The following is a 56805-nucleotide window of genomic DNA, read 5'->3' as shown; positions in this document are numbered from 1 at the left end:
AGGGAGCGACGCTCCCTGTGGCCAGGGTAAAACCCGCGGTTGCCGAAGCACGACAAGAAACGGAAGCCCCGGCCGAGGACAAAGTGACCCTGGGCGGACGACCAGCCGAGCCGCTGACCTATGGCAGCAAAGGCGGCAAGGTGACCCAGTCCGAGCTTGCCGGCATGATCGAGGAATCCGATCGCAAGGCCCAGCAAGTCATGGACCTGATCCGCCCCCTGGTCGAGCAGCAGGGTCTCAACTTCGCCAAGGTGGTGAGCGGAGAGCAGCAACTGCAGGCGGATCCCGAAGCCATTGAAGCCGCCAGGGCGGCCATCGCGGAGGGCGGCGAATTCAGCGTGGAAAAGACTTCCGAACGCATCCTGAGCTTCGCCAAGGCCATGATCGGCGCCGATCCATCCAAAATGGACACCATTCGCGCCGCGGTCGAAAAAGGCTTCCAGCAAGCGCAGGACATGTTGGGGGGCAGCTTGCCCGAGATCAGCCAGAAAACCCTGGCTGCGGTGCAGGCCGGCTTCGATCAATGGCAGAAGGACGGCATCCCGACTGACTAAGTGGCTTCACGCGGTGGCTTGAGGCTCTTGCTGTAAAAACCCGACGGGTCGAAACAACAGACCCGCTTCTTGCCGGCCGCCAGCATATCGCCGGCGTCGGCGACCCGGCTGGCACGGGTCCTGGCCTGCTTGGCCGACTCGATCCAATGGACCCAGTCGATGCGGGCGATGGTGGTGGTGGCGTCCCAGGTCGCCCTGGCTGGCGGTGACGCGTCGAGCACCTTTTCGAGTTCGGGCGGCACAGGCGGCTCCATCTCGTCCGGCGCCGGCGCAATCTCGAATTCGACCGTGGTTCCGATAGAGACGCCCGCGCTTTCCATCAGCGTCTCCGGAACCTTGAACCAATGGCTCAATTGGCCGTCAGGCTCGAGCGTCGCATGGAAGGGGTGGCCACCGATCTTGCCATGCATGCTGGTTCTTCCGCGTCGTGGAAAGAGGTCACTGACCGATTTCGGCAAGACGACGGACGCCCAGCCTTCCTCTCCATGCAGGTCGGCGGGACGAGACAACACGGCGTCAAAACGTGTAGTGGCGGCGGCCTGGCTCATGTTTGCTCCTCCTCTCCCTGGTATGCGAAAGACGACATCGCGCTGGCGATCGCGTCGAACGTCACGCGGCAACCGGTATTCTGGCGCAGGTCCTCGTGCATCGTCACCCAGGTCTCGAGGGCTATCGACAATTCGCCGGGTAGGATGCGCACCAGGCGCGGCTCGCTTCGCGCCAGCGCGACCTGGCAGATGCCGATGCCGGCATCGGCGCGGATCAGGGCCAGTTGCGCCAGGTCGTTGTCGGTGCGTAGTGCGAGATTGGCATGCTGGAACTGTGGCCAATGCCGCAGCGCTTCGCGGATGAACGGCGTGCCGCAGTCATAGCCGATCAGCGTATGGCTGGCCAGGTCGGCAAGGCTGGCGGGTTCACCGCAGCGCGCCAGGTAGCCACGGCCTGCATGCAGGCCCCACTCTATGATGCCGGTACGACGCGCGATGAGCTGCTCTTGCGTGGGGCGCGAGACGCGCACGGCGATATCGGCCTCGCGATGCAGCAGATTCTGTACCTGGTTGACTACGACGAGTTCGATCTTCAATTCGGGATAACGTTCGCGTAATGTCGCGATAGCGGCCGGCATCACCTCGACGCCGATCACCTCGCTCACGCTGACCCTGACGGTGCCCCTCACGCCGTGACCGAAACCGCTGGCCGTCCGCTCCAGCGTGGCGGCCATGCTCTCCATTGCGTAGGCGTGCGCTTGTAGTGCGAGCGCGGCTTCGGTCGGCAGAAAACCGGTCGGCGACCGCGTGAACAGCACCAGTCCCAGGGCGTCTTCGAGCGCCGCGATATGGCGCCCGACCGTCGGCTGGGCCATGCCCAGCACGCGGGCAGCGCCGGACAGCGACCCTTCGCGCAGGACGTGAGAGAAGCTCCGATACAGTTCCCATTCGATCAAGCCGGCACCCCCGTGGTATTCAAATCTGCATAGCCGCTAGCGCATTTCATGCAATTTTCAATTGATCCAGCTTGCATCAGTATGTCTTCATCGTCAAGGAGGCAACCATGGATACGAAAAACGCTCCCGCCGTGCTGCGAGGCCTGCTCTGCTCGATCATCGTGATGTCGCTGCCAACCGGGGTGGGCGTCGCGGTCATCGCGCTGGCATCGGCGCTGCCCTGGCCCCTGGCGGCGCTGCGCGGCCCCGCACCACAACCACGTCAGCGCGCCTGCGTGACGTGCGCCTCGCGTAGCGGCGTCCAGCCCAGCCGTGCCTGGATGGCGCGCCGATTGCAGGTGTCGATATGGGCCGGCGTGCGGCGGATATAGTCTTCGGCGGCCGCGCGCTGTTCGCGGTTGCGGCTATCCAGCCATCGAACGGCTTCGTCGGCCGTCGGCACGCGGCCATTCTCGCCGTCGAACTTGGGCGGCACGGCGGTCCACACCGCCGCGTCGATGCGCCTGGCGCGCAGCCAGGCCGCAATGCGGGGATCCTCCTGCGCGCCGTCGCGGGCAGGGATGCTGCCGATCCATTCGGGCCGCTCAAGCGTGATCTTTTCGCGCTCGCGCACCATGGCGCGCGCTTCATCGAGGTCGCCGGTGGCGACATAGGCCCAGTAGGTCGGCGCCAGGCGTGCGCCTTCGCACATCACCAGCGCCAGTTCGGGACTGTCGTCGCTCTGGCGCGCGAATTCAAGGGGAAGCGGCGGACCGCCGGGATGCCAGCCAGAGGCCAGCTTGAGACCCTGGGGCTTCCACAACAGCGAGCCCCAGGCGATACAGACGATGTTCATGGATGGATAGCCTGGCAATCAAAAGCCCAGTCTAGCCCGTCATGCGAAAGCGGCGAGCACGGCTATGAAGCCGCGCTCACGGCATCAGTCTTCCCTGATGTCCTTGCTGGCCGCGGCGCCGAACAGGCGGTCCTTGGCCGACAGCAGCTTCTGCACCTTGGAACCCATCTTCATCAGCTGCGACATCGATTCGGGCGACAGGCGCTGCAGGTCGTCGAACCAGTTGTTGGCCAGGTCGACCAGCTCGTGCATCTCGCGCATGCGCTCTTGCGCGAACTGGTCTTCGGGACTCTTGGCGGTGGCCATCAGCGACTCGCGCAGCACCGACAGGGTCGGCGCCACTTCGCGGCGGCGGCGTTCGGCGGCCACCACGCGGAAGATTTCCCAGACGTCGCCGAGCGAGGTGAAATACTCGCGCCGGTCGCCGGGAATGCGCGACAGGCGCACCAGGCCCCAGGACTGCAATTCCTTGAGGCCGATGCTGACGTTGGAGCGTGAAATGCCGAGCTTTTCGCCGATGTCGTCGGCGTGCAGCTGTTCCTCGGTGACGAAGAGCAGGGCGTAGATCTGCCCCACCGTGCGGTTGATGCCCCAGCGGCTGCCCATTTCACCGAAGTGACTGACAAAGGTTTGGACGAGTGGCGTCATGTTGAGAACTTTTCGATGCTTTTGAAAGGTGGATTATCCCACGGTCCCACGACACGCACACGGACCGGCTCACCATCGTGGTGCAGCAAGCTGTTAATACATGAGTAATTCCCGACCAAGTCACTCTCCTTTTCAGACAAACTTGAAGTTTCAGTGCATAATTTCACTGTTTTCTGAAAATTCAAAATCTTTAGAAAGTTTGGCATAAGCTAAAGATAACGTAGATCAAGGCATCGGCTTCACCGCTGGACTGAACACCATGAACGCGCAACGCAACCGCTCCATCATCCTCTGGCTCGCCGCCCTGGCGATCCTGTGGGGCATGCTTGCTCCCTCATTGGCGTCGAACCCGGCGAGCCAGGGTAAGACCTGGATCGAAGTCTGCATGTCGGCCGGCACCAGGCTGGTGGCGCTCGACCTCGATACCGGCGGTGCTGGCAGCGACAAGGCCGTCCACTCCGGCATGCATTGCCCGGCCTGCGTATCCAAGTACAACCTGCAATACGACCTGGCCATCGTCGCTCACCCTCCGGGCAGCCTGGTGCTGCTGGACACCCCGCTCGAAGCTATCCAGCGCCCCCACGGACCGGCGCTGCGGCCCGCCTCGACCTTCCGCACCGACCACCGCAGCAGGGCGCCGCCACCCATCGCCTGACCGGTGTCAACCCGCGGCCAGCCGCCGCATCCTCAATCGTCTGGAGAACCACCATGCTTCGCCGCCAAGGCCGTGGCCCGGCCACGCACGTCCCATCCACCCGCAGCGCCACCTTCGTGATGAGCGCGGCAGCGCTGCTGTGGATTCCCCAGGCAGCCCTGCTGGCCCATGCCGTGCAGCGGCTGGCCAATGGCGCCGGCCTGGCGGACATGCTGGCGCCGGCCTGCGCCTTCCTGGCGCTGGGCGTGCTGCGCGCCAGCAGCGAAGCCTGGGGTGCGCGCCGCCTGTTCGCGGCCTCGCGCCTGCACCTGGCCCAGTTGCGCGGCGACGCGGCGCAGGCCCTGGCATCGCGCTCGCCGCTCGACCGCGAGCGCCTGGCCAGCGGCCGCGCCGCCAGCGCATTGGCCGAGCAGGCCGAAGCCGTGCTGCCCTGGCTGTTGCGCTACCAGCCGGCACGCATGCGCTCGATGCTGGTGCCGCCTGCGATCGCGCTCGTCGTTCTCTATTTCTCATGGACCGCCGCCCTGATCCTGGTCGTGGCCGCGCCCCTGATCCCGGTCTTCATGGCCGTCATCGGCTGGCGCGCCAAGGCGGCCAGCGAAGCGCAATTGCAGGTCATCGGCGGCATGAGCGGCTTCCTGCTCGACCGCCTGCGCGGCCTGTCGACCCTGCGCGCCCTTGGCGCCGTGGACACTACCGCGCAGCGGGTGCGCGCCAGCGCCGAAAGCGTGCGCGCCAGCACTATGCGCGTGCTGCGAATTGCCTTCCTGTCATCCACCGCGCTGGAACTGTTCTCGGCGCTGGGCGTGGCGCTGGTCGCCGTCTATGTGGGCTTTCACTTGTTGGGCGAGATCGGCCCCGGCAGCTGGGGCGCGCGCCTGACGCTGGCCGAAGGCCTGTTCATCCTGCTGCTCGCGCCGGCCTTCTTCGAGCCGCTGCGCGAGCTTGCGGCCGTGTGGCACGACAAGGCATCGGGCGAGGCGGCGCTGAAGGAACTCGAGCAGCTGCAGCATGCCGGCCTGGCGCTGCCGGGTGCGCTGGCGTCGCAGCAGAATCTGCGCACCGGTCGCGCGCCGGTGGCGCCATCGGTCGATATCGAGAGCCTGGTGTTCCAGCATCCCGGCGAAGCGCCGCTATTCGATGGCGAGGACTTGACCGTCCGCGCCGGCGAGCACGTGGCGCTGGTCGGCCCCAGCGGCAGTGGCAAGACCACGCTGCTTTCGGTCATCGCGGGCCTCGCGCCGGCCAGCGGCGGCGTGGTGCGCATCGGCGGCGTGCCGCTCGATGCACAGTCGGCTGCCGACCTGCGCGCGCATATGGCCTGGATTGGCCAGAAGCCGCACGTGTTTTCCGGCTCGGTGCGCGGCAATGTGTCGATCGAGCGCGACGGCATCGACAGCGCGGCGGTCGGCGCTGCCGTGCGCCGCGCGGGACTGGGTCACGTGGGCCACGCGACGCCGGGCGACAGCCTGGGCGAGGGCGGTCTCGGCCTGTCGGGCGGCGAGCTGGTGCGCCTGGCGCTGGCGCGCGCGGTGTGCGCGCCGCATGCCGGCCTGCTGCTGGCCGACGAACCCACCGCCCACCTCGACCGCGACACCGCCGCCGGCGTGATCGACGCACTGGTGGAGCTGGCCCAGGGCCGCACGTTGATCGTCGCCACCCACGACCTGACCCTGGCCGCGCGCATGAAACGCGTGGTGCGCATCGGCGAACCTCTCACCAAACGGAGCGCGGCATGAAATCCCGTCACGACCTGCAACCGGTGCTGGCCCTGTTCCTGAAAACAGGCGGGCGCCGCATGGCGCTGGGCGCCTTCCTCTCCACCCTGGTGGTGCTGGCCGGGATGGCGCTGCTGGGCACCTCGGGCTGGTTCATCACCGCCACCGCGCTGGCCGGCCTGGCGGGCGGCATGGTGATGTTCAACGTCTTCGTGCCGAGCGCCGCGATCCGCCTGCTGGCCCTGGGCCGCACCTTCGGCCGCTACGCCGAGCGCATGGTGACCCACGACGCGACGCTCGGCGTGCTGGCCGCGCTGCGCGAGCGGCTGTTTCGCGGCTGGGCCGGTCCGCAGGCGGCGCGCGCCTTGTTGCGCCGTCCCGCGCGCCTGCTTTTCCGCCTGACCGGCGACATCGACGCACTCGAATCGATCTACCTGCGCCTGATCGTGCCGGCCATCGCCGCCCTCGGCGCGGCGCTGCTGGCCGGCGTGGTGCTGGCCAACCTCGACTGGCGCCTCGGTCTGGCGATGTTCGCCTGGCTGCTGGCCTTCGGCTGGGGCGCGGCGCTCGTCGTCTCCCGCCTTGCCCGCCCGCTGGCGCTGCGCCGCACCCGTGCGCTGGAACGGCTGCGGGCCCAGGCCATCGACCTGGTCGCCGGCCAGACCGACCTCGCCATGGCCGGTCGCCTGCCGGCCCAGTGCGCGCGCCTGGCGCAGACCGACGACAAGCTGGCGCGCGCCGACAATGCGCTGCACCGGCTCGAGACCGGTGCCGGCTGGACGTATGCGGTCGGCGGCCACTTGACGGTGGCGGCGACCTTGCTGGCAGTGGCTGCGCTGGGATTGAATGCACCGGCGGCGGCATTGGCCCTGCTGATCGCCCTGGCCGCGCTGGAGCCGTTCGCCGCGATGCGCCGCGGCGCCATCGAGGCCGGCCGCAGCTGGCTGGCGGCGCGCCGCGTCGGCCCCCGCTTGCAACAGGAAGCGGATGACGCCATCGCCGTCGGCGCGCCGGGCGAGGACGAGACGCTGCTGCTGTGCGACGCCAGCGTCGTGCATCCGGGCCGGGAGGGCGCCGCGCTGCACGAGGTCAGCCTGCGCATCGCGCGCGGCGAGCGGGTCGCCGTGGTCGGCGGCAGCGGCGCCGGCAAGTCGACCTTGCTCGGCCTGGTCGCCGGCGAACTGGCGCCGCATGCGGGGCAGGTGAGGGCGCTCCCCGCCACCTGGCTGACCCAGCGCACCGAACTGTTCCAGGACAGCCTGCGCGACAACCTGCGCCTGGCCGATCCGCAGGCCAGTGACGAGCAGCTGTGGGACGCGCTGCGCGCCGCCGGCCTCGAGGTCGATGTGCAGATGCTGACGCGCGGCCTGGATACGCCGCTGGGCGAGGGCGGCCTGGGCCTGTCGGGCGGGCAGTCGCGGCGCCTGGCGCTGGCGCGGCTGCTGCTGCGCCGGGCCGACTTCTGGCTGCTGGACGAGCCGACCGAGGCGCTCGACGCCGCCACCGCCGCCGACGTGCTGGCGCGCCTGGCCCGTCATGCCCACGGCCGCACCGTGCTGCTGGCCACGCACCTGGCACGCGAGGCCCGGCTGGCCGATCGCCTGCTGGTGATGCGGGCAGGCCGTCTGGTCGCCGACCACCGGCGCGGGACACGAGGATTCGATGCGGCGCTGCTGGCGCTGCGTCACGACTAGAACACCACCATCGATTCACCAATAAGAAAGGATTCACCATGGATCTCGACGTCGTCGGGCTCTCCCGACTACAGTTCGCCCTCACGGCGCTGTACCACTTTTTGTTCGTTCCCCTGACACTGGGGCTGTCGATGGTCATCGCCATCATGGAAACCGTGTATGTGATGACCGGCCGCCCGATCTGGCGCCAGATGACCAAGTTCTGGGGCGTGCTGTTCGGGATTAACTTCGCCATCGGCGTCTCGACCGGCCTGGTGATGGAGTTCCAATTCGGGATGAACTGGAGCTACTACAGCCACTACGTCGGCGACGTGTTCGGCGCGCCGCTGGCCATCGAAGGCCTGATGGCGTTCTTCCTCGAAGCGACCTTCGTGGGTCTGTTCTTCTTCGGCTGGGACAGGCTGTCGAAGCGCCAGCACCTGATGGTGACCTGGCTGACCGCCATCGGCACCAACTTCTCGGCGCTGTGGATCCTGATCGCCAACGGCTGGATGCAGAACCCGGTCGGCGCGTCGCTCAATCCGCAGACCATGCGCATGGAGGTGTCGGACTTCGGCGCGGTGCTGGCCAATCCGGTGGCGCAGGCCAAGTTCGTGCACACCGTGTCGGCCGGCTACGTGATCGCGGCGCTGTTCGTGCTCGGCATCTCGGCCTGGTATTTGCTTAAGGGCCGTCACATCGAACTGGCCAAGCGCTCCATGACGGTGGCCGCCTCGTTCGGCCTGGCCGCCTCGCTGTCGGTGGTGGTGCTGGGCGACGAAAGCGGCTACCTGGCCACCGAGCACCAGCACATGAAGCTGGCCGCGGTCGAAGCCATGTGGGACACCCAGCCGGCGCCGGCAGCCTTCACCGCGGTGGGCTTTCCTGACCAGGCGGCGCGCGAAACCCATTACGCGATCCACATCCCCTGGGTGATGGGCCTGATCGGCACCCGTTCGATCTCCAGCGAGATCCCGGGCATCAACGACCTGGTCAAGCTGGCCGAAGTGCGTGTGCGCCAGGGCATCCTGGCCTATGACGCGCTGGAGCAGATCCGCGCCCTCGGCGGCAAGGGCCCCGTGCCGGCCGAGCTGCAGGCCAGGTTCGAAGAGAACAGCAAGGTGCTGGGCTATGCACTGCTGCTCAAGCGCTACGTCGACGATCCGCGCCAGGCCACCGAGGCGCAGATCAAGCAGGCCGCCAACGACACCGTGCCGCAGGTGGCGCCGCTGTTCTGGTCGTTCCGCATCATGGTCGGCCTGGGGCTGTACTTCATCGTGCTCACCGCGGTGTTCTTCTGGCTGTCGGCGCGCCGTCGCCTGGACGCCCATCCATGGCTGTTGAAAGTGGCCGTGTGGTCGATCCCGCTGCCGTGGGTCGCCGCCGAAGCCGGCTGGATCGTGGCCGAACTGGGTCGCCAGCCATGGGCCGTCGAAGGCGTCCTGCCCACCGCGGTCGCGGTGTCGAACATCGGCATCCAGACCGTGCTGGCCACCCTGATCGGCTTCGTGGTGCTGTACTCGATCCTGATCGTGGTCGAGATGAAGCTGATGCTCAAGGCGATCCGCAAGGGGCCCGAGGAGGAAGTCGAGCACTCGCCTGGCACCCACAGCCCCCTGGTCGGCACCACGCCGGCAATGCGCACTGCGCCAATGATCACTGCGGAGTAACGACATGGTTCTTCATATGCTTCTCGACTACGACACCCTGCGTGTCATCTGGTGGGCGCTGCTGGGCGTCCTGCTGGTAGCGTTTGCCGTGACCGACGGCTTCGACCTCGGCACCGGCACCCTGCTGCCTTTCGTGGCCAAGACCGACCTCGAACGGCGCGTCGTCATCAACACCGTTGGCCCAGTCTGGGAGGGCAATCAGGTCTGGCTGGTGCTGGGCGGCGGCGCCATCTTCGCCGCCTGGCCGCAGCTGTACGCGGTCTCGTTCTCGGGCTTTTATCTCGCCATGGCGGCCGTGCTGCTGGCGCTGATCCTGCGCCCGGTCGGTTTCAAATACCGCAGCAAGCGTGACAGCACGCAGTGGCGCACGGCCTGGGACTGGGCCCTGTTCGTCGGCGGCTTCGTGCCGGCGCTGATCTTCGGCGTCGCGATGGGCAATGTGCTGCAGGGCGTGCCGTTCCGCATCCAGCCCGACATGCAGATTTTTTATGAAGGCGGCTTCTTCGGGCTGTTGAATCCGTTCGCGCTGCTGTGCGGCCTGGTGTCGGTGGCGATGCTGGTGATGCATGGCGCGGCCTGGCTGGTGCTCAAGACCGACGGCCTGGTGGCCAGCCGCGCCCGTACCTGGGGCATCCGCGCGGCGCTCGCCACCGTGGCGCTGTACGCCGTGGCCGGCGTGCTGCTGTGGAACGTGGTCGATGGCTACCGCATCAGCAGCGAGCTCGTGACGACCGGTCCCTCGAACCCGCTGTTCAAGACCGTGCAGGCCGGCGTTGCCGGCACCTGGTTCGCCAACTATGCGGCCCATCCCTGGACCCAACTGGCCCCAAGCGCCGGCATCGTCGGCGCGCTGCTGACCTGGATGGCGCTGATCAAGCGCAAGGAGGGCGTGGCGATGCTGACCTCGAGCCTGTCGGTCGCCGGCATCGTGCTCTCCGTGGGCGCCTCGATGTTCCCCTTCATCCTGCCGTCGTCGATCCAGCCGCAGGCCAGCCTGACGGTGTGGGATTCGTCATCGAGCCACCTGACCCTGTTCATCATGCTGGTCTGCACCTGCATCTTCCTGCCGCTGATCATCATGTACACCAGCTGGGTTTACAAGGTCTTGTGGGGCAAGGTGAATCCGACGGAAATCCGCGATGGCAAGGGCCACGCCTACTAATCGAAGAAAGAAAGGACACCATCATGTGGTATTTCGCCTGGTTGTTGGGACTGCCGCTGGCAGCGGCGTTCGGCGTGCTGAACGCGATGTGGTATGAGCTGATGGACGATGCAGCAAAACAGAAGGAACTGCCGGCGCAGGAATCGCTGCGCAAACGCGCCTGACGGCTGGCGCGCGCCGGGTCATTGGCTCCGGCGCGCGTTTTGTCATCACCATGTCAAAGTCTTTCGACAGTATTCGAACCGTGGCTTCAGCATCGATGCGCTGGCCCTTGAATCGAAAGAATACTGTTCGCATGCAAACCAATCTCGCCATCGCGGCACTTTCCGCGCTCGCCCAGGAATCGCGCTTCGCCGCCTTCCGCCTGCTGGTGCAGGCCGGTCCCCAGGGCCAGTCCGCCAGCAATATCGCCGCCGCCCTCGAAATGCCCGCGTCGTCGCTGTCCTTCCACCTCAAGGAGTTGACTCACGCCGGCCTGGTGTCGCCACGCCAGCAGGGCCGCTACATCATCTATGCGGCGCGCCTGGAGACACTGCAGCGCTTGATGGAGTTCCTCGCGTCCACTTGCGGCAGCGCTGGCGCGCAGTCGATGCAGGAGCGCCTGGCCCCGGTATGATGGCTTCGTGCCGGATGCGCCGGCGCACCGCCAATCATGAGGAAAACCGATGACGCCACACCGCGTGCAATTGAGTCGCAAGAAGGGCTGGCGCATGCCGCCGAACACGATTTCGGTGGCGCGTCCGGGCCGCTGGGGTAATCCATTCTCGGTGCTGCCAGACGTGGCGCCGGGCACGCCGGTCGGGCGCTACGTGGCGATGCCGACGGTGGAAGAAGCGGTTGCCGCCTATCGCCGCTGGCTGCACGACGATCCCGACGGCCGCCAGCGGGCGCAAGAAGCGCAGAGCATCCTGCGCGGGCATCATCTGGCTTGCTGGTGCCGGCTCGACGGGCCTTGTCATGCGCAGGTCTTGCTCGACCTGGTCAATCGGTAGGGTTGGCGTTATTTGGCGGCGGTGACGTTGCCGATGCCCGACACCGAGCGGCTGACTGACCGCGGCTGGCCGTAATAGGTCAGGTTACCCAGGCCCTGCACGCTGGCGTTGAGCCGGTTTTTGGCGTGCACCGACACTTCGCCGATGCCGCGGAAGGTGACGTCGGCATCCTGCGCCACCAGATCCTTGGCCAAGACCTCGCCCACGCCCTCGGCGTTCAGGCGCAGGTGGCCCACGCGGCCATTCATCTGCAGGCTGCCTGCGCCGCGGTAGTTGACGTCGAAGTTATCGCCGCGAACGTTATTCAGCACCATCAGGCCGGCGCCTTCACCGCGGAAGCTGGCCAGTTCCGGCATCGTGACGACGACCCGCTCGCCGTCCTTGATATTGACGTTGTTCCTGTTTTTGTCTTCGAAGCCCAGGCGCAGCTCGCCGTTCACGACTTCGGTCGTGACGCGGTCGATGAATTTCTGGTTGCCCTCGACCCGCACCGAATGGGCCTTGCCCACCTCGACCACCAGGCTGACCGGGCCGCGCGCATCGATGGTCTTGAACGGCGCGACGTTGCGCACCTGGTCGGCAGCCTGGGCCGACAGGGAAGCAAAGGCGAGAAGGGCAGCGATGGCGGCGCGTTTCATGGTGGTCTCCGGTAAGTTGATGAAACCATTCTAGGGAGCGCGTCCTTGCCTTGCGCGCCCCGTGCGATGGACTGCACAAAACCGTGCCTGAGCTGCACAGGGGCCGGAACTAAGCGATATCAATGCTTGGTCGCCAGGAACTCGCCCTTGCCGACCGGGACCAGGCTGGTGCTCCAGCCGGATGCGCAGCGCAGCGCCTGCATGAACGGCGCCAGTTCCTGGGCGTGCGAAGTGGCGTTGTCGACTACCACCAGCCCGCCCGGACGCAGGAGGCGTTCGATGTGCGGCAGCCAGCCGAGATAGGCGCTGCGTTCGGAGTCCAGGAAAATCAGGTCGAACGATTCGTCGGCGCTGCTGGCCAGGAAGTCGGCCGCCTGGCCTTCAACCTGCACGATCCGATCCTGTAAAGACGCGCGCACAAAATTCTCGCGCGCCAGCGCGACCTTTTCGGCCGACACCTCGACCGTGGTGACGCTGCCGTTGATGCCTTGCGCGGCCTCGGCCAGCCACAAGGTGGAATAGCCGTTCGAGGTGCCGATCTCGAGGACGCGGCGGGCGCCCATGGCGCGCACCAGCACTGCCAGGAATTCGCCGGTATCGTGGGTGATGTTGAGCAGGCGGCGCGTGCGGTTATCGGGCGCCGCGTCATGGTTGATGCCGAAGGTTTCGAGCTCTTTCAGCAGTGCTTTGAGTGAGGTAGGCAACATTGTTCTCCTTTTGACACGAGAAATCGATCCGCACGATTGCGTCGATGCTAATCTTGTCGAAGAGATAAGGCTATAATCTTTTCGTCCATCAGCAAGCCACTATCATGCACATCTCAACCGTTACACTACCTGAAATGAAGCTCGCCGGGCTGCCTGTCGCAGGGCCCGCCTCGGTGCTGGAAACGGAGTTGCCAGAGATCTGGAGATCCTTCCTTGCCCGCGAGGCCGAATTGGGCGAGACCGATGGCCTGCACTATGGCGTGCGCATGCCGCAATACGGCGGCATGAAACTCGAATGCATCGCCGTTGAAGTCTCGGACCTCAACAACCTCCCACCCGGCATGATCGCCATCCGGATCCCGGAACGCCGCTACGCCCTGATGACCCATCGCGGCCCCATGGTGCACGCCCAGGCCAGCACCGTGACCGGCATTGCGACCATGGAGCAACTGGGCATGGAAGAAGACGAGGACGGCATCCGCCTGCAGCGCTACGACCGCCGCTATACGCCGACGGTCGATGACGACACGCGGCCAGACAATGCCTACGACATCCTGATTCCGTTGTACGGCTGAAGCGGAAAGAAAAAATGCAGGCCCACGTATGGGCCTGCATTAGAGGAATTGGTGCCGGTATGTTTCCCGACCGCCGGCGCCGGTAGGGCGGTTTGCACCGCCGAGTGCCCTTCCCTAGGAGCACTTGCATTGTGCCGTAGAAATGTGACGCCTCTTTGACGCACCACACTTTATTTGTTTCTGATTGTTTCCAATTGTAAATTGCGCGGATAATACTTCCTTTGCGGCCGTCTGGGCCGACAGCAAGAGGAGTGATACGTGCAAGATCAAGAGCGAGAGCAACACTGCGGACCCGAGGCGTCCATCCAGCCAGACAATCCCGCGCGCAGGCGCATCTTCCACGCCGCCGCCGCGGTCGGCGCCGCCGCCACCTTGCCCGGTGTGAGCCAGGCAGCCGTGGCCAAGCCCGCCGCCAAGGGCTCGCTCGACGCCAAGCTGCGCGCCCGCGTCAAGAACGTGGTCGTGATCTACCTGGAAAACCGCAGCTTCAACAACCTGTTCGCCGACTTCCCCGGCCTGGCCGTGCCACTGGCGAGCGTGCCGGCAGCCGCCGTCCAGCAGCGCGACCGCGATGGTTCGATCCTGCCAACCTTGCCCAAGGCCTGGGGCGGCGTGGTGCCGGGCCGCCAGAATATCGGCGGCAAGGACTACATCACCACCGAAGCCCAGTCGGCCAACATGCCAAACGCGCCGTACAAGCTGACCGATGCGGAGGGCAAGCCACTGCCGGAAGGCGTCATCACGCGCGACCTGGTGCACCAGTTCTATCACAACCAGATGCAGATCAATGGCGGCCGTAACGACGGCTTTGCCGCCTGGTCCGATGCCGGCGGCATGGTGATGGGTTATTACGGCGAGACGGCGAAGAACCTGGGCCTGTACCAGATCGCGCGCGAGTTCACCCTGTGCGACAACTTCTTCATGGCGGCTTTCGGCGGCTCCTACCTGAACCACCAGTTCCTGATCAGCGGCCGCGTGCCCGAATACTTCAATGCGTCCGAAACCGCCGCGAAGAACAAGATCGCGGTGCTGGACGACGGCCCGCAGGGCGTGCGCCTGACGCTGGCCCCCGATTCGCCGGCCTCGGCGCTGGAAGGCAAGCCGAAGTTCGTGCGCAACGGCGCGATGACGCCCGACGGCTACGCCGTCAACACGATGGCGCCGCCCTATCAACCGAGCTGGGTGCGTCCGGCCTTCGACGGCGACCCGCTGCACGCCGATCCTGCCGATGGGTCGACCCTGCCGCCGCAGACGTATGACACGATCGGCGACCTGCTGTCGAAGAAGGGCGTGAGCTGGGCCTGGTATGGCGGCGGCATGCAGGCGGCGCTCGACGGCCGCGGCGCCGGCGAGCGGCCGAACTTCCAGTATCACCACCAACCGTTCAATTACTTCAAGCAGTTTGCGCCGGGCACGAAAGAACGCGCGGAACACCTGCGCGACGGCGGCCTGGGCGACAGTCCGATCTCCAACAAGTTCATCGCCGACATCGTCGCCGGCAAGCTGCCGGCGGTGGCCTTCTACAAGCCGCAGGGCAACCTGAACCTGCACGCCGGCTACTCGGACATCGAGTCGGGCGACGCCCACGTCGCCAATATCATCGAGCACCTGAAGAAATCACCGCAATGGAAGGACATGGTGGTGGTGATCACTTTCGACGAAAACGGCGGCTGGTGGGATCACGTGGCGCCGCCGCAGGGCGACCGCTGGGGCCCGGGTTCGCGCATCCCGGCGATCGTGGTGTCGCCGCACGCCAAGCGCGGCGCGGTCGACCACAATTTCTACGACACGACCTCGATCCTGCGCTTCATCACGCGCCTACACGGCCTGCCGCTGCTCGAGGGCCTGACTACCCGCAACGCCGCTTTCGAAGCGCGCGGCGCGCGCCCGCCGGGCGACCTGACGGCGGCGCTCAGCTTCCGCTGATCCCGCTGCTCTGCTCGAAAGCCAGCCTGTCCAGGCTGGCTTTTTTCTTATGAAATTGCTTGTCGGCTAACGGGCGCTAGTTTTGAGCAGGCAGGACTACACTCGGCTCATCCAAAATCTCAACGGAGAGCGAAATGTCTAAAAATCCCATGATCAAGCGCATGCTGGCGGTATCGGTTGCCGCCGCCATGTTCGGTGCGGTCGGCGCGCAGGCGCAGACCGGCGAATCCACCCAGGCCGGCCAGCAGTCGGGCAGCAGCGCGACGTCGGCCACCGCCAGCGGCAGCGCCAAGCTGACCAGCGCTGACCGCAAGGCCATCACCGACATGGCAATGTCCAATATGGCCGAAGTCGAAATGGGCAAGCTGGCGCAAAGCAAGAGCCAGAACGCCGAAGTGAAAGCCTTCGCGCAAAAAATGGTCGACGATCACGGCAAGGCGCTGACCGAGGTGCAGACCCTGGCCCAGTCCAAGAGCGTGACCCTGCCGACCGAGCTCGACGCCAAGCACAAGGCCATGTCGGCCAAGCTCGAGAAACTGTCGGGCGACGCCTTCGACAAGGCCTATGTCAAGCAGGGCGGCGTCGGTGCGCACAAGGAAACCCTGGCCAAGCTGCAAAAGGCGTCGAAAGGCGCCAAGGATGCTGACGTCAAGGGCCAGGTCGACAAGACGATCCCGGTCGTCCAGGAGCACCTCAAGCATGCCGAGCAACTGGCGCAGGGCAAGTCAAGCAGCACCGGCAGCACCGGCGCTGCTGGCCATACCGGTTCCAGCCACTAAACAGTTCTCACTAAGCAGTTCTCACTGAGCAGTTCTCAAGCGAGCTGTGCCGTTGCCACCCGCGGCGGCGGCTCGCTTTTCCACTTCCCCTCGATGCGGTCGATCGCGATCTCGATGCCGACGATGGCGGCCAGCAGCTTGGCCGTGTAGTCGGCCGGGGCATCGTCGACCGACCACGGATCCGGCAGCGCCGCTTCCTGGCGGTCGGTCTGGCGCTCGACCAGCGCGCGTAGCCAGTCCCGGTCGTCGATCGCGCGCAGCGTGCCGTGCACGTGCACCACGTTGTAGGTCCAGGTCGGCACCACCCGGCCGCCATTTTCGGCTTTTTCGATCCGGTCCGGCGTCGCATAGCCGGACGGCCCGCGAAACACCACCAGCACCCGCTGCCCGGCGCGCTGCCACACCGGATTACCGCGCGCCACGTGGCCGCGCAGCACGCCTTCATCTGGCAGCAGTTCGAACGGCAGGTGGTCGGCATCCGGCATGCCGTCGCGCTGCGTGACCAGCATCCCCAGCGGATGGTCGGCGACCAGGGCGTGCATCGGGGCTGACTCGGATTGCGTGAAGCGGGCAGGGCAGTACATCGAGATGTTCTCCAGGATGACGATCAAGGCCCTTATCGTAGGCCCTGCTTTGGCTTGCTGAAATAGCCAATTCCATGGAAGATGGGCGTACCAATTCTTCGCCATCCGCCATGCACGTCCATGACCTGATCGCCGGCGTCTCGCTCGATCGCAGCAGCGACGTGCCGCTGTTTCGCCAGTTGTACGCCCGCCTGAAAGAGGCGATCCTGCACGGCGCGCTGGCGCCGGGTGCGCGCCTGCCGGCCACGCGCGACTTGTGCCGGCAGCTCGGCGTGTCGCGCCAGACCGTGCTGGCGGCCTATGACCAGCTCACCAGCGAAGGCTATCTGCGCGGCGGCGTGGGGCAAGGCACCTTCGTCGACGAAGCCTTGCCGCTGGCGCGCCAGGCGCCGGCTGCGCCGGGGCTGCTGCGCGCGCTGCCGGAACGCGGCGCGGTGCTGGCGGAAGCCATGGGCACGCGCCGTCTCTACGAGGGCGCGGTGCGCGCCTTCCGCCCCAGCATGCCGGGCCTGGACCTGTTCCCCTTCGACCTGTGGCGCAAGCTCGAAGCGCGCCACCTGCGCCATGCACAGCGGGGACCCTATCTCGGCTACGGTCCCGCCAATGGCTACGCCCCGCTGCGCGAGCTGCTGTGCGCCTACCTGCGCGCCTCGCGCGGCGTGGTCTGCACGCCGGAGCAGATCGTCATTACCTCGGGCTCGCAGCAGGCGCTGTATCTGCTGACGCAGCTGCTGCTGGCGCCGGGCGACGAAGTCTGGGTCGAGTCGCCCGGCTACCAGGGCGCCTGTGCGCCGATGCTGGTGGCCGGTGCGCGCATCCGCACCGTGCCGGTGACGAGCGAGGGCATGGACGTGGCCTATGGCGCGCGCCACTATCCCGATGCGCGCCTGGTGTTCGCGACGCCATCGCACCAGCTGCCGCTGGGCGCGACCATGAGCCTGGCGCGCCGGCTGGAGCTGCTGCGCTGGGCCGCGGCCAAACGCGCCTGGGTGATCGAGGACGACTACGACAGCGAATACCGCTACACCGGCCCGCCGCTGGCTTCGATGCAGAGCCTGGACCGCGCCGGCTGCGTGGTCTACGTCGGCACCCTGTCGAAGGTGCTGTTCCCGGCGCTGCGCCTGGGTTATGTGGTGGCGCCGCCGGCGCTGGCCGAGCCGCTGGCGCGCGCCAAGGCGGTGGTCGACATGCACCACGCCATGCTGCCGCAGGCCGTGTTGGCGGACTTTATCGCCGAAGGACACTTCATGCGCCATATCCGGCGCACGCGCGACGCCTATGCCGAACGGCGCTCGGTCTTGATGGCGGCGCTGGAACACCGGCTCGGTGAGCGCCTCGCCTGCGGGCCGGCCGACGTGGGGCTCGACCTGTGCATGCATTTCAGGCCCGACCGCAAGGGGCGCATCCCGGATGAAGCGAGGGTTGCGCAGGCGGCGCTGGAGGCCGGCATCGAATTGAGGCCGCTGGGGTATTACGCGAACGCCGCCGCCACGCCTGCCTGCGCGGTAGATCCCGGCCTGCTGCTCGGCTTTTCGGCGGTGAAGCCGGAAGCGATCCGGCAGGGCGTCGAGGCGCTGGCGCTGGTGATCGAGGGCCAGTGGCCGCGCAAATAAGCTTCTATCGAAGCCAGGGGTAGGCCGCCAGCCACCTTCCGAGTTCGTTGTCGTTGGCGCACCCCAGCTTATGAAAGATGTTGGCGCGGTGCGTCTCGACCGAGCGCGGACCGCAGGGCGGCACCAGCACCCGCGCGATCTCCTTGTTGGGCTGCCCCAGGCCGACCAGGCGCGCGACTTCGCGCTCGCGCGGCGTCAATTCTTCCCACAGTCGGCTCGCGTGGCCGCGCGCGCGGGCCTCCGTGATGGCGTCAGGCAGCTTGTCCAGCAATTGCTGGGTGTCCGGCTTGGCCACCCAGTCCCAGGCGCCACTGCGCACCGCTTCGAGGGCCATGGGGATGTCGCCGTGCCCGGACAGGAACACCGTCACAAGAGGACTATGTTCGGCGCGCAGGCGCTCGAACACGGCCAGGCCGCTCATGCCGCCCATGCGCAAGTCGAGGATCACGCATCCCGGCTGGCTCAGGTCGACGGCATCGAGGAAGGCTTCGCCGGAGTCGAAGGCCTGCACCGCCAGCCCCTGCGAGAACAGCAGGAGCAGCATCGAGCGGCGCAGGGCTTCGTCGTCGTCGACGACGTATAGGGTTAGTGGTGAATCTTTCATGGTACTGTTTTCAGTGAGCGATAGGCAGGATGAACGAGAAGGTGGCGCCGCCCTCGGCCTCATTCACCACCGTCATCGACCCACCATGGGCCTCGACAATGGTGCGGCAGATGTTCAGGCCCAGGCCAAGGCCGTCGCGCTTGGTGGTGAAGAAGGGGGCGAAGATCTGGTCGAGCTGGTCGGGCGGGATGCCCGGCCCCTGGTCGCTGACCGCGATCCGCACACCCTGCGCGACCCGGCACGTGGCCAGCACGATGCGGCGCCGATGGCGCGGCTGGTCGTGCATGGCCTGCGCCGCGTTGTGGATCAGGTTGACCAGCACCTGCTCGAGCAGGACCTGGTCGCCGCGCACCTTCACGGCGGGGTCTTCCAGCATCACGCGCAGCAGCACTCCCTGGCCGTTCAGCTCTGGCCTGAGCAGCGCTTCGACATGGTCGATCACGGCGCCGATGACGAGGGTGGCGTAGTCGGCTCGCTGCGGGTTGATCATGGCGCGCACCCGCTTGACGATCTCGCTGGCGCGCCGCGATTGCTCGACGATGTCGTCGAGCGCGCCGGTCAGCATGGCGGCTTCGCCCCTGGCGGCGAGGGCGCGCGAGGCGATCGCGAAGTTGGACAGCGCCATCAGGGGTTGATTGAGCTCGTGGGCCAGGGTGGATGCCATCTCGCCGGCGCTGGCCAGGCGCGCGCTGCGCTGCAGGCGCAGTTCCTGGTCGCGCTGGCGCGCCTCCGCCTGCTTTTGCGCGGTGATGTCCACGATCGAACTCATCCACCCCCGGTGCACGCCGTCGGCGTCGATCAGGGGCGCGGTATATATCATGGTGAGTACGTCGTGTCCGTCCTTGTGGCGGATGCGCGATTCGAAGCCGTGCGGCGCGGCGCGTCCCTGCAGGGCGTCGTCACTATCCCTGGCCTGCTTTTCCAGGTCGTCCGGATGCCAGTAGGGGTAGGGCGGCCGGCAGCCGAGCAATTCGTCCGGACTGTAGCCGACCATGGCGCAGAAGGCGGGGTTGACGTAGATGATCTTGCCCTCCGGGTCGCGCGCGCGCATGCCGACCAGCAGGGAGTCCTCCATCGCCTTGCGGAAGGCGTATTCCTGCTGGAGGTCGCGGGTGCGCTCTTCGACCCGGTGCTCGAGCTCGAGCCGGGCCGACTGCTGCTCGGCATAGCGTCGCTCGCGCAGGCGCCAGTACAGCACGCCCAGCAGCAGCAGGGCCATCGCCAGCGTGCCCAGCGCGAGCGCCAGGCGCCGCGCCTCGCGCACCTCGCGCATGTCCTCGAGGACCGTCAGGGTCCAGCCCAGGCCGGGCAGCGGCGTATCCAGCGCAAGATAGTCGCGCGCCTTTCCGCCGGTGCTGGTCCTCAGGACGAAGCCCGGCACGTCGTCGCGCACCCGGATCGTCCACGGCAGGACGTCGAAGCGGCGCCGCGCGCCGTACTGGCCGTGGTCCGCGATCCAGGCCGCGTCCAGTGCCGACACCGGGCCGAGGCTCTTGAATAGCCACTCGGGCACGCCGCTCAGGAACACGACGCCGCGGCTGTCCCTGAGGACTACCGGGTTGGCGCCATCGCGCCATGTCTGCTCCAGCGGATCGAGGCTGATCTTGACGACCATGACGCCGGTCACGTCGTTCCCCTCGCGCACGGGCTCCGCGATGAACAGGCCGGCCTGGCCGGTGGTCAGGCCCAGGCCGAAGAACAGCCCGCGGCGGCCTTCCACCGCATCCTCGAAATAGGGACGCTGGCGGTAGGACTCGCCGACGAAGCTCGATGGCAGGTTCCAGTTGCTGGAGGCGATGGTCAGGCCCGCGCGATCGATCAGGAACAGCGCGGTGGCGCCGGTGGTCGTCTGCAGGTCGGCAAAATAGGCATTTACGCGCGACTGCAGCGCGGCGTCATGGGGTGCCTGCAGCAAGTGATGCACGTCGGGATGGCGCGCCGCCGCATGCGGCAAAAAGTCGTGCTTTTCTACCAGGCCGCGCAGGCCGAGTACGTGCGCCGCCGTCGCCTGGTGCAGCGCCTCCATCTTGGCCTGCAGTTCGCGCTGCTCGGCGAACCAGCCGGCGGCGAAGATCAGGGCCAGCGCTCCCGCCACGGCGAGCAGCTTGCGCCAGAGATGTCGTTTGAACAAGGATGACATCGAATAGTCCCTGGCCAAAATAGCCAACAATAGCAGCTGTACAGGCTTCGCGCGGCCTCCTCCGTATTTTTACGGAGGAGGCCGCGCCAATATTGCGGATGTGCCGGCCTCTACCGGTGCCGACAATGGGGTTTCCAGAAGAGGAGACACCTTCATGACAACAACCATCAGCAATCCGGTCGCCGGCGCACAGCCGCAGGCCGCCGAACCCATTTCCGGCGCGCGCCTGCGCGCCATCTTCGTCGGCTCGGCCGGCAACCTGGTCGAGTGGTTCGACTTCTACTGCTACGCGGCCTTCGCCCTGTACTTTGCCAATTCCTTCTTCCCGGCCCAGGACCCCACGGCCCAGATGATGTCGACCGCCGGCATCTTCGCCCTGGGCTTTTTCGTGCGCCCGATCGGCGGCATCCTGTTCGGCCACCTGGGCGACCGCCACGGCCGCAAGGTGGCCCTGATGGCGTCGGTGCTGCTGATGTGCGCCGGCTCGCTGCTGATCGCCTGCGCGCCGACCTATGCCACCGCCGGCATCCTGTCGCCCTGCATCCTGCTGCTGGCGCGCCTGCTGCAAGGCCTGAGCCTGGGCGGCGAATACGGCGCCAGCGCGACCTACCTGTCGGAGATGGCGGACTCGAAGCGGCGCGGCTTCTACGCCAGCTTCCAGTACGTAACCCTGATCGGCGGCCAGCTGCTGGCCCTGGTGCTGCTGCTGGTGCTGCAGCATTTCCTGCTCACCGATGCCCAGCTGCGTGAATGGGGCTGGCGCATTCCCTTCGTCTGCGGCGCGCTGCTGGCCCTGATCGCGCTGATGATGCGCCACGATATGCCAGAGACCGACTCGTTCGAGAAGGCGCGCAAGAAGGCCAAGCCGATGGGCGGCCTGAGGCAGCTGGCCCAGCACCCGAGGGAAGTGCTGCTGGTGGTCGGCCTGACCATGGGCGGTACCCTGGCGTTCTACGTCTATACCGTCTACATGCAGAAATTCCTGCGCCTGTCGGTCGGCCTGACCGACTCGCAGACCACGGCCGTCTCGGCCGCCTCGCTGCTGTTCGCCATGTGCCTGCAGCCGCTGTACGGCGCGCTGTCGGACCGCATCGGCCGCCGCCCGCTGCTGGTGGGTTTCGCGCTGCTCGGCACGATCTTCACCGTGCCCTTGTTGACGGCCATCCGCCACGCCAGCGGCCCGTGGGAAGCCTTCGGCCTGATCGCCTGCGCCTGGATCATCGTCTCGGGCTACACCTCGATCAATGCGCTGGTAAAGGCCGAGATGTTCCCGGCCTCGATCCGCGCCACCGGCGTCGGTGTGCCGTATGCGTTCGCGGTGTCGATCTTTGGTGGAACGGCCGAGTACGTCGGGTTGTGGTTCAAGTCGGTCGACATGGAGTCTGGCTTCTACTGGTATGTCACCGGCGTCATCGCCTGCACGCTGGTCGTGTGCTGGTTCATGCGCGATACGGCGGCGCATTCGAAGATCGATGCGGAGTTGCGCGGGCATTGAGCTGGGAAAGACACTAAGGGTGATTTAAGTCGGGAGCTACCGATATCAGGCGGTCGGCAACGACGTCACCCCGAAGTGGCCCATCCACAAGCTCAGCGAATTCACGCATCCGGTTTCGCAGCTCGACCATGCGTGCAGTCGGCTCGGCTTGTGCAGCCCAGACGAGTTCGGACGGCCATTGGGCATACGCAAAATAGTGGCCGTCGGTGCACCGATGCAAACGCGACCCAAGACCGCCACGCTCATCGCGTACAAGTTCGGTAAGTTCCAGCCAGGCTTGCTCGAACTCTCGCTCATGACCAGAAGCCACTTTCCATCTAAAGTAAATCGCGTGCATGACATCCTGTCGGCGCGCGGCCGAATCCTTCCGATCGCGAGTGGATGACGTCCGGCTCGTGAGTATGTCGTCGACCTGCGTGCTCATACTTTTTCCTGGCTTGTGAGGGGATCGAGAAAAAGTATAAAATCTCAACTTAACTTGAGGTCAAGCGCAATGACGACGATCGATCCCGACAAGAAAGCCCTCACGGTGGGCGAGGTGGCGCGCCGCAGCGGTGTGGCGGTCTCCACCATCCATTTCTATGAATCGAAAGGCCTGATCAAGGGCTGGCGCACCGACGGCAACCAGCGCCGGTATGCGCGCGAGGTGCTGCGCCATATCGCCATCATCAAGGTGGCGCAGCGCACCGGGATCCCGCTCGAGACGATCCGGGAAAACCTGGCCGGGCTGCCGGAAGGGCGCACGATCAGCGCAAACGAGTGGCGGGTGCTTGGCGCCGGCTGGCGCGCGGAACTCGACGAGCGCATCGCGCGCCTGCAGCGGCTGCGCGACGAACTCGATACCTGTATCGGCTGCGGCTGCCTTTCCCTCGCCGATTGCCCGCTGCGCAACCCGGCCGACAAGCTTGGCGAGGACAGTGCCGGCGCGGCGTTCCTCGATCGCCCGGCCGAGGCGGGGTATGATGAGGTCTTCATCAGCAAGCCAACGCCATGACCGATCCTGAACGCCTCTCTCCCGACTCCATCGCCGCGCTCCAGGCGCGCTTCGACGGCCATTCGCGCAAGGCGCAGGCCTATTACGCCGTCATGCACGAGGCGCGCAAGGTGCTCGGGAATGACGATGCCGCCGATGCCTGGATGAAGGCGCCCCAGCCGGCGCTGGACGACCGCACGCCAGCCGAGCTGGTCGCGGACGGCCGCACCGACGACGTCCTGGCCAGCCTGCGCGGCGCACAACAGGGAGCGCCGCGATGACGGTCAAGCGCTGCTCCTGGGCCAATATGGCCAATCCGCGCTACATCGCCTACCACGACAACGAGTGGGGCGTGCCCTGCCACGACGAGAACACGCTGTTCGAGATGCTCAACCTCGAAGGCGCGCAGGCCGGCCTGTCGTGGGAAACCATCCTGAACAAGCGCGACACCTACCGCGCCGCCTTCGACGGCTGGGATGCGGAAAAGATCGCCGCCTACGATGACGACAAGAAGGCCGAGTTGCTGCTCAACCCCGGCATCGTGCGCAACCGGCTGAAGGTCGCCGCCGCGATCACTAACGCCAGGGCCTACCTCGCGCTGCGCGAACAGGGCCTGACGCTCGACGACTATCTGTGGGCTTTCGTCGACGGCAAGCCGATCGTCAACGACTGGCCGGATCGCGCCCGCCCGGCGCGCACCGAGCTGTCCGACCGCATCTCGAAGGATCTCGCCAAGCGCGGCTTCAAGTTCGTCGGCTCGACCATCGTCTATGCGTATATGCAGGGCATCGGCCTGGTGGACGATCATGACCGCGAGTGCCACTGCCGCAGCAAGCGCCGCTGACATGCATGTGCAGGACCACTGGCGCGGCCGCGCGCGCTACACCGTCTTCGACAGCGAGCATGGCGACGGCAGCCGCTTTGCTTCCCTGGTCGCGGCCTGGTATGCCGACCCGCAGCGGCCCGCGCACCTGCACGTGGTGGCGCTCACCGGCAGCTTGCAGCCGGGCTTTCACCGCGTCCCGCAGGACGACAATAACGTCACGCTCGACCTGGTATCCGCGTCGCTCGAGACCGCGCTGGCCGAACTGAATGCGCACCCCGATTTCATCCGCCTGCACGGCGCGCAGGGCACGGCCTTCGTCCGTCCGCTGGCGCGCCTGGCGGCGCTCGGCGCACGGCTGGAGTCGCATGGCCTCGATAGCGAACAGCGCGCGGCCCTGAGCGCCCAGGGATTCGCCTTCGATGGCGACGATGCGACCTTCTCGACCCGCAAGCCGCGCCTGCCGTCGACGCCAGAACCGGACCGGCGCGCGCTGGTGCTGGGCGGCGGCGTGGCCGGCTGCGCCGCGGCCGCGCGGCTGTGCGCGCGCGGCTGGCAGGTCACGCTGATCGAACGTCATCCGCAAGTGGCGATGGAGGCGTCGGGCAATCTGGCCGGCATCTTCATGCCGCTGCTCTCGCGCGACGACAATATCCCGACCCGCCTGACGCGCGCCGCCTACCTGTACGCGCTGCGCCTGTGGGAGCAACTGGGCGGCGTTGGCCGCGCCTTCGACGGCGCCGGGTGCGGCGTGCTGCAGCTGGCGCGCGATGCCGGCCATGCGGCCGTGTCGCGCGCGATCGCCGGCGACGGCAAGCTGCCGCCCGATTTCGCCCGCTGGCTCGAACCCATGGAGGCCGAAGCGCTGCTCGGCCTGCCCGCACCGGATGGCGGCTGGCTGTTCCCGCAAGGCGGCTGGGCGCGGCCGGGCAGCGTGTGCGAAGCGCTACTGGCGTCTTGCGGCGACCTGTTGACGCGGCGCTTCGGCGCAGGCGATGTGCAACTGGAGCGGGGCGACGACGAATGGCAGGCGCGCAGCGGCGATGGCAGTGTCATCGGCCAGGCGCCGACCGTGGTGCTGGCCAGCGGCGCCGGCGCGCGCAAGATGGTGCAGACCCGTGAGTTGCCGCTGCAGGCGCTGCGCGGGCAGGTAACGCACCTGGCGCCCGAACACGCGCCGCAACTGCCGCTGGTGCTGTGCCGCGAAGCCTACCTGACGCCGTCCGCCCATGGCGTCACCTGCGCCGGCGCGACCTATGACCTGGACGACGATCCGCAACTGCGCGCCGCCAGTCAGGAAGAGAACGTGGCGCGGCTGCGCGGCCTGGTGTCCGATCCGCAGGCCGCCGAGGGCGCGCCGCTGGCGGGCAGGGTGGGGTTTCGCTGCGTGGCGCCGGACCGCCTGCCGCTGGTCGGCCGCCTGCCGGACTTCGCCGCCGTTGGCGCCACCGAAAGGTTACGCGACGTGCCGCGCCATCCGGGCCTTTACGGCTTGCTGGGCTATGCCTCGCGCGGCCTGATCTGGGCGCCGCTGGCGGCCGAGCTGCTGGCCGCCCAGCTGGAAGGCGAGCCATTGCCGCTTGAGATGGCCCTGGTCGATGCGCTCGATCCCGCCCGTTTCGTGCTGCGGGCACGGCGCAACAGCCGCCATAGCCCTGAAACTGCGCCAAACGCCACGGATATCAGCCCCTGACCGTTGCGCCGCCGCAAACGTGCGCGCGGAATCGGCGTGTGCGGCCAAACTCTGGAATGCCTGCGGGTATAATTTACTGGTAGCAACTTTTTGGCCGAAAGGGCCTGTCCGGATGGAAGATTCACACCACTCGCCCGAGCTGTTCCTGTTCCTGGCGTCCACTGCGCACGACATGAAGAACTCGATCAGCGTCCTGTCCGGCACGCTCGAACGCCTGCTCGACGGCGCCTCGCCCGAGACCGAGAAGGCATACGCCCAGATGGCGCAGATGCTGTACCAGACGCGCCGCCTGAACGACAACCTGATGCAGCTGCTGGCGCTGTACAAGCAGGTCGGCAAGCCCGGCTATCCGTTCGACGTCCAGCCGATCGAAGTAGGCCAGCTGGTCGAGCAGGTGGTGGCGCTCGAGCGCGTGCTGCTCGAGTCGCGCGGCGTGGTCCTGGAACTGGACGTCGATCCCGAACTGATCGCCCACGTCGACGAAGACCTGATCGTGGGCGTGGTGTCGCACGCCGTCAACAACGCGCTGCACTACACGCGCGACCGCATTCGCCTGTCGGCGCGCTCGCGCAATGGCGATCTCGAGATACGGGTCGAAGACAACGGCGCCGGCTTTCCGCCCGCGCTGCTGGCGGCCGGTACGCCGGGCAGCGGCGACAGCGGCGTCAATTTTTTGACCAATAGCGCCGGCCTGGGCCTGTACTTCTCGGGCGAGGTGGCGCGCATGCACCGCCACCGCGAGCGGTCCGGCGCGGTGCGGCTCGAAAACGGCGGCCCGCTTGGCGGTGGCTGCTTCATCCTGACCCTGCCATGAACACGCCCGCAGCCCCTGCAAAACCGGATGCAAAGCCGGACGCCAAGCCAGATGCGAAGCCGGCCGCGCCGGCCGTGTCCAAGCCCAAGGTGCTGGAAGAGATCGACTGGGCCAGCAAGCACTACCTGATCGTCGACGACTTCGTCGGCATCCGCCAGCTGCTGCGCGAGAGCCTGCGCAGCCTGGGGGCCAGGAATATCGACCAGGCGTCCAGCGGCGGCGAGGCCATGGCCTTGCTCAACAAGCTGCGCTACGACGTGGTGCTGTGCGATTACAACCTTGGCGAGGGCAAGAATGGCCAGCAGGTGCTGGAAGAAGCGCGCCTGCGCCATCTCTTGATGCCGTCCTCGGTGTTCGTGATGGTATCGGCCGAAAAGAGCGTGGAATCGGTGATGGGCGCGGCCGAACACCAGCCGGACGCCTATCTGGTGAAACCGATCACCGAGGGCGTGCTGCTTACGCGCCTGAACCGCGTGTGGCGCCGCAAGCAGATCTTCCGCCTGATCGACCAGGCCTTCATCGAAAAGGATTACCTGCGCGCGGCGCGCCTGTGCGACGAGCAGATCGCCGCCAACCGGGTGCACGTGATCGAGCTGCTGCGCATGAAGGCGCGCATGCTGGAGCGAAGCGGCCAGCCGGCGCGCGCGCGCGAAGTGTACGAGCAAGTGCTGGCCCAGCGCGAATACCACTGGGCGCGCGCGGGCCTGGGCAAGATCCGCATGGCCGACGGCGACTTCGAGCAGGCGCGCCAGATGTTCCAGACCGTGATCGCCGAGAACCGCCACTACATCGACGCCTACGACCAGCTGGCCCGCGCCTACCAGGGCATGGGCCAGCACGAAGAGGCGGCCGCGGTGCTCGAGCGCGCGGCCAAGCTGTCGCCTAACTCGGTGCCGCGCCAGCGCCACCTGGGCCAGGCCGCGCTGCGCCTGGGGAATGTGCCGATGGCCGAGAAGGCCTTCCGCAAATGCCTGGTGATCGGCGAGTACTCGATCCGCAAGGCGCCCGACGACTACCTCGGCCTGGCGCGCGTGTGCGGCCTGAAGGGCAATACCAAGGATGCGCTGCAGCTGCTGCTGCTGGCCCAGCGCGAGTTCGGCAGCGAGCACGAACACATCGTGCTGCGCGCGAAGATCACCGAAGGCCACGTCTACCACGAGAGCGGCGACTACCTCAACGCGCGCCGCGCCGGCGACGAGCTCGATGGGATGCTGCAGGCCGATCCCAAGCGGCCCGGCACCGCGATCTGCATCGAGATGGCGACCCTGCTGTTCGCGGTCGGCGTCAAGGGTACGCCCAACGAGGTGCTGGCCCACGTCATCCGCAACAACCACGACAACACGCTGCTGCAGGATGAGGTGCAGAAGATCTTCGACCGCGCGCGCCTGCCCGACGAGGGCGCGCTCATCATCCGCACCGCGCGCAAGGAGGCGGTGGACCTGATGAACCAGGGAGTGGTGCTGTGGAAGACCGGCAAGCTGCCCGACGCCGTCAAATGGATGCGCAAGGCGTGCGAGCGGTTACCGGACAACGTCCGGGTGCTGTTCAACGCCGTGCAGATACTGATCTCGCACATGCAGCAGCGCGGCTACGAGCCCGAGCTCGAGCTCGAAGCCCGGCAGGTGCTGGAGCACGTCGACCGCTTGCAGCCTGGCCAGCAGCGCTTCGCGCAGCTGATGGAGCAGCTGAGTGCACTGCAGCCGAAGCCTGCTCCGGAGCCCGCCCAGCCGGCGCCGGAGCAGGCTCCCGAGGACGAAGCCGAACCGTCCAGGGCCTGACATGCCGCGCGGCGCAATGGTGCGTTGACGGCGGCGGCGTTTTCGCATGCGCCGATCGCGCCTAGAATGGCCTGACCATTCCACGAGGCGAGATCATGATGACCAAGGCCGCAGACCAGTTACTGCTGTACCCGGGCGGTTATCCGGTTTTCATCGACGTGCCGCAGCGGCAGATCGGCGGCGCTGGAACGGCGCTGCGTTTCGCCTTGCCGCTGCGGGCAGTGAACTTCCCTTTGTCGCATGCACGTGAATCCAAGCTGGTGGTTGCGCTGGCGGGAGAACTGACCTTGCGCGCCGGCGCCCGGGCGCATGCCGTCCTGCGGGCGGGCCAGGCGGCGCTGGTGCCGCCCGATACCGCCCACCGCATCGCCCAGCATGGCGACCGGCCAGCCGTGGTCGGCGTGGCGCTCTGGCCGGGAACGGTGGAGGATGCATTTCGCACGCTCGACCGGATGGTGGAGCAGCGCGGTTTCGAACATGCGGCGGTCGCCGCGCTGTTCGCGCGCTACGGCGTGCAGTGGGACGCTGCCATTACGCAGCAAGGGCATGTTCGGGTGCCCGACGTCACGACCTTTCGTGCAGCATCGCGGGCATTACCGCCGGCGCTAGGGGAGCGGCTAGCGGCCTGCTGGCATGAATGGCTGCCGCCGGCGTGAACAGGCTTTCGAAGCCGTCATCCTCGATGTCTTCCAGCAGCCCGATCAGGACTAGCGACACCTGCTTGAGCTCGCGCATCAGGGGTGCGATGTCGGCCTGGCCGGCGCCGGCCCGAATGCGCTCGACGATGCGGGCGCCAATCTCGTGCAGCCTGCGGTGCGGCGCATCGAGCGCGTGGTAAGTCGGCGTGCCCGCGAAATAGCGGCCCTCGTTCAGGTACCAGCGGCCGAGGGAGCACTTGGTGACGCACAGGGTCGGGTGGCCGGCCGACTGGCGTAGCGGCGCATCGGGAGGCAGGGCGGCACGCCGGATCGCGAAGCTGGCCAATTGGCGCCGCCACTGCACGTGGTCGACGATCGCCATGTGGACCAGGCCGACAGGCAGGCCGCGGCACTTGCCGGCGGCGGCGCAGAAGGCCTTGAAGCCCTCCAGGGGGAGGGCGCGGCTGATCAGGAAGCCCTGGGCCACGCCGCAGCCGGCTTCCACCAGAAAATCGTGCTGCGCAAGCGTTTCGACGCCTTCCGCGACCACTTCCAGGCCGAGTTCGTGGCCGAGGCGGATCGAGGAACGCACGATGGTCGCGTTCTTGGGCGAGTCGAGCATGCGCACCACGATGCCCTGGTCCAGCTTGATGGTCGTGAATGGCCACTGGCTCAACGTATCGATGCTCGAGTAGCCGATGCCGTAGTCGTCCATCGCCAGGCCGATCCCGGCCTCGGTCAGCGCCTGCACGTTGTACAGCACGCAGGGCGCGGCCTGCAGCGCTTGCGTTTCGGTGATCTCGAGTTCGAGCGCCGCCGGCGGCAGCCCGCCGCGCACGATGGCGTCGAGGATCATGCTTGTCAGCGTGCTGTTTTCGAGGTCGCAGGAGCAGACATTGAACGACACCTGGAACTGTTCCGCCAGGCCGCCGTCGACCAAGTCATGCACGAGCTGTGGCAGCAGCCGCCGGGTCAGGCTCTTGAGCAGGCCGGCGCGCTCGATGGCGCCGATGAAGGCCGATGCCGGCAGCAGTGTGCCGTCGGGGCGCTGCCAGCGCACCAGGGCTTCGGCGCCGACGATGCGGTTGCTGGTCAGCGATACCTTGGGCTGGTAGTACAGGACGAATTCGCGCCGGCGCAGCGCGCCGGCGATCTCCTCTCGGCTGACGATCGACATGGCATTTCCCGTGGACGTTCATATCGATGTTATCCGCCGAAGCCGCCAGGCGGTCAAGCGCTGCGCCTTCTACCATCGGCGGGAGGACGCTGCGTTTTTCCTCAATAATCGACCGGGTAGTCCTTGCGGAATCTGGCGCCGCTGAAGGCCTTTTTCTGGGTCCAGTCCTGGGCCGGGCTGGTCCAGTAGGAATCGTCGGCCGGCAGGCCCAGGGCCAGGAAGCTGGCCGAGGCGATGTACATGCTGCCGCTGTTGGAATACCAGTCGCCCAGCTCCGGCTGGTGGCCGGCGAAGCCGATGGTGAGATAGCCCTCCCTGGTGAAGTTGTCCGGCGCGGTGTACAAGGCCTTGTGCATCGCCTGCATCGCCGCCCGCACCTGGCCCTCGGGCAGGGTCTGCGGCAACTGCTTGCGCCAGGCCAGCAGGGCCAGCGGCTGGAAGGCGGCGCTGCGGTAGGTGAGCGAGCGGCCGATCGGCGGGAAGGTTCCCTGCGGCGAGATGAAGCGTTCCAGGTGCTCGCAATAGCGCTGGGTGCGTTTCAGGGCCTGGGCGCGCAGCTCGGCCGGCTTGCCGTTCCAGAACGGCGCTTTATGCTGTTCGAGCACCTCGAGGATCTCGAGCAGCATCGGGTACATCACGAAAGAACTGTAGTAATCGAAGTGGAACGATTCGCCGTCCTTGATCCAGCCGTCGCCCACATACCACTCGTTGACCTTGCGGATCGCGACATTGGTGCGCAGCGGATCGGCCTCTTCGCCGATCGACAGCAGCCAGGCCTCGTTCATCGCCGCGAACAGCAGCCAGTTGATGAAGGGAGGCTCGATCCGGCGCAGGCCCTTGATCTCGGCGACGATGCGCTGCTTGGTGGTGGTGTCGAGCGGCTCCCACAGCGCTTTCGGCGCGCGCATCAGCGCATTGGTGAAATAGGCCGAGTCGACCAGCGCCTGGCCGTGGCCGCGCCAGGTCAGGTAATCGGGGCTTTTCGGATCGACCGAATGCACATAGCTCTGCAAGGCCATCTGGCGCAGGCGCGCACGGGTCTTGCCTTCAGCGCTGGCGTCGTCGGGCAAGGCCAGCCACGGCGCCGCGCCGGCGATCAGCCGGCCGAAGGCTTCCAGGTAGGCCACGTTGTTGTCGCGTCCATCCGAGCTCGGGCTCACCTCCAGCTTGAAGTTCTTTTTCAGCTCGCCGCGCGCCATATTCGACAGCACCGGTTCGGCCATCTTCTGCAGCAGGCCGGCCATGTACGCGCGGTCGCCGCCGGTCGCAGCGGATGGTGGCGCGGCCATCGCGGGCGCAGCCAAGCCGCCCAGTGCGGCGCCTGCCGCCAGGCTGCCGATGAAATCTCGTCTCTGCATTGCGTCTCCTTGTCGTGATTGATTCAGGGCTCGCCGGCCAGCCGTTCGCCGGCATAGGCGCGATACCTGCGGATGCGGCCCGTAACGTCGTCCTTGCCCTGGCGCGGCACGTAGCGCAGGCCGGCCACCTCGACGTCCTTGCCGAGGTCGATCACCAGGCGGTGCGGGTGCGCCGTGCCGGCGCCCGGGCCGCTGTAGGCCGTGTGCCAGTAATCGCTGTTCTGGCCATTGATCGCATTGAGCGCACCGCCATCTTCCTTGTGCGCTTCTTCGCTGTCGACCCAGGCGATGGTCCAGGCGGATTGCTCGATCGTCTTGCCGTTCTTGTCCAGCAACGCCAGCTCGGCCACGGCGGCGTAGGGCTTGCCGTCGAAGGCGTCGAGCGACTCGAGGCAGAACTGGCGCGCGCGCAGCGGCGCCGCGAAGCGCACGTCCTGGGTCGCGGAGCCGGGCGCGAACGCGCCTTCGTGCGCGGGCTGCACGCCGTCGAGCTGCAGCCTGACGGTGCTGGGCGGGCGTTCGAGGTCGCGCTCGCGGTGCAGCTGGTCGAGGATCGGTTTGGCGAGGCCCACGATGCGCGCCTCGCGCGGGCCGGTCAGGTCGAGCACGACTACCTCGTTGCGGCCGCGCTTGATCCACGGCCCCGGCAGGTACATGGTCTGGGTCGGTCCGATGCTCCAGTAGCGGCCCAGGCAGCGGCCGTTGATCCAGACGATGCCCTGGCCCCAGCCCGACATGTCGAGGAAGGTGTCGTGGGTGGCGCTCGTGTCGAAGCTGCCGCGCCAGAACGCCGCGTCCTTGCTGCGGCCGCGTTTGAACGCCAGCGGCGGCAGCACGCCTTCGGCATCGAAATCGATGGCGCGGATCTCCCAGTTTTCCAGCGCCTGGGCCTCGCCGCCGTTTGGCGTGAAGGTGACCGGACCATGCATACCCTTGCGGTCGTGGATCTCGACGCCGAAGTTCACGCGCGCGATCGTGTACAGCAAGACCTCGACGGTTACGGGCTTGCTGCGCGCGGGGATCGTCACCTTGAAGCGGCGGTAGCGCGTGTCCATCGTGCCCACCAGCTTGCCGTCGACCCGCACCCAGGCCAGGTCGCGCACCTTGGCCGCCGCCAGCACCCCGGCGGGACCGGCCGGCAAGGTGACGCGGTAGGCGACGATGCCGCGGCTGATGTCGTATTCCTCGATCGGGCGCGGCGACGCATCCCGGATCGTGCGCGCCGGCAGACTGGCGCTCAATGGCGCGGTCTCGTTCAGGGCGAAGGCGGGGATCGTCATCACCGGCATCGGCGCCGGCGGCTGCGGCAAGGTCTCACCTGGTGCCAGGAAGGGCGTCATCGCGGTGCGATAGGCCTCGAACTTGGCGCCGATCCAGCCGGCCTCGCTGATCGGGGCGTCGTAGTCGTAGCTGGTGGTGTCGGGCCGGAACGGCCGGTCGCAGCCGCCCCACAGGCCGAAGGTGGTGCCGCCGTGCGCCATGTAGAGGCTGAACGAGCCGTTCGCTGCCAGCATCGTCTTGATGTCGGCTACGGCGTTCTCGACGCCGCCGCGGCGGTGCGGCGCGCCCCAGGTGTCGAACCAGCCGGAATAGTACTCGCCGCACATCAGCGGTCCTTGCTGCACCTCGGTCAGCGCCTTGAAACCGGCCTCGGGGTTGCTGCCGAAGTTCGCCACCGAATACAGCTCGGGGATGTGGGTCTTGGCCACCGCATTGGTCGGGTTGCACTGGAATAGCGGGACGTCGAAGCCGGCGTCCAGCACGGCCTGGCGCAGCGCGCGCATATAGTCCAGGTCTTCGCCATAGAAGCCGTATTCGTTCTCGACCTGCACCATCAGGATCGGGCCGCCGCGCGTCACCTGCTGCGAGCCGAGCACGCGGCCGACCTCGCGCAGCCAGCGCCGCGACGGCGCCAGGAAGGCTTCGCTCGTGGAACGCAGGAAGGCGTCGCCCGGTTGCTTGAGCAGCCACCAGGGCAGGCCACCCATCTCCCATTCGGCGCAGGCATACGGACCGGGGCGCAGAATCACCCACAGGCCTTCCTGCTGCGCTAGCCGGCAGAATTCGGCGGCATCGCGCTGGCCGGCCCAGTCGAATTTTCCTTCACGCCACTCGTGGTAGTTCCAGAACAGGTAGGCGCACACGCTGTTCAGGCCCATCGCCTTGATGGTCTTGAGGCGGTGCGTCCAGTACTCGCGCGGCACGCGCGAAAAATGCATCTCGCCGCAGCGGATCTGCAGCGGCTTGCCGTCCAGCAGAAAGTCTTCGCGGCCGATCGCGAAACGGTGCGAGGCAGCAGCCTGGATCTGAGCTGGCAAGAGCGCCAGCGCGGAACTGGCCGCGGCGCCCTGCAGCAGGCGCCGGCGAGGCAGCGTAGGCGTCATCGCTCACCTCCCGCGTTATCGACCAGGCCCGCCATCTCGCTCGCCGCCAGCAGGAAGGCGCCGACGCCGAAGGGCGCGGTCGAGTCCTGGTTCACGACCTGGCCAGGGATCGCGCGCTCGCCGATCGGCTGCACATAGCCGACTCGCCCATCGGACTGCAGCGCGACCCGGCTGAGGAAATGCCAGCCGCGCAGGGCGGTCGGCGCATACGCGGCGCGGTCCAGGTAGCCGTTGTTGATGCCCCAGGCGTAGGCATAGGTGAAGAAGGCGGTGCCGCTGCTTTCCGGCCCCGGCGCATGGCCAGGGTCGAGCAGGCTGCGGGTCCAGTAGCCATCGTCCTGCTGCAGTGGCTTGAGGGCCGCTGCCATGCGGCGGAAGCGCTCGGTCAGCAGGGGCCGGCTCGGATTGTCGGGCGGCAGGTCAGCCAGCGTCTTGGCCAGGGCGGCGAACACCCAGCCATCGCCGCGCGCCCAGAAGTCCTTGCCGCCATTGGCCGACTTGTGCTTGGGGTAGATGTACTTGGCGTCGCGGTAGTACAGGCCCGCATCCGGGTCGTACATCAGCTGGTCGGCATACGTGAAGTATTCGTGCAGCTTGTCGAGGTAGCGCTGCTCGCCCGTGGCCTTGTACAGCTTCGTCATCGCGGGCATCACCATATAGATGCCGTCGGCCCACCACCAGTAATCGCGATTGGAAGTGCTCATCTGGTATTCCATGACCTCGCGCGCACGGGCGATGCGGCGCGGGTCCTTGCGGCCATCGAGTTCATACAGGTCGACATAGGTCTGGAAGCAGGTCTGCCAGTCGCCGAACAGCACATATTCCTGGGTCTCGCCATAGCTGTACTTCCAGTCGGCCCGCTTGTCCGAGTCCGCACCGCGCCAGCGATTATGCTCGGCCCAGGCGGTCGAGTAGTCGCGGTAAGCCTCGTTGCGGGTGAGGGCATAGGCCGCCATATTGCCGGTGTGGTAGGCGGCGACGTCCCAGAACGCCCACTGCTGCGGGGCGTGGTTGCGTTGCCAGTAATCGTTGGCGCGGGTCAGGTCGGCCAGGACGTCGGCCCGTGTAGGCGCTTGACCACTGGTGCTGGCGCAGCCCCCGGCGAGGGTGACTAGCGTGGCCAGGGCAAGCTTGAGGTAGAGTCGTCTCGTCATGTCGTCTTTCATTGAATGTGAGTGTCGCTTGCGGGTCGCCACTGCAAGACCTGCACGGTGGACGGCGGCACGTCGGCCAGTCCTTCGCCATCGACTTGCCGCACCGCCTGCAGGTACAGGTGCAGTTCTCCGTGGCGCCGCCATAACTCGGTGTCGTAGCTCGGCTCCCAGGCGCCGACGGAGCTGTCAGTCAGGTCGTGCACCGACCAGCGCGGCGCGTCGAAGCCAGGGATGCGCACCACCGACACCCGCTCGCCGCGCTCGCTGTCGCGAAACACGAGAAGGCCCGACGGCTCGCCCGCATTCCCATCGATCAGCAACTGCGGCCGCGCGATCGGGATCGCCTTGGTGCCCATGCCGGCGAGCGAAAAGGCGGTCTTGCGAAAGTCCAGGTCGAGCCGGCGCCAGCCTTCGTCGCGCCGGTACAGCACGCGGTACTGGGGCACGGCGCTGTCCTTTGTCCTCCAGTAGCTGGCGATATAGGGCCGGCCGCGGGTGTCGAAGGCCATCGAGGTCTGGTTGATCAAGTCGCTGTTCTGTGGGATGCGCGCCGCGTATTCGGCGCTGGCAGCGGTGATCGGCAGACGGTAAGGCTTGCCGTTGCTGTCTTCCCAGCTCGCACCGCCGTCGCGCGAGCGCGCATAGGCCATGTCGTGGTTGCTGGCGACGTCGGGCGATTCGCGCCAGACCCAGGACAGGTGGATGACCCCGAGGCCATCCACGCCGGCCTGCCAGTAGGCGTTGCGCTGACCTTCTCCGCTGATCAAGTTGTCGGCCACGCGGCGCCAGCCGGTGGCCGGATCGTAGCGGTTGGCGACCAGGTTGCCGCGGCCCGAACCGCCGTCGCGGTACAGGAACAGCAGGCCGCCATCCGGCATGCGGAAGAACTCCGGATAGGACAGCGACGCTTCGTCGCGCCCCAGCATCGGCGCCGTCCGCAGTTCGAGGCTGCCGGGGGCGACGCCGCGCGCATAGTTCAGCGGGCTGTTGTGCTGGTCCCAGGCCATGTGCAGCACGCCTTCGCCGTCGACCATGATGCTGATCGCATTGTGGGCGTCACGCACATTGCCGCGCCAGACGGTCTGGCGCAGTTCCCAGGCGTCGCCGCCGAGGCGGCGCTTGCCCAGCACGACCTGGCCGGCGCCATCGTAGTAGGCGATGTACTGGTGCGCGCCGTCGCTGGCCAGGGCGTTCTTGCGAAACACCACGGCATTGACCGAGTTGCCGGCCCAGCCTGGGCCGACCTGGCTCAAGGTTGGACCAACTGCGGGACCAGTGGCGCAGCCGTGCAGCAGGACAGCGCCGACCACGATCCCGCTGCAGCGATAAATAAAGCCGGTCATCCGCATCACAGCTTGCCGCGGATGCCGATCTTGAACGTGCGCCCGTCGTACTTCGCGTAGTCCATCCGCGTGTGCTTGCCGCTGCCGTACTGGCCGTTGGCGTCCTCGAAGTAGTCGTAATTCAGGGTGTCGGTCAGGTTCAGCGCATCCAGGCGCAGCTCCAGGTTCTCGGACAGCTTGTAGCTGATGGTGCCGTCCAGGTAGCCGCGCGCGGCGCGCCAGCGTATCAGGTCGTCGCCGTTATTCCGAGGGTTGTCGCCATGCAGCGAGCGGTCCTTGTAGTTGTAGGACAGGCGCATCGCCAGCGGGCCGCGCTCGTAATAGGTCGTGACGCTGTAGGCGTACTTGGGCACCGAGTTGACCTCGATCTCCTTGCCGGCCTTGGTGATCCAGCGCATGCTATTGAAGGGATCGATGTGGGTATAGCTGGCCAGCGCGCCGAAGCCCTTGAACGGGTCCGGCAGGAAGGTGAAGTCCTGCTGGTAGGCCAGCTCGTAGCCCTTGAGCGTCTGTTCGCCGGCGTTGCTGTAGGTGCGCAGCACCATCGGCAGGTTCGGGTCGACCCGGCCGCTCGGGTCCTGGAAGATCGCCCCGAGCGCGGTGTCGGGCAGGCCGAGTGCGCCGAAGGTGGTATTGGTGGTGGTCGACACCGTGGCGTCGGTCAGCTTCTTCTTGAAGTAGGCCGCCGACAGCAGGCTGCCCGGCTTGAAATACCATTCCAGGCTGGTGTCGAAGTTCTTCGACTGCTGGGGCTTGAGGTTCGGGTTGCCGGCGGTCGCGGTGTTGTCGAAGGCGTTCGGGATCACGGTCTGGGCCGCGATGATCGACAGCGAGGCGCGGCTGATGGTCTTGCCCCACGAGGTGCGGAAGATCAGCTCGTCGTTCAGGTCCCAGGCCGCGCTGACGGCCGGCAGCACATTGGTGTACTTGCCCTGTTCGCTGTTCGGCTGGTAGGCGTTGCCGCTGCCGCTCCTCTTGAAGTTGTCGATGTCGAGCTTCGTCTGCGACCAGCGCACGCCGGCGTTCAGGCGCAGCTCGCGTCCCAGCACGTCGCCCTTGAAATCGGACTGCACGAAGCCGGTGCTGACCTTTTCGACCGCGCCGAAGCTCTGCGCCGGCGTGAACGCTTCGCTCGTGTTGAAGGCGACCGGATCGTAGGTCGAGAACGCATAGTCGCGGGTGAAGGTGCCGAAGCGGTTCGGCCAGCCGGGGCCCATGTCCAGGTCGGGGATCGGCAACACCGAGACCATATTGGCGCGCACGCTGGCGTCGCCCAGGCCGACCATCTTGGCCTTCATGGCGGCGCCGGCATTGCGTTTTTCGACGTCCTTGCTGGTGTCGACGTAGACCAGGCCGGTCTTGAGGCGCCCGGTCCAGCCGCCAAACAGGTCGTAGTCGTAGTCCACCACCAGGCGCGCCTGGCGGCCCTTGTCGCGCTCGCGGGTCCAGCCGGTGGTGACGTCGAAGCCGCTGAAATTAGCGGGGTCGGTGTAGTCGATCGGCGAGGACATCGACGGGTAGACATGGTCGGCGCCGTAGTCGATGGTCGTGTCGACGCCGAAGATCTGGCCCGACAGGGTATCCGAATAGCTGGTGGCCTTGCTGTTGTTGGCGCTCACCTGGCCGGTCACCACCAGTCCCGGGCGCGCCTCCCAGCGGCCGTTGAGCGCCAGGTAGCCGAACTCGGTCTTGTCTTCGCCATAGGTCACGCCGCTGCTGTACGAGGTATTGCCGAAGGTGCCGGTCAGGAGGTTCGAGCCGGGATCGATCTTCACGTCGATCGGCACCAGGCCGTTGTGGCCGTTGGTTCCCGGCGGCGCGTTGCGGTTGGTGGTGCGGGTGTTGCGGATCAGGAGGCCGTAGTACAGCTCGTCGCGGCTGTTCTCCAGGCGCGAGTACAGGCCGTCCAGGCTCAGGTTCAGGCCACCCTGCTTGAACTGCAGGGAGCTCACCAGGCCGTCGCGGCTGCGCCGGTTCTGCGAGCCGTAGTAGCGGTAGATGCGCGGCAGCAGGGCGTTGTCGATCTGCTCGCGCGAGTAGCCCGACAGGTTGGCGCGCGGGTCGTCGTAGTCGAGGGCGAGGGCGAAGTTGCCCAGCACCGGATTGCGGCTGCCGTTGGCCGAGCTGTTGTAGCCGCCGGTGGCTTCGAAGCCGGAGCGGTTGTTGACCGCCTTCGAATGGGCCACGCCGGCCAGGAAGCCCCATGGGCCCCAGGTGTTCGAATACAGCGCGAAGCCGGTCGGATCGGCCTCCTTGGCGCTGGTGTTGTAGGCGCCGGAGACCGCGTAGCGGATGGTGCGCTTGGGACTGTCGAAGGGGCGCGGGGTCTGCAGGTCGACGATGCCGCCCATGCCGCCCTCGGTCAGTTCGGCCAATGGCGACTTGTAAAAGTCGACCCGTCCGAACAGTTCGGACGCGAATACGTCGTAGTTGAAGCCGCGCGCGGCGCTGCCGATGGTGCTGGTGGATGTGGTGTTGACCGGCGCGCCGTTCAGGGTCGTCACCGAATACTCGGTGGGCAGGCCGCGGATCGAGATGCGCTGGCCTTCGCCCGAACTGTCGTCGCGGTTCAGGATCACGCCGGGCACGCGCTGCAGCGATTCGGCCACGTTCGCCTCGGGGAATTTGCCGATGTCCTCGGCGACGATCGAATCGCGTACGCCGATCGCCTGCTGCTTGAGGTTCAGCGCCTTCTGCAGGCTGGAACGGAAGCCCGTGACCACCACGGTGGTGGGCGCGGCCGTGCTGTCGGCCGCTGGTGGTTCCGCGGTAGCGGGGGTGTCCGGGGTGGTGGCGTCGGGCGCGGTGGGCGCCTGCTGGGCCAGCGCGGGTGTCATGTATGCGGCGGCCAAAGCCAGCGGCAGCGCCGCGGCCAAAATCTTCTTCTGCATAGTGTCTCCTGACCGCGAACTTCGAGGTTCGCTTGTAATGTCGGACCGCCGTGCTGTGCACGTGCGGTTGAAGATGAAGCACCGGTCGCCGACCATCGCTGCTTATATGACAACCGTATGGTTACGTTACCATGTGCCTCGTAAATACTCAACAAGGATGGGGTAGCTGCCGTACCAGTAGGATAAGCGCCTGATTTTGCTGAAAAAACCCTGGAATCGGCCGAGCTCGACGTGGTATCGTAACCACAGGTTGGTGTTGAGTTACTGCAAACGCTCAACAACATGATCGATTGAAGGAGACCAATGGCCAAAGCCAGCAAACTGAGCGAGGTCGCCCGCCTGGCCGGCGTCGCGCCCATCACCGCTTCGCGCGCGATCCGCGGCACCGGCTATGTGTCGGACGCGGCGCGCGAGCGCATCATGGCGGCCGCGGCTCAGCTGAACTACACGCCGGACATGCTCGCGCGCCGCATGCGCGGCGACAAGAGCAAGCTGATCGGCGTGTTCATGAACAACTACGGCCCGGTGGTGCTGCACGAGCTGGTGCGCGCCATCGGCGAGCAGGCGCGCAAGCGCGACTACGACCTGCTGCTGTTCAACGCCGATCGCTTCGACAGCCCGGACCGGATGACCACCTGCGCCACGCTCAGCAAGCTGTGCGACGGCCTGCTGCTGCTGATGCCGACCGCCGACGACCGCTTCCTGGACTTGGTCGAGCGCCAGCAGCTCAGTTGCGCGCTGGTGTTCTTCGATGCGCGCCAGCTGGCGCTGCCCACCATCGTGCTGGAAAACCGCATCGGCGCGCGGCGTGCGGTAGAACACCTGATCGGCCTCGGGCACCGCCGCATCGCCTTCATCGCCGGCACCAAGCGCACCGGCCAGAGTGCCGAACGCGAACGCGGTTACACCGAAGCGCTGGCGGCGGCCGGCATCGCCGTCGACCCGGCCCTGGTGGTCGACGGCGCCTTCAACCAGCCGGGTGGCTTCGCCGCCACCCGCCGCCTGCTCGAGCTGGAGGCGCCGCCCACCGCGATCTTCGCCGCCAACGACGAGATGGCCTTCGGCGCCATCGACGCCGTCGCCAGCCGCGGCCTGAAGGTGCCGGCCGATGTCTCGGTGGTCGGCTTCGACGACATCTCGACCGCCAGCCACGTGTTCCCGCGCCTGACCACGATGCACCAGCCCTACGAGGCGCTGGCGGAACGCGCGGTGCGGGAGGTGGTCGAGATGATCGAAGGCCGCCCGCCAGCCGCCGCCCGCATCGCCTTCGAGACCGAGCTGGTGGTGCGCGACTCGACCGGCCCCGCGCCGGCGTAGATCCAGGATGCGGCGCGCCGCCCTCGCGAACGCAAGCTGGCAGGCCGGCACGCTGCGCTATGGCGCCTGGGGCTTGTGCGTACTGGTCGGCTGGCTGCTGGTCGGCGCACTCGGGATCGCGGTGCGCGAGCGCTGGGCCGGCCCGATCGGGCTGGTCGTGCTGCGCAACCACGGCGCCTCGGACACCGCCGTCGCCATGCTGCTGTCGACCGTGCCGGCGCTTATCAGCCTGCTGGTGGTGCCGGCCATCGGGCTGAGATCCGACCGCAGCCGCAGCCGCTGGGGACGGCGCCGCCCCTTCTTGCTGGTCAGCGCGCCGCTGGCCGCCGTCGCGATGCTGTGCGTGGCCCTGGCGCCCGCGTTCGCGGCCGGCGCGCACGCGCTGCTGGGTGCCTGGTCGCCCGGCCTGCGCCCGCTCGAACTGGGCTTGTTCTGCCTGTTCTGGACCGTGTTCGACGCCGCCGCCATGACCACGATGGCGCTGTTCGCCGGGCTGGTGGCCGACGTCATTCCGTTCGGGCTGGCCGGCCGCTTCTATGCCGCCGTGCGCGTCGTCGGCCTGGGCGTGGCGATCGGTTTCAACATGACGCTGTTCGCCCTGAGCGAAGCCTGGCTGGCCGAGATCCTGGTGGCGATCGCCCTGATCTTCGGCCTGACGATACCGCTGATGTGCCTGATGGTGCGCGAGGGCGGCTACCCGCCGCCGGCGCCTGTCGCGCATGACGACGCTGCCGCCGCAGCGGCTGGCGGACGGCTGGCGCTGGCGCGCACCCAGTTGCGCCTGTGCTGCGCCCAGCGCCGCTACCTGTGGATCTTCGGCGCCTTCATGCTGGCCGCCGTCACCTTCGTCCCCTTCAATACCTTTTCGCTGCACTATGCGCTCGACCTGGGGCTGTCGAAGGCGGAACTGGGCGAGCTGACCGCAATGGCCTATGCGGTGTCGATCGCCAGCGCCTTCGTCATCGGCTGGCTGGTCGACCGGCGCGGCGCGGTGCGCGTGGCCGCCGCCATGATGGCGCTGTACTTCGCGATCGCGCTGGGTGGCTGGTTGCTGGTCGACGGCGCGGCCAGTTTCCGCCCGTTCTACGTCGCCCATGTGATCTGCTCCGGCGCCTATTTCACCGCGGCGGCGGCGATGCCGCTGGCGCTGTTCCCGCGCGAAGAGTTCGTTCGCTACAACGCGAGCAAGGACATCCTGGTCGCCTTCGCCAACATCCTGGTGGCCAGCTGCATCGGACCCCTGCTCGACCATTCGGGCCACGATTACCGCCTGACGCTGGGCAGCGCGGTGCTGTTTTCGCTGCTGGCGCTGGCCTGCCTGGGACGGTTGCTGGCGGCGCACAGCGTACCAGCACGCTCACCACTACCGGCGGGCTGACTCACGCGCCCGTGCGATTCTGCGCCGCCGGCCCATGCCGCTGCAGCAGCTGCGCGCACAGCGCCCCGATATCCTGTTCGCCGTTGGCGCCCACGGTGGCGCGCGCCGCTTCGTGCAGCGCGCAGTCGACGATGTGGTCGCCCAGCGCGCGGTAGCTCTCGAACTGGGCTTCGTCGAACCACTGGTCGGCGATGCTCTCGTGCGGGTAGTCGGGATGGAGCTTTCGGTAGTTGAGCAGGTCGGCGTTCTCGCTGCCGACGATGGCCGGTTTCACGTACAGGAGCACGCCGTCGGCCGCGCCGCGGTCGGCCAGGCTGTAGCGGATGCTGCCGGCCGCGCAGCTTGCGCCGCACATGCCCTTGTCGCCGTCCGTTGCCAGGCGCGAAACGTCGAGGTCGATGCGCACGTGCAGATCGGTGCCGCAGCGCCGGATCGCATTGCCCAGGTCTTCGAAGGCGAGATAGCGGTCGCTGCCGACGTCGACCGCGATCACCAGCCGGCAGCGGCGCCGCACCAGTTCGTAGATGCCGAGGTTGTCGAAGTGGCCGCCGTCGGTCAGGTGGACGTAGGCGGCGTCGGCATCGAGCTGGCCGAACAGCTCGGACAAAAGGCTGAACAGGCCGATCGGCGGCGAGGCGCTGGTCCAGGCGCGGCGCGCGGGATTCGGGCACCAGCGCCCCAGGCGCACGTTGAACATCGTCATCAGGAAGTTCAGGGGCGGCGACGAGTGCGCGCCCATATTCGGGCTGGCCGCGGCGCCGGACAGGGCCACCGCCATCCCGAGCCGCACGCCGGCATCGTCGTCCAGGCCGACGCCGGAGCGCGAGGCATATCCGTCGGTCGGCCGGTAGCAGCCCGCTGGCGCGCCAGCGCTGCCAGGCACCGCGCTGGCTTGCTCATAACCGCACCAGCGCGGCGTGAAGGCGAACGAGGCGGTGCGCCGTGTCTGCCAGGCCAGCTCGGCGCCGCTGACCAGGTTCAGCGCGGTGTTCACGATCGGGTACGGTCGTCCGTAGCGCAGCTCGGCCAGCAGCATGTCGTCGTTGGGGTCGAAACCGGTGAAGGGATGCGGCTGGCGCGCGCGGTTGCCGGCGCCGAACCAGGCCCGCACCACCCGGTTGCGGTACAGCATATAGAGGGAAAACTTATTGATGTCGACCCGCCAGCCGAGCAGCAGGGCGGCGCCCAGGAAGGCGCCGAAGGCCAGCAGCAGGGTCGCGCCGTTCGTGGCCAGGGTGGCGTCGGCATGGGCGCGCAGCACGCAGGTCAGCTCGGACCTGGGGCAGGCGACCTTCGGCAGCGCCACCGTGGCCTGCACCAGGCTGCTCAACAGGGCGAAGATCCCGACCGTGAACACATAGGGCGCCAGCCGCGCGACCAGTTCGAGCTTCGGGTCCGGGGCGCCGCGCGCGCCGGTCGACATGCTGCTGCCGGCCTTGAGTCCGAAGGCGGTCATCGCCAGCCAGCCGAGCAGGGTGCCCAGGTTCGACCAGGGCTCGTAGGTCAGCCAGGCCCAGTGCAGCAAGGGAGGAATGTAGAAGCAAGTGGCGTACACGGTCAACCACAGGAGGGCGAAGATCGCGGTCCAGGCGCCTTGCCGGCTCCACCATTCGCGGCTGGCGTCGCTGTACAGCGGCCGACCAGGCCGATCATGAGGGTCATGGTGGCGGCGAACAGCACCATCATGAGCGGCATGCCGAAGGTGGCGAGGGCGATCGCGTCGTTCAGCACGCGCTGGCCGGCGGGATCGGGCAGCACCGCCATTCCGCCCAGCAGCAGCAGGGTGCCGAGGGTGAGCGCGCCCATCGCGCACAGGAAGTGCGACAGGCCTTCTCCCAGTTCGGCGCGGGTGAGGTCGCGCAGCGGCGGGTCGGCGTGCAGCCGCGTGTAGATGGCCAGCCAGCCGGCCAGCACCAGCAGCAGGCCGACCGTCGCGCACAGCAGCAGCGACAGCCGGGCGGCATCGACCCGCAGCAGCGCCAGGATCCCGGGGGCGAAGGCGCGCCCGGCTTCGAGCAGCACCAGCAGCACGCTGGTGCTGCCTGCGGCGCACACGGTGTAGCCGGTGCGGCGGTAGGGGCTGGAGCGGTCGTGGGCCAGGTACCAGCCGCAGGCCCAGACGATGAAATACACCAGGCCCGGGGCCAGCAGCCAGTGCCAGCGGCCTTCGAGCTGGGTGGGCAGGATGCTTGACGGCGCCGCGCCGCCGTGGCGCCACAGGCCCAGGCTGCCGAGGAAGCCCGCCAGCAGCAGCGGCAGGTTGATGCACCACAGAACCGCGCCCTGCGACAGCGGAAAGCGGCGCATCCCGCGCGAGCTTTCGGGCTTGCTCGAGATCGACAGCGCGATGCAGAACACGGCGAACAGGAACAGCAGCACGCCGACGATCCAGGCGATGTCGGCCAGGTGCGTCCATGGCCCGCCCGGCGCGACCACGCGGTGCACGGCCCAGACGGCAAAGCGCGGCAGCAGCAGCAGGGCGCACATCCAGGCCACCAGCATGGCCAGGTTCAGGCCCGTGTTGCGCACATAGGTGCCGACCAGGGTCCAGGTGTCGGCGCTGAACATGCCGCCCTGCGGCGACAGGTAGTTGCTGTACTGGCGCAGGAAGCGCAGTTCCGGGGCTTCGCCGCTGCCGGCCTGCGGCGCCAGCATGGCTTCCACCTTGCCGATGTCGCCGCCGTTGGCATGCAGGCATTTGGACAGCCAGCCGCCGACGAAGCCGCCGCCGGACACGGTGGACAGGTAGTCGATGTGGCGCAGCAGGCCGCAGCGCGCCAGCGCCTGCAGGGCGCCCAGGCTGAAGGTGGCGCTGCGCACGCCGCCGCCGGACAGGGCCAGGCCGGCCAGCATGCCGCCGTGGGCGCGCTGCAATAGGCGCTCGCGGTCGGGCGGCAGCGCGGCGTCAAGCGCGGCGCCGCCTTCTTCGGTCGTCGCGGGGCGCAGCATGTCGAGTTCGTCGCGCAGCACCTCGCCGAACAGGTGGCCGGCGGCGGCGTCGAGGCAGCGCAGCAGCGCCGCGTCGATCTTGTCCGACGGCGCCAGGCCGTGGCGCTTGCGCAGCAGGGCGAAGGCGACTTGCAGTTCGGCGACGGTGCGCGCGCCGGGTGGCGGATCGCAGCCGGCGGCGGCGAGCTTGCGCTGCAGGTCGTCGACCTGCGACGGCGTCAGGTGGGTCAGGTCGCTCGGCAACATGGCGCTCGCTCCGGCTGGACGGGGAAGCGGCCGGGCCGGGCAGGCCGGGCCGCCGTGTCAGTTCAGCACGGTTTGGAGGCGAACGCCACCGTCTGGATCAAGCGTTCAGGTCTTGTCGGTCTTGCCGCGCGTGCTGCGCCGGGCCGGGGCCGGATTGCCGTTGGCGTTCTGGGCGTTGGCGGATTGGTCTGCGGCGGATGGTTTGGCGGCAGCAGCGGCGCCGGCTGCGGGGACGCTGTCGCCATCGGACGGCGCACCGCCGGCCTTGTCGGGATTGGCGTTGTCTGGCGGCATGGCGCTGGCCACGGCCTGGCGGAACTGGTCCTGCAATAGATTCCACCAGGCGACCGCGGCCGGCATGGCCGCACCCGATGCCTCGGCCTCTGAGGGCGGGGACGGGGTGTCGGGCGCCGCCGCGGATGGCGCCGGCGGCGGTGGCGCGGCGCTGTCCGAGGGTTTGGCGGCGGCGGCGGGCGAGGCGGCCTGGGCCGCCTGGGTGAAGAATTGCGCAAACGGCGCCATGGCGGCGTCGCTGGCGGCGCCGGTCTGGCTCATGGCCTGGGCCATGCTGTCGCCCATCGCCTTGAGCGTGGCCAGGGTGCCGCGCTGGATTTCCAGCGCCTGGATCGAGCCGCGCAGCATGCTCAGGTTGAGGTTCAGCCAGGACTCGACCGCCTTCAGGTCGGCGATCTTCTTGTCCAGGTCTTCCACCGACAGGGCGGCGCCCGGCATGTGCATGCTGCCCATCCCGGGCATGGCGCCGGGGATGTTCATGCCGCCCCACAGGTTCTTGACGAATTCGAGCGTGTCGCTCATTCCTGGCATGGGCTGGTTCAGCATGGTTGGTCTCCAGTGGTTGTGCGGCAAGGTTAGCAGATAACGCCCGGATGGGCCATGCGGGGCATGGGCCGGGAAACGCATGGTTTGCGCTGGACCCAAGACAGGGTGAACTATCAGGAATATTGTCTATTGAACAAGCATCGTCTTTACGTTACGATGAAAAAGTTGAACTGCACAAAATTGTATTTTGGCAATTAACCTTTCGTGGTGAATCCAATGCTCATCGATGGCAGGCAGTTGGCAGCAGACACGACACTCGAGGCCGACATCTGCATCGTCGGCACCGGCATGGGGGCGATTTCCACCGCCCATCCCCTGGTGCGCGCCGGACTCGACGTACTGTTCATCGAGACCGGGCCGATGACGGCGTCGCGCCGCGATCCGCCTTCGCTGCGCATCGAAAGCAGCGGCCGTCCCTTCGGCATTGCCACCAGCCGCGGGCTGGAGGTGGGCGGCGGCACCGCCTTCTGGCATGGCGTGTGTGCGCCGCTCGACGACGAGCATTTTCTCGCGCGCCCCTGGATCGCCCACAGCGGCTGGGCCATTACGCGCGGCGATCTCGACCCCTGGTATGCGGTCGCGCTGGACTTCCTGTGCGGCGGCCAGGACATGCCACAGGACACGGCGGGCCACCACGGCGGCATGGCGCTCGGCATGGGCAATATGCTGGCCTCCAAGGCGTATCGCTACCGCTCGCCGCCGTTCAGGGGCAAGCCGGTCTTGCGCGAATGGTGCCGCAACGGCAAGGCGCGCTGCGTGTACAACAGCACCGCGCTGCAGTTGCGGCAACGGCATGGACGTACACATGCGCTGGTGGTGGGCAGCGGTGCCCAGCGTTTCGAAGTGCGCGCGAAGCGCTTCGTGATCGCGGCGGGCGCGCTCGAGACGCCGCGCCTGTTGCTCAATTCGCTGGGCCAGCATGGCATGGCGCAGCCGCCGTCCTGGTGGCTCGGACGCAACCTGATCGACCATCCCGCCGGCTACCTGTCGCAAGTCACGTTCCGCCAGCCGCTTGCGGCCAAGCCGAAGGCGCACGCCAGCGCGGGCAAGGAAGACGTCCAGGTCTTCCCCGGGCTGATGCTCAAGCGCGAATTCCAGCAGACGCACCGCCTGCCCAACCACGCCGTGTTCATCCGCAAGGGCATCAACCGGCGCCCGGTGCCGAACAAGGCGGTGATGTCCTTCCTCGGCGTGCGCGGGCCGCGCGACATCGGCCTGTCGCACGTGGCCTCGCTGGTGCGCCATCCCTACATCCTGTGGCGCATCGCGCACCAGAAGCTGCCGCTGGGCCTGCGCTCGCACCATGGCGACCTGTTCTTCATGACGGAACAGCTGCCCAACCCGGACAGCCAGGTCAGCCTGTCCGGGCACGAGCGCGACCGCTACGGCATGCCGATCGCGCGCGTGCACTGGCAGCTCTGCAAGCAGGACATCGAAATGTTCACGCAGTACCACGAGCTGCTGATGGACGGCTTTCGCGGGCACGGCGACGTGAGCGGCTGCCGGGCCGACCCGATGACGGGCTGGCGCGATACCTGCGCCTCCGCCGCCCATCACCTCGGCACTGCGCGCATGGCGACGACCCCGCGACACGGCGTCGTCGACACCGACCTGAAGGTATTCGGTTTCGAGAACGTGTGGGTGAGCGACGGCTCGGTGTTCCCGACCGCCGGCAGCGTCAATCCATCGTTGACTATCTGCGCGCTGGGCCATCGTCTCGGCAGCCATTTGACAGCATTGCGCTGAATCGGCTGCGTTGACCGCGCTTGCCTAGCCTTCGACCAGGGCGTCCCAGCTGCGCATGGCCACCTGGACCGCCGCCTCCAGTTCGGCGCGAGTGGCGCCGTCGCGCGCGTGGAGCGACATCCCGTTCTGGACGATCTGTACGAAACGGGCGAGTGCGTCCAGGTCGACCGAGGCCGGAATCTCGCCGTTCGCGGCGCCCTGTTCGAGGCGTTTCCTGACGACCGCCCGCGGCGCGGCGCGCGCAGTGCGCGTCTGCTCGCACAGTTCCTGGTGGCCGGCGGCGCCGATCACCGACAGGGTCGCCATGCAGCCGAGCGGAACGTCTTCGACGCCGCCGGTCAGGAAGGCGGCCGAATCCATCAGCCAGGCCTTCACCGCATCGCGCGCGGTCGGGGCGTCGAGGAAGTTCTTCCAGCCCCAGGCATAGGTGGCGCCGTAATGGTTCAGGGCCTCGACGAACAGCGCCTCCTTGGAGCCGAAGGCCGCGTACAGGCTCGGCGAGGCGATGCCCATCGCGGCAGTGAGGTCGGCCAGCGACGTGGCTTCGTAACCCTTTTGCCAGAACAGGCGCATGGCCTTCGATAAGGCGGCCTCGCGGTCGAAGGCGCGCGGCCGGCCGCGGGCGCGGGTCGCCGGCGCTGGGGAGGCTGCTTCGTCGTGGAGAGCTTGGTCGGGCGTTTGCATCGCGCACAGTATATGTCCGGCTGCGGGTCGGGACAACGCCGCACGCCGTTTCATAATATATGTGTCGATCACTAAAAAATCAATTGACAGCGCTCCGCGTGTCGATCTATCATTTCTGTATCGATCAACACATAAAGGAAATGTCATGAGTAACCTGCAAGGAAAACGCGCCATCGTCACCGGCGCGTCGCGCGGCATCGGCGCCGCGATCGCCATCGAACTGGCGGAGCAGGGCGCCGACGTGGCGATCACCTACGAGCGTTCGGCCGAGCGCGCCCAGGAAGTCGTGCGCACCATCGAGGGCCACGGCCGCAAGGCGGTCGCGATCCAGGCCGACAGCGCCGATCCGGCCGAGATCCGGCGCGCGGTCGACGCGGCGGCGCAGGCGCTGGGCGGCCTGGACATCCTGGTCAATAACGCCGCCATCGCCCGCTATGCGCCGATCGCCGACATCGCCGTGGACGATATCGACGCCCTGCTGGACGTGAACGTGCGCGGTCCGATCCTGGCGGCGCAGGCGGCCATCCCGCACCTGGGCCAGGGCGGTCGCATCGTCAATATCGGCTCGGCCGGCGCCGACCGCATCGTCGGCGACGGCGCTACCGTGTATTTCCTGACCAAGGCCGCGCTCAAGACCTTCACCAGCGGCCTGGCGCGCGAACTGGGTGCGCGCGACATCACGGTCAACCTGGTGCAGCCGGGCTCGACCGACACGGAGATGAATCCGGCCAATGGCGACTTCGCCGAATTCCAGAAGTCGATCACGCCGCTGGGACGCTTCGGCGCACCGCGCGACGTGGCGGCGGCGGTCGCCTTCCTGGCCAGCCCGGCGGCGCGCCAGATCACCGGCGCCGTGCTCAACGTCGATGGCGGGGCGACCACCTGACGTTCTAAAGGAAGATTCCGGCGCCGTGCAGCGCCGGCCTCGCCCGCGCTACACTAGCGGATATGCCATCCGCACCGATTTTTCTTCCGCGTCGCCGCCGGCTGCTGCCGGTCGCGCTGGTCGTATTGCTGCACTGGATCGTGCTGAGCGTGCTGCTCGACGTCAATCTGGAGCTACCGCGCCAGGATCATGGCGAAGGCGGGGCGGCGACGATCCTGGCGCAAGTCTTGCCGGCCGCCTTGCCGCCGCCACCGCCGCCGCCCGCGCTCCTGCCGGTGCCGGATGCGGCGCCGCTGCCCTTGCCCGTGATTCCGCCGGTCGAATTCGGCATGCCGGCCCAGGCGGGCGGCTTCACCGTCGGGATGGAGCCCGGGGCGGCCGATGGCGTGCCCGGGGGAAGCGGCGTGGAGCCGGCGCCGGCTGCCACCGCGCCGGCGCCAGCGCCGCCGCCTCCGCCCCCAGCACCAGAAGCCCCGGCGCCCGCCGAGCCGGCCGCCCCCGCCGTTCCCGAAATACGCCGCTACAAGGTCGACATGCCACCCCCGGCCTCGATCACGCTGGACGTCGCCCGTACCGACAAGGACGGCACCGAATGGTCGGGCGAGGCCTTGCTGGCCTGGCAACTGAACGACGACACCTACAAGATCCAGGTCGAGGCCGGCATCCGGGTGGTATTTACGCGCGTCAACCTGGTGGTCTTGCACAGCGAGGGCGCGGTGGCCGCGACCGGCTTCGCGCCGATCAAGATGACGGAAAAACGGCGCGGCCGTTCGCTTACGGCAACCCATTTCAACTGGGGCGAGAACAAATTGACCTTCTCGGCATCGCAGGCGGCCTATCCGCTGGTGGCCGGAGCCCAGGACAAGGCCAGCGTCCCGCTGCAGCTGTCGGCGATCGCACGCGGCGACGCCAAACAATTAAGCGGCGATATCGACATCTTTGTCGGCGAAGACCGCGACGCCAGCGTTTACCGGTTCAAGGTGGTGGGGCAGGAAGAGATCGACTCCAGGCTCGGCAAGCTGCAGACCTGGCACCTGACCCGCCCGCCGTTGCCCGGTTCCTACAAGTCGACGCTCGACATCTGGCTGGCCCCGCAACATGGTTGGTATCCAGTGCGGATTCGCAATTCGGAGGCCAATGGAGCAGTAACCACGCAAACAGTGAATAATATCGTCTTGAACCATTCAGGATTTTGATATGCTTCTAGACAACATTCGAACAGCTGGCATCGCATGCACGCTGGCACTCGCCCTGGGCAGCACCGCCGTCCAGGCCGCAAATCCAACGGCTGCGGCGCATCCAGCCGTCAAGCGCGCCTTCGAATTGCCGCCATCGGCCGACCTGCACTATGACCTGAGCGCGCGCCAGCGCGGCCTGTCGCTCAAGGGCGACGCCACCGTCGTCTGGCGCGCCGGCGACGGTAAATACGAGCTGCAGGTCGAATCGCGCGTGGCCATCCTCGGCACCCTGCTCGACAACCGCAGCCAGGGCGCCATCGACGAGTTCGGCCTGGCCCCGGCGGAATTTTCCGAAAAGCGCATGCGCAAGGATCCGACCTCGATCACCTTCGACCGTGGCGAAAAAGTCATGAGTTTCTCGGAAGGCGAGAAGACCTACCCGCTCAAGGGCGGCGAGCAGGACCGCGTGTCGATCACCTGGCAGCTCGCGGCCGTCGCGCGCGCCGCCGGCGACAAGTTCAAGCCGGGTTCGGAATGGCCATTCTTCGTGGCAGGCCGCAGCAGCGCCGAGGCCTGGACCTTCAAGGTGGTCAAGCGCGAGAAGGTCAAGACGGGGCTGGGCCAGGTCGACGCCGTGCTGGTCAGCCGCGAAGCCCTGCCGGGCAGCCGCGACCAGAGCATCGAGGTGTGGCTGGCGCCGGAGCACGAATGGTATCCGGTCAAGATCCGGTTCACGGAAGGCGACAAGGAAACCATCGAACAAACGCTCAAGAGTATTGGGAAGCCATCAAACTAAGCCTGCCACGTCGTTCCCGCGCAGGCGGGAACCTAAGTTTGCTAGCATTATCGAAACGCTAACGACTTGGGTTCCCGCCTGCGCGGGAACGACGTTTCGACTGTTGCCCCTGGGTCACCCGATCGGGGATTTCCAAATCTAAACTGTTATACTGACGCCCCCGCGACGCCGGTCGGGCCTGTACACGGTTGTAGAAACAATGACAATCCAGGCCCGTCTCGACCGCGCACGAGAGACTGGTAACAACGATGATCGATCCCCTTGCCGGCGCGGCCCTCGCTGCCGACTCCCCGGCCATAGCGCCGGAACTTGATCCGCTGCAGGCACACTTCCAGGAAGGCGTCGCTCCCGACGAAATCGAGCAGGTCTTCCACCTCAAGCGTGCCCAGCCGATGCTGTCGGCCTTCACGGCCCTGTTCCACGGCACCCAGGATGGCGTGCTGGTGCGCCTGCTCGTCTTGCGCGAACTGGCCGGCGACACCGCCAGCTCGGCGTTCTCGCGCGCCGACATCAACCAGAAGCTGGCCTATCTGATTCCCGAGAGCCTGGAGACGGTGCTCAACCGCCTGCGCGGCCACGGCCTGCTGGCCTGGGACGCCCCGGCCGCGGTGTACCGCATCACGCCGCTGGCGCGCAACGTCCTGTCCGCGCTCGAGACCCTGCTGGCGCTGGGCAAGCCAGAAGACGACGACGCCGAGATGGGCTTCCTGCTGTCGCAGGTGGCCGGCGCCCAGGCGGTCGGCGGCGTCACCGTCGACCAGCTGAAGCACCTGCTGGGCCGCCTGATCGAGCTGACCGAGGAATTCCGCGACGCGATCGCCTCCGGCTCCGAATTCCGCCTGCGCACCTCGCAGGCCAAGTGGCATATGGCCTGCGACTGGGTGGAGAAGGGCTCCGTCATCCTGCGCGCCATCACTTCGGACGAGCGGGCGGATTCCGCCACGCACCGCGCGGCCCAGGCCATCGGCCGAGCCCAGAGCGCGCTGCTCAATATGCAGGGTATGTTCTCGCGCGCGCTGAACCAGATCGAGCGCCAGCGCGTGCACCTGGGCCAGTCCGGCCTGTCGACCACCGACGTCAAGCGCTGGCTGCTGGCCCATGAAGACCTGGCCAGCCTGGCCTCGGGCGCGATCGACCGCCCGGTGACGCCGCTGTTCGGTACCCCGGCCGAGATGATCGACGTGGCCGAGACCGAGCTCCTGGCCGAGCGCGTGATCTCGACCGGGCCGAGAGGCCTGCCGAGCGGCCAAGATGCGCCGCTGACGATCAACGACAACCCGGCCATGATGGTCGAGCTGAACGACTGGATCAACAAGCTGGCCGACTTCGCCAACCTGGGCAACTTCCCTGAATTCTCGGAAGTCGGCCCCCGTCGGGTCCAGCTGCATGAATCGCTGCTGCCGGCCAGCTTCGCGCTGGCGTCCTACCGCGCCTCGCTGCTGCCGCTGCTGGGCGACGCGTCCGAGGCCAGCCTGCAGGGCGCGACCGCCGACCTGGCGCGCCTACCGCTCTCCTTCGAGGCCCAGGACCAGTTGATCGAACTCGACGACCCCGAAGTGGCGGCCATGTCGATCGCGACCCTCTCCATCAATCTAGATCTCCCTTCGGACGGCACGCCCACATGAATGACGATGCACAAATCCTGATCGCGCGCCTGCTGACGCACCAGACCCTGCGCCGCGACGACAAGATGGTCAAGCGCGCGCTGTCGGACGACCAGTTCCGCGCCGAAGTCGACAAGCGCCTGCTCGAATCCGGCCTCAAACTGCTCGACAACGTCTATGCCGACCACGTGACCGTGGCCCTGCACCGCAACGTCGAGCCGAAGATCTTCGGCGCCAAGGACATCTGGCAGAACAATAACTTCGGCCTGACCCGCGACGGCGTGGCCCTGCTGGTGGTGCTGTGGGCCCAGATCATCCTGCCCAAGCGCGAGCGCCAGGAAACCCACACCTCGGTGGACGATGACCAGAACGATATGTTCGAGAAGGACACGCCGATCCCGCGCGCCGAAGACGCCTCGATCGGCATCTCGTACACCGCGCTGCTGTCGGACTTCGGCGATAAACTCGGCAAGAAGACCCGCATGGATATGAACCTAGGCGTGCTGTCCAAGCTGGGCTTCATCGAACGGCGCGGCGACGTGATCCTGGAAGGCCCGCTGCTGGACCTGATGATGGACACCGACGTGCTCAAGGAGCGCATCATCAACGGCGCGCTGTCCGAAGTCTTCAAGCGCGCGCCGCTGGCGGCCGCTCCGCGCAAGGTGGCGGTCGACGCAGAAGCCGCCAACGATGCGCTCGCGGTCGAGTCTCCCGACGCAGCCGACGATGCAACCGATACCCCGAACTGAGATAGCCGATGTTCCACATTAAATCACTCGAACTGGTCCACTGGGATTACTGGCAGCGGATCAAGAACATCCCGCTGGACGCCAAGATCATCACGATCGCCGGCCAGAACGGCTCGGGCAAGACCACGCTGCTCGACGCGATGCGCACCCTGTTCGGCCTCGATTGCTCGATGGGCCGCACCTATAAACACTATGCGCGCCACTCGGGCCAGCAAAGCGCCTGGCTGCGCGCCGTGGTCGACAACAAGCCGATCGGACGCCAGCTGTCGAACCGGCCGTTCCGCCATTCGGGCTTCTTCGCGGACGACGAGGTGACGCTGTTCTGTCAGGTGCAGAAGAACGGCGGCGACTGGAAGCGCCAGTACCTGATGCGTCCGGGGAATGTCGAGATCGAGGAGGTGACCGAAGCCACCGACTGGCTGGGCGTCGAAAACTATCGCAAGCGCCTGGCCTCGGCCGGCCTGTCGCCGGCAATGTCGAAGGTGCTGGCGCTGGAGCAGGGCGAGACCGATAAACTGTGCGAATACGCGCCGCGCCAGTTGCTGGACCTGGTGTTCCAGGTCTTCGGCGACAAGGAAGTGCTGGACGCCTACGACGAAGCCAAGCGCCACCAGCGCGACACCGAGGTCGAGCTGAAACGCTTCGAGACCGAACTCGAGACCTCGCGCACCAACCTCGAGGGCTTGCGCCTGCGCGTGGCCAACCACCACCAGTGGTCCGACCTGAACAAGGAAAGGCGCGAGCTGCACGAAGAAGTGCTGCCGGCGCTGCAATACCACGAGGCGCGCGAAAAGGCCGCCAACAACAGCCGCATGCTGCGCGAGGCGAAGAAGCCACTGGTCCAGGCCGACGGCCAACTGGCCGAGAAACGCAGCCAGCTGGCGGCGCAGCAGCGCGCGCTCACCGACGCGCAGAAACAGGAAACCGAACTCGAAGCCGAGGGCGGCGAACTGGCCAAGCGCCTGTCCGAGGTGAACACGCGCCTGAAGCCCCTGGAAAGCCTGCTGGAACAGCGCGACCGCCTGCAAAAGCTGTCGGCGGACGCCGGCGCCGACATCGCCGAAGTGGCCAAGCAGCTCGACGAAAAAGAAGCCGAGCTGGCGCGCCAGAAGAGCGCACGCGAAGCGGTGTCGAGCAAGATCGCGGGCGAGATGGCGACCATCTCGGCGCTGCAGGGCAAGACCTCGATGCCGGAGCCGGAAGCGCAGCGCCTGATGCGCCGCGCCTTGCGCGACGAGGGCATCGCCCACGCCATGCTGTCGGACATCGTCGAGGTGACCGATCCGAAGTGGCAGGGTGCGGTCGAGGGTGTGCTGGGCGGCTATGCCTCGGTGGTGCTGCTGGAGAATGCGAAAGATGCGCCGGCGGCCTACCGCCTGGCCGAGAAGGAACGCTATCGCCACTTCATCGTGCCGGATTGCGTCAATGCGCCGGTGGTCAAGGACGACAGCCTGCTGTCGGTGGTGCGCTTCTCGGGCAAGGCGCCGGGCTGGCTGATCGACCAGCTGGAACGCATCGAACGCGTCGACTCGGTCGACGAAGGCTTCAAGAGCCGTTCCGACGAATGGATCACGCCGGACGCCTACCACCGCGAACGCCGCGGCGGCCGCTCGCTGTTCGTCGAGGCTTCGCGTTACCGCTTCGGCGCAGCGGGCAAGACCCAGCGCCTGGAAGCCATCCAGAAGCTGATGCCGGCGCTGGAAAAGCGCGAAGACGAGCTGACCCTCGCGATCTCGAAGCTGGCCGCCGAAGTGGGCGGCCTGAAGGCGCGCATCGCCGGCGTCGACGCCGCCAAAGAATTGTCGGCGCGCCAGGAAGAATTCGAGGAAGCGCTGCGCACCATCGCGCCGCTCAAGGCCGAGCGCCTGGAGGTCGGCGCGCGCCTGGGCGAGCTGCAGACCCTGAGCAAGAACGCGACGGTGAACCGCACCCGTGCCGACACCGTATGGCAGAACGCGCGGATGGCGCTGTCGGAGGCCGAAGCCGGCATGCGCCTGAACCATCGCCGCCAGATCGAGCAGCGCAGCGAGCACGCCAAGGCGCTGCTGGAGATGCGCCGCGGCTGGCGCGCGGTGCCGGACGCCTGGAAGAATCCCAACTGGCGCGGCGACCTGGTGGCCAAGCACCAGAATGCGCACCAGGTCAACCTGCGTCTCGGTTCGCTCGAGCATTCGCTGGCGCGCGAGGACTGGGAACTGGATCCGACCGTGATCGACCAGTATGCGCGCCTGCACGAGCAGCTCGAGGCGCGCCAGAGCGAGACCGAGGAGCGCCGCTACCAGAACAACCGCGCGATCGAGGCCACCGGCAATGCGCGCGGGGCCTATATCGAGCGCCTGCGCTACACGATCAAGACCTATACCAAGAACATCCGCGAACTGGGTGCGCTGGCCGGCATCGACGTCCAGGCCGACCCGGTGCGGCTGGAGAACGACGATGTGCAACTGTCCCAGGCCGGCCTGCACGTGCGCTTCAAGTTCGACGGCAAGGACCAGATCGGGATGAACGACGGCGAAGCCTCGGGCGGCCAGCAGGTGATGAAGTCGCTGGTGCTGCTGATCGGCCTGTTGAAATCGGAAGAGGGCTCGGGCGGCTTCGTGTTCATCGACGAACCGTTCGCCCACCTGGACATTCGCAACATCCAGCTGGTCGGCGAGTTCCTGAAGAACACCGACGCCCAGTACCTGATGACGACGCCGCTGACGCACAACACCGACGTCTACGATCCTTCGGAACTCACGCTCATCACGAGCAAGAAGAAGAAGGACATGCAGTGGGCGCAGCCGATCTTCGTGCTGCAGCGAAGGAAGGACGAGGCGAAGGCCGCGTAATGAAAAAGGGATCCGTTGTAGATCCCTTTTCTTTTTGGGTGTTCGGTGCGCGAAGGACTTGGGTTCCCGCCTTTGATGTGACCCCTTGAAGTGAGACTCCACTTCAAGGGGTCTTATGAAGTACGACGAGCAGTTTAAATTTTCAGCCGTTGAGGCCTACTTA

Annotated in this window: 50 protein-coding genes (1 of these 50 only partly in view); 30 read left to right on the top strand and 20 right to left on the bottom strand. The window is 67.1% G+C overall.

Annotation, left to right across the window (positions count from 1 at the left end; all coding sequences use genetic code 11):
• Nucleotides 1-554, top strand: the 3' portion of a protein-coding gene (locus FVD38_RS21500; RefSeq protein WP_147936667.1) for a DUF5610 domain-containing protein. It extends 31 nt beyond the left edge of the window; 554 of the gene's 585 nt are visible here — the last part of the coding sequence; its start codon lies beyond the left edge, outside the window; its stop codon occupies nt 552-554.
• Here FVD38_RS21500 and FVD38_RS21495 read toward each other — a convergent pair.
• The 4 genes from FVD38_RS21495 to FVD38_RS21480 form a co-directional block, all read right to left on the bottom strand.
• Nucleotides 551-1102 carry a YdeI/OmpD-associated family protein gene (locus FVD38_RS21495; protein ID WP_147936666.1) on the bottom strand — a complete coding sequence of 184 codons (552 nt, stop codon included), beginning with the start codon at nt 1100-1102 and terminating at the stop codon, nt 551-553. The two genes, FVD38_RS21500 and FVD38_RS21495, sit on opposite strands and share 4 nt — an antisense overlap.
• Complete coding sequence (locus FVD38_RS21490) at nt 1099-1998, bottom strand: LysR family transcriptional regulator (RefSeq protein ID WP_229493886.1); 900 nt, start codon at nt 1996-1998, stop codon at nt 1099-1101. The genes FVD38_RS21495 and FVD38_RS21490 overlap by 4 nt, the downstream gene beginning before the upstream one ends.
• Nucleotides 1999-2260: 262 nt before the next feature.
• A complete protein-coding gene (locus tag FVD38_RS21485; RefSeq protein ID WP_147936665.1) occupies nt 2261-2833 on the bottom strand; it encodes a hypothetical protein in 573 nt (190 codons plus the stop codon).
• Nucleotides 2834-2917: 84 nt separating this feature from the next.
• Nucleotides 2918-3481, bottom strand: a complete 564-nt coding sequence (locus FVD38_RS21480; protein ID WP_123068973.1) for a GbsR/MarR family transcriptional regulator — start codon at nt 3479-3481, stop codon at nt 2918-2920.
• Nucleotides 3482-3740: 259 nt separating this feature from the next.
• On the opposite strand from FVD38_RS21480, the gene FVD38_RS21475 reads away from it, so the two are divergent.
• From FVD38_RS21475 to FVD38_RS21440, 8 genes are all read left to right on the top strand, one after another.
• Complete coding sequence (locus tag FVD38_RS21475) at nt 3741-4136, top strand: DUF2946 domain-containing protein (RefSeq protein WP_147936664.1); 396 nt, start codon at nt 3741-3743, stop codon at nt 4134-4136.
• A 53-nt stretch (nt 4137-4189) separates the two neighbouring features.
• The gene (cydD, locus tag FVD38_RS21470) at nt 4190-5875 is read left to right on the top strand and encodes a thiol reductant ABC exporter subunit CydD (RefSeq protein ID WP_147936663.1); all 1686 of its coding nucleotides are present in this window, start codon (nt 4190-4192) and stop codon (nt 5873-5875) included.
• Nucleotides 5872-7548 carry a thiol reductant ABC exporter subunit CydC gene (gene cydC / locus FVD38_RS21465; RefSeq protein WP_147936662.1) on the top strand — a complete coding sequence of 559 codons (1677 nt, stop codon included), beginning with the start codon at nt 5872-5874 and terminating at the stop codon, nt 7546-7548. Before cydD ends, cydC begins: the two co-directional genes overlap by 4 nt.
• Before the next feature lie 38 nt (nt 7549-7586).
• Complete coding sequence (locus tag FVD38_RS21460) at nt 7587-9197, top strand: cytochrome ubiquinol oxidase subunit I (RefSeq protein ID WP_147936661.1); 1611 nt, start codon at nt 7587-7589, stop codon at nt 9195-9197.
• A gap of 4 nt (nt 9198-9201) precedes the next feature.
• Nucleotides 9202-10359: a cytochrome d ubiquinol oxidase subunit II gene (gene cydB, locus FVD38_RS21455; protein WP_147936660.1), complete on the top strand. Its 1158-nt coding sequence runs from the start codon at nt 9202-9204 to the stop codon at nt 10357-10359.
• A 23-nt stretch (nt 10360-10382) separates the two neighbouring features.
• The gene (gene cydX / locus FVD38_RS21450) at nt 10383-10523 is read left to right on the top strand and encodes a cytochrome bd-I oxidase subunit CydX (protein ID WP_147936659.1); all 141 of its coding nucleotides are present in this window, start codon (nt 10383-10385) and stop codon (nt 10521-10523) included.
• A gap of 131 nt (nt 10524-10654) precedes the next feature.
• Nucleotides 10655-10975, top strand: a complete 321-nt coding sequence (locus FVD38_RS21445; RefSeq protein ID WP_109345315.1) for an ArsR/SmtB family transcription factor — start codon at nt 10655-10657, stop codon at nt 10973-10975.
• A gap of 49 nt (nt 10976-11024) precedes the next feature.
• Nucleotides 11025-11351 (top strand): DUF4326 domain-containing protein, encoded by a 327-nt coding sequence (locus FVD38_RS21440; protein ID WP_123068980.1) that lies wholly within the window; start codon nt 11025-11027, stop codon nt 11349-11351.
• An 8-nt stretch (nt 11352-11359) separates the two neighbouring features.
• Here the strand turns inward: FVD38_RS21440 and FVD38_RS21435 are convergent, their stop codons facing one another.
• Together FVD38_RS21435 and FVD38_RS21430 are read right to left on the bottom strand one after the other, a co-directional pair.
• The gene (locus FVD38_RS21435; protein ID WP_147936658.1) at nt 11360-11989 is read right to left on the bottom strand and encodes a head GIN domain-containing protein; all 630 of its coding nucleotides are present in this window, start codon (nt 11987-11989) and stop codon (nt 11360-11362) included.
• A gap of 119 nt (nt 11990-12108) precedes the next feature.
• Nucleotides 12109-12696, bottom strand: a complete 588-nt coding sequence (locus FVD38_RS21430; protein WP_147936657.1) for an O-methyltransferase — start codon at nt 12694-12696, stop codon at nt 12109-12111.
• 104 nt (nt 12697-12800) lie between these two features.
• Between FVD38_RS21430 and FVD38_RS21425 the strand changes: the two genes are divergently transcribed.
• The 3 genes from FVD38_RS21425 to FVD38_RS21415 all read left to right on the top strand — a co-directional run bounded on the left by FVD38_RS21425 (nt 12801) and on the right by FVD38_RS21415 (nt 15976).
• Complete coding sequence (locus FVD38_RS21425; RefSeq protein WP_147936656.1) at nt 12801-13271, top strand: GyrI-like domain-containing protein; 471 nt, start codon at nt 12801-12803, stop codon at nt 13269-13271.
• 258 nt (nt 13272-13529) lie between these two features.
• On the top strand, nt 13530-15197 hold the full coding sequence (locus FVD38_RS21420; protein ID WP_147936655.1) for an acid phosphatase: 1668 nt from the start codon (nt 13530-13532) through the stop codon (nt 15195-15197).
• A 134-nt stretch (nt 15198-15331) separates the two neighbouring features.
• Nucleotides 15332-15976 (top strand): DUF4142 domain-containing protein, encoded by a 645-nt coding sequence (locus FVD38_RS21415; RefSeq protein ID WP_147936654.1) that lies wholly within the window; start codon nt 15332-15334, stop codon nt 15974-15976.
• A gap of 35 nt (nt 15977-16011) precedes the next feature.
• Here FVD38_RS21415 and FVD38_RS21410 read toward each other — a convergent pair whose 3' ends face one another.
• On the bottom strand, nt 16012-16587 hold the full coding sequence (locus FVD38_RS21410) for an FMN-binding negative transcriptional regulator (RefSeq protein ID WP_229493884.1): 576 nt from the start codon (nt 16585-16587) through the stop codon (nt 16012-16014).
• Nucleotides 16588-16634: 47 nt separating this feature from the next.
• Between FVD38_RS21410 and pdxR the strand changes: the two genes are divergently transcribed.
• Entirely contained in the window at nt 16635-18173 is a 1539-nt protein-coding gene (pdxR, locus tag FVD38_RS21405; RefSeq protein WP_229493882.1) for a MocR-like pyridoxine biosynthesis transcription factor PdxR, read from the top strand.
• A 4-nt stretch (nt 18174-18177) separates the two neighbouring features.
• Here pdxR and FVD38_RS21400 read toward each other — a convergent pair whose 3' ends face one another.
• A complete protein-coding gene (locus tag FVD38_RS21400) occupies nt 18178-18777 on the bottom strand; it encodes a response regulator transcription factor (RefSeq protein ID WP_147936653.1) in 600 nt (199 codons plus the stop codon).
• Between the two features lie 10 nt (nt 18778-18787).
• Nucleotides 18788-20917, bottom strand: a complete 2130-nt coding sequence (locus FVD38_RS21395) for a sensor histidine kinase (RefSeq protein ID WP_147936652.1) — start codon at nt 20915-20917, stop codon at nt 18788-18790.
• Between the two features lie 154 nt (nt 20918-21071).
• Between FVD38_RS21395 and FVD38_RS21390 the strand changes: the two genes are divergently transcribed.
• Nucleotides 21072-22412 (top strand): MFS transporter, encoded by a 1341-nt coding sequence (locus FVD38_RS21390; RefSeq protein ID WP_147936651.1) that lies wholly within the window; start codon nt 21072-21074, stop codon nt 22410-22412.
• 13 nt (nt 22413-22425) lie between these two features.
• Here FVD38_RS21390 and FVD38_RS21385 read toward each other — a convergent pair whose 3' ends face one another.
• Complete coding sequence (locus FVD38_RS21385; protein ID WP_147936650.1) at nt 22426-22836, bottom strand: antibiotic biosynthesis monooxygenase family protein; 411 nt, start codon at nt 22834-22836, stop codon at nt 22426-22428.
• Nucleotides 22837-22905: 69 nt separating this feature from the next.
• Here FVD38_RS21385 and soxR point away from each other — a divergent pair, with 69 nt between their 5' ends.
• The 7 genes from soxR (at nt 22906) to FVD38_RS21350 (ending at nt 29149) form a co-directional block, all read left to right on the top strand.
• Nucleotides 22906-23406 carry a redox-sensitive transcriptional activator SoxR gene (soxR, locus tag FVD38_RS21380; protein WP_147936649.1) on the top strand — a complete coding sequence of 167 codons (501 nt, stop codon included), beginning with the start codon at nt 22906-22908 and terminating at the stop codon, nt 23404-23406.
• Nucleotides 23403-23666, top strand: coding sequence for an antitoxin Xre/MbcA/ParS toxin-binding domain-containing protein (locus FVD38_RS21375; RefSeq protein WP_147936648.1), 264 nt, complete (start codon nt 23403-23405; stop codon nt 23664-23666). The genes soxR and FVD38_RS21375 overlap by 4 nt, the downstream gene beginning before the upstream one ends.
• A complete protein-coding gene (locus FVD38_RS21370; RefSeq protein WP_147936647.1) occupies nt 23663-24229 on the top strand; it encodes a DNA-3-methyladenine glycosylase I in 567 nt (188 codons plus the stop codon). The genes FVD38_RS21375 and FVD38_RS21370 overlap by 4 nt, the downstream gene beginning before the upstream one ends.
• Nucleotides 24192-25901, top strand: a complete 1710-nt coding sequence (mnmC1, locus tag FVD38_RS21365; protein ID WP_229493880.1) for an FAD-dependent 5-carboxymethylaminomethyl-2-thiouridine(34) oxidoreductase MnmC1 — start codon at nt 24192-24194, stop codon at nt 25899-25901. The genes FVD38_RS21370 and mnmC1 overlap by 38 nt, the downstream gene beginning before the upstream one ends.
• 112 nt (nt 25902-26013) lie before the next feature.
• Nucleotides 26014-26715, top strand: coding sequence for a sensor histidine kinase (locus FVD38_RS21360; protein ID WP_147936646.1), 702 nt, complete (start codon nt 26014-26016; stop codon nt 26713-26715).
• A complete protein-coding gene (locus tag FVD38_RS21355; protein ID WP_147936645.1) occupies nt 26712-28493 on the top strand; it encodes a response regulator in 1782 nt (593 codons plus the stop codon). Before FVD38_RS21360 ends, FVD38_RS21355 begins: the two co-directional genes overlap by 4 nt.
• Nucleotides 28494-28588: 95 nt before the next feature.
• On the top strand, nt 28589-29149 hold the full coding sequence (locus tag FVD38_RS21350; RefSeq protein ID WP_147936644.1) for a cupin domain-containing protein: 561 nt from the start codon (nt 28589-28591) through the stop codon (nt 29147-29149).
• On the opposite strand, the gene FVD38_RS21345 is transcribed toward FVD38_RS21350, so the two are convergent.
• The 6 genes from FVD38_RS21345 to FVD38_RS21320 form a co-directional block, all read right to left on the bottom strand.
• Nucleotides 29058-30308: an EAL domain-containing protein gene (locus tag FVD38_RS21345; protein WP_147936643.1), complete on the bottom strand. Its 1251-nt coding sequence runs from the start codon at nt 30306-30308 to the stop codon at nt 29058-29060. The genes FVD38_RS21350 and FVD38_RS21345 overlap by 92 nt on opposite strands.
• Nucleotides 30309-30409: 101 nt before the next feature.
• Nucleotides 30410-31666 carry a DUF2264 domain-containing protein gene (locus FVD38_RS21340; protein ID WP_147936642.1) on the bottom strand — a complete coding sequence of 419 codons (1257 nt, stop codon included), beginning with the start codon at nt 31664-31666 and terminating at the stop codon, nt 30410-30412.
• A gap of 23 nt (nt 31667-31689) precedes the next feature.
• Nucleotides 31690-34050, bottom strand: coding sequence for a beta-galactosidase (locus FVD38_RS21335; protein WP_147936641.1), 2361 nt, complete (start codon nt 34048-34050; stop codon nt 31690-31692).
• The gene (locus FVD38_RS21330; protein ID WP_229493877.1) at nt 34047-35204 is read right to left on the bottom strand and encodes a glycoside hydrolase family 88/105 protein; all 1158 of its coding nucleotides are present in this window, start codon (nt 35202-35204) and stop codon (nt 34047-34049) included. The genes FVD38_RS21335 and FVD38_RS21330 overlap by 4 nt, the downstream gene beginning before the upstream one ends.
• 8 nt (nt 35205-35212) lie before the next feature.
• Complete coding sequence (locus tag FVD38_RS21325) at nt 35213-36547, bottom strand: BNR repeat-containing protein (RefSeq protein ID WP_229493875.1); 1335 nt, start codon at nt 36545-36547, stop codon at nt 35213-35215.
• A gap of 5 nt (nt 36548-36552) precedes the next feature.
• The gene (locus FVD38_RS21320; protein WP_147936638.1) at nt 36553-39438 is read right to left on the bottom strand and encodes a TonB-dependent receptor; all 2886 of its coding nucleotides are present in this window, start codon (nt 39436-39438) and stop codon (nt 36553-36555) included.
• Nucleotides 39439-39741: 303 nt separating this feature from the next.
• Between FVD38_RS21320 and FVD38_RS21315 the strand changes: the two genes are divergently transcribed.
• Nucleotides 39742-40755: a LacI family DNA-binding transcriptional regulator gene (locus FVD38_RS21315; protein WP_147936637.1), complete on the top strand. Its 1014-nt coding sequence runs from the start codon at nt 39742-39744 to the stop codon at nt 40753-40755.
• A 7-nt stretch (nt 40756-40762) separates the two neighbouring features.
• Nucleotides 40763-42133, top strand: coding sequence for an MFS transporter (locus tag FVD38_RS21310; RefSeq protein ID WP_147936636.1), 1371 nt, complete (start codon nt 40763-40765; stop codon nt 42131-42133).
• Nucleotide 42134: 1 nt separating this feature from the next.
• Here FVD38_RS21310 and FVD38_RS26980 read toward each other — a convergent pair whose 3' ends face one another.
• The 3 genes from FVD38_RS26980 to FVD38_RS21300 form a co-directional block, all read right to left on the bottom strand.
• A complete protein-coding gene (locus FVD38_RS26980) occupies nt 42135-43688 on the bottom strand; it encodes a hypothetical protein (protein WP_229493873.1) in 1554 nt (517 codons plus the stop codon).
• 2 nt (nt 43689-43690) lie between these two features.
• On the bottom strand, nt 43691-45328 hold the full coding sequence (locus tag FVD38_RS26975) for a patatin-like phospholipase family protein (protein WP_229493870.1): 1638 nt from the start codon (nt 45326-45328) through the stop codon (nt 43691-43693).
• A gap of 105 nt (nt 45329-45433) precedes the next feature.
• Nucleotides 45434-46168 (bottom strand): PhaM family polyhydroxyalkanoate granule multifunctional regulatory protein, encoded by a 735-nt coding sequence (locus FVD38_RS21300; RefSeq protein ID WP_147936635.1) that lies wholly within the window; start codon nt 46166-46168, stop codon nt 45434-45436.
• 237 nt (nt 46169-46405) lie between these two features.
• Between FVD38_RS21300 and FVD38_RS21295 the strand changes: the two genes are divergently transcribed.
• On the top strand, nt 46406-47914 hold the full coding sequence (locus tag FVD38_RS21295; protein ID WP_229493868.1) for a GMC family oxidoreductase: 1509 nt from the start codon (nt 46406-46408) through the stop codon (nt 47912-47914).
• A gap of 24 nt (nt 47915-47938) precedes the next feature.
• Here the strand turns inward: FVD38_RS21295 and FVD38_RS21290 are convergent, their stop codons facing one another.
• A complete protein-coding gene (locus tag FVD38_RS21290) occupies nt 47939-48598 on the bottom strand; it encodes a TetR/AcrR family transcriptional regulator (RefSeq protein WP_147936633.1) in 660 nt (219 codons plus the stop codon).
• 145 nt (nt 48599-48743) lie between these two features.
• Here FVD38_RS21290 and FVD38_RS21285 point away from each other — a divergent pair, with 145 nt between their 5' ends.
• From FVD38_RS21285 to FVD38_RS21260, 6 genes are all read left to right on the top strand, one after another.
• Nucleotides 48744-49484 (top strand): SDR family NAD(P)-dependent oxidoreductase, encoded by a 741-nt coding sequence (locus FVD38_RS21285; RefSeq protein ID WP_147936632.1) that lies wholly within the window; start codon nt 48744-48746, stop codon nt 49482-49484.
• Nucleotides 49485-49546: 62 nt separating this feature from the next.
• Nucleotides 49547-50680: a DUF3108 domain-containing protein gene (locus FVD38_RS21280; protein WP_147936631.1), complete on the top strand. Its 1134-nt coding sequence runs from the start codon at nt 49547-49549 to the stop codon at nt 50678-50680.
• A gap of 1 nt (nt 50681) precedes the next feature.
• Entirely contained in the window at nt 50682-51458 is a 777-nt protein-coding gene (locus FVD38_RS21275; RefSeq protein WP_147936630.1) for a DUF3108 domain-containing protein, read from the top strand.
• Between the two features lie 248 nt (nt 51459-51706).
• Nucleotides 51707-53083 (top strand): hypothetical protein, encoded by a 1377-nt coding sequence (locus FVD38_RS21270; protein ID WP_187271668.1) that lies wholly within the window; start codon nt 51707-51709, stop codon nt 53081-53083.
• Nucleotides 53080-53811: a hypothetical protein gene (locus tag FVD38_RS21265; RefSeq protein WP_123071605.1), complete on the top strand. Its 732-nt coding sequence runs from the start codon at nt 53080-53082 to the stop codon at nt 53809-53811. The genes FVD38_RS21270 and FVD38_RS21265 overlap by 4 nt, the downstream gene beginning before the upstream one ends.
• A gap of 8 nt (nt 53812-53819) precedes the next feature.
• Nucleotides 53820-56642, top strand: coding sequence for an ATP-binding protein (locus FVD38_RS21260; RefSeq protein WP_147936629.1), 2823 nt, complete (start codon nt 53820-53822; stop codon nt 56640-56642).
• Nucleotides 56643-56805: the final 163 nt, after the last annotated feature.

This window comes from Massilia arenae (genome assembly GCF_008014745.1).
In the GTDB taxonomy this organism is placed as follows: Bacteria; Pseudomonadota; Gammaproteobacteria; order Burkholderiales; family Burkholderiaceae_D; genus Telluria; species Telluria arenae.
The sequence above is the reverse complement of the archived record's forward strand: the minus strand, read 5'-3'. Positions and strand labels throughout refer to the sequence as shown.

Bases quoted from the DNA above. Each gene is read 5' to 3' on its own strand.
- FVD38_RS21335 (WP_147936641.1), bottom strand. From the start codon at position 34,050: ATGACGCCTACGCTGCCTCGCCGGCGCCTGCTGCAGGGCGCCGCGGCC.
- FVD38_RS21260 (WP_147936629.1), top strand. From the start codon at position 53,820: ATGTTCCACATTAAATCACTCGAACTGGTCCACTGGGATTACTGGCAG.
- pdxR (WP_229493882.1), top strand. From the start codon at position 16,635: ATGGAAGATGGGCGTACCAATTCTTCGCCATCCGCCATGCACGTCCAT.
- FVD38_RS21370 (WP_147936647.1), top strand. From the start codon at position 23,663: ATGACGGTCAAGCGCTGCTCCTGGGCCAATATGGCCAATCCGCGCTAC.
- FVD38_RS26975 (WP_229493870.1), bottom strand. From the start codon at position 45,328: ATGTTGCCGAGCGACCTGACCCACCTGACGCCGTCGCAGGTCGACGAC.
- FVD38_RS21310 (WP_147936636.1), top strand. From the start codon at position 40,763: ATGCGGCGCGCCGCCCTCGCGAACGCAAGCTGGCAGGCCGGCACGCTG.
- FVD38_RS21440 (WP_123068980.1), top strand. From the start codon at position 11,025: ATGACGCCACACCGCGTGCAATTGAGTCGCAAGAAGGGCTGGCGCATG.
- soxR (WP_147936649.1), top strand. From the start codon at position 22,906: ATGACGACGATCGATCCCGACAAGAAAGCCCTCACGGTGGGCGAGGTG.
- FVD38_RS21460 (WP_147936661.1), top strand. From the start codon at position 7,587: ATGGATCTCGACGTCGTCGGGCTCTCCCGACTACAGTTCGCCCTCACG.
- FVD38_RS21315 (WP_147936637.1), top strand. From the start codon at position 39,742: ATGGCCAAAGCCAGCAAACTGAGCGAGGTCGCCCGCCTGGCCGGCGTC.
- FVD38_RS21320 (WP_147936638.1), bottom strand. From the start codon at position 39,438: ATGCAGAAGAAGATTTTGGCCGCGGCGCTGCCGCTGGCTTTGGCCGCC.
- FVD38_RS21270 (WP_187271668.1), top strand. From the start codon at position 51,707: ATGATCGATCCCCTTGCCGGCGCGGCCCTCGCTGCCGACTCCCCGGCC.
- FVD38_RS21340 (WP_147936642.1), bottom strand. From the start codon at position 31,666: ATGCAGAGACGAGATTTCATCGGCAGCCTGGCGGCAGGCGCCGCACTG.
- FVD38_RS21345 (WP_147936643.1), bottom strand. From the start codon at position 30,308: ATGTCGATCGTCAGCCGAGAGGAGATCGCCGGCGCGCTGCGCCGGCGC.
- cydB (WP_147936660.1), top strand. From the start codon at position 9,202: ATGGTTCTTCATATGCTTCTCGACTACGACACCCTGCGTGTCATCTGG.
- FVD38_RS21300 (WP_147936635.1), bottom strand. From the start codon at position 46,168: ATGCTGAACCAGCCCATGCCAGGAATGAGCGACACGCTCGAATTCGTC.
- mnmC1 (WP_229493880.1), top strand. From the start codon at position 24,192: ATGACCGCGAGTGCCACTGCCGCAGCAAGCGCCGCTGACATGCATGTG.
- FVD38_RS21355 (WP_147936645.1), top strand. From the start codon at position 26,712: ATGAACACGCCCGCAGCCCCTGCAAAACCGGATGCAAAGCCGGACGCC.
- FVD38_RS21480 (WP_123068973.1), bottom strand. From the start codon at position 3,481: ATGACGCCACTCGTCCAAACCTTTGTCAGTCACTTCGGTGAAATGGGC.
- FVD38_RS21475 (WP_147936664.1), top strand. From the start codon at position 3,741: ATGAACGCGCAACGCAACCGCTCCATCATCCTCTGGCTCGCCGCCCTG.
- FVD38_RS21485 (WP_147936665.1), bottom strand. From the start codon at position 2,833: ATGAACATCGTCTGTATCGCCTGGGGCTCGCTGTTGTGGAAGCCCCAG.
- cydD (WP_147936663.1), top strand. From the start codon at position 4,190: ATGCTTCGCCGCCAAGGCCGTGGCCCGGCCACGCACGTCCCATCCACC.
- FVD38_RS21415 (WP_147936654.1), top strand. From the start codon at position 15,332: ATGTCTAAAAATCCCATGATCAAGCGCATGCTGGCGGTATCGGTTGCC.
- FVD38_RS21275 (WP_147936630.1), top strand. From the start codon at position 50,682: ATGCTTCTAGACAACATTCGAACAGCTGGCATCGCATGCACGCTGGCA.
- FVD38_RS21280 (WP_147936631.1), top strand. From the start codon at position 49,547: ATGCCATCCGCACCGATTTTTCTTCCGCGTCGCCGCCGGCTGCTGCCG.
- FVD38_RS21430 (WP_147936657.1), bottom strand. From the start codon at position 12,696: ATGTTGCCTACCTCACTCAAAGCACTGCTGAAAGAGCTCGAAACCTTC.
- FVD38_RS21285 (WP_147936632.1), top strand. From the start codon at position 48,744: ATGAGTAACCTGCAAGGAAAACGCGCCATCGTCACCGGCGCGTCGCGC.
- FVD38_RS21265 (WP_123071605.1), top strand. From the start codon at position 53,080: ATGAATGACGATGCACAAATCCTGATCGCGCGCCTGCTGACGCACCAG.
- FVD38_RS21360 (WP_147936646.1), top strand. From the start codon at position 26,014: ATGGAAGATTCACACCACTCGCCCGAGCTGTTCCTGTTCCTGGCGTCC.
- cydX (WP_147936659.1), top strand. From the start codon at position 10,383: ATGTGGTATTTCGCCTGGTTGTTGGGACTGCCGCTGGCAGCGGCGTTC.
- FVD38_RS21325 (WP_229493875.1), bottom strand. From the start codon at position 36,547: ATGACCGGCTTTATTTATCGCTGCAGCGGGATCGTGGTCGGCGCTGTC.
- FVD38_RS21390 (WP_147936651.1), top strand. From the start codon at position 21,072: ATGACAACAACCATCAGCAATCCGGTCGCCGGCGCACAGCCGCAGGCC.
- FVD38_RS21395 (WP_147936652.1), bottom strand. From the start codon at position 20,917: ATGTCATCCTTGTTCAAACGACATCTCTGGCGCAAGCTGCTCGCCGTG.
- FVD38_RS21375 (WP_147936648.1), top strand. From the start codon at position 23,403: ATGACCGATCCTGAACGCCTCTCTCCCGACTCCATCGCCGCGCTCCAG.
- FVD38_RS21400 (WP_147936653.1), bottom strand. From the start codon at position 18,777: ATGAAAGATTCACCACTAACCCTATACGTCGTCGACGACGACGAAGCC.
- FVD38_RS21495 (WP_147936666.1), bottom strand. From the start codon at position 1,102: ATGAGCCAGGCCGCCGCCACTACACGTTTTGACGCCGTGTTGTCTCGT.
- FVD38_RS21290 (WP_147936633.1), bottom strand. From the start codon at position 48,598: ATGCAAACGCCCGACCAAGCTCTCCACGACGAAGCAGCCTCCCCAGCG.
- FVD38_RS21425 (WP_147936656.1), top strand. From the start codon at position 12,801: ATGCACATCTCAACCGTTACACTACCTGAAATGAAGCTCGCCGGGCTG.
- FVD38_RS21350 (WP_147936644.1), top strand. From the start codon at position 28,589: ATGATGACCAAGGCCGCAGACCAGTTACTGCTGTACCCGGGCGGTTAT.
- cydC (WP_147936662.1), top strand. From the start codon at position 5,872: ATGAAATCCCGTCACGACCTGCAACCGGTGCTGGCCCTGTTCCTGAAA.
- FVD38_RS21330 (WP_229493877.1), bottom strand. From the start codon at position 35,204: ATGACGAGACGACTCTACCTCAAGCTTGCCCTGGCCACGCTAGTCACC.
- FVD38_RS21435 (WP_147936658.1), bottom strand. From the start codon at position 11,989: ATGAAACGCGCCGCCATCGCTGCCCTTCTCGCCTTTGCTTCCCTGTCG.
- FVD38_RS21445 (WP_109345315.1), top strand. From the start codon at position 10,655: ATGCAAACCAATCTCGCCATCGCGGCACTTTCCGCGCTCGCCCAGGAA.
- FVD38_RS21385 (WP_147936650.1), bottom strand. From the start codon at position 22,836: ATGAGCACGCAGGTCGACGACATACTCACGAGCCGGACGTCATCCACT.